Genomic DNA, 56,228 nt, shown 5'->3' on the forward strand with positions numbered 1-56,228 from the left:
GATCATTGACGAATACAACTACACAATGAAACCTCAGGGTAAACTGCTGTCCCTGAATCAGGTCATAACAAAGGCCAGGGATACTCACAAGAGCATGGTGATCCTGAAAACCCGTCTGGCTCGCTGGAAAAAACAGCCAGTCCGGGAAATTTATTATCTGGACGAAAGCCGCTATAAGAAAAGATTGGTCGTAAATGCCTCTACCGGAGATATCATTGAAGACCGCCTCTACCCATCGCCGCTGTAACCGTCTCTATTGAAAGCCTGGTGTTACCGGCTTCTGACTTATTGTAATCACAATAATTTCTGCTACTGATCCCGATCAACCCAAACAAAGTGGCTGTTGTTCAGGATGGACTCTCCCTGCCAGCGGTATGCAGCCAGCAAAAATAATAGGAAGCAAATGAAATAATAGGACACCCTGAAAATAAAAAAGAAAAATAAAAAATAAAGAATAAGAAAAGAATAATAGAAAAAACAAAAATAATAGGACACCCTGAAGATGACGAAGAATAATAGCGAGAATAATAGGACACCCTTATATTTGACAAAAGAATAATAGGAAAAAATAATAGAATAGGACACCCTTATATTTGACAAAAAAATCAGTTCGTCTATCTTTTTCGTTGCTGAGTTTTAGTTCCGGCAGGAGAGGTTATGACCCGTGCACGAAGTTCTTTGATCGACCCAAGTTCCACGCCTTATTATCACTGCATAGCTCGATGCGTACGCAGAGCGTATTTGTGTGGAGAGGATTATTTAACAGGCAAAAACTACGAGCACCGTCGGCAGTGGATTGTAGATAAACTCAGAGAACTGGTTTCAATCTTTTCTATAGAAGTCTGCGCCTATGCTGTCATGTCGAATCACTATCATGTGGTTTTGCATATTAATCAAAAACCTGCCAGAGAGTGGACAAGAGACGAAATTTTGAGTCGATGGACAAGGCTTTTCACAGGGCCGCTTCTGGTTCAGAGGTATCTTGCTGCTAACCAGCTGAGTCATTCGGAACTGGCTCGCGTGGACGAATTTGTTGAAGAGTATCGAAATCGTTTAACGAACATCAGCTGGTTCATGCGTTGCCTGAACGAATATCTTGCCCGTGAGGCTAACCAGGAAGATGGCTGTAAAGGTCGCTTCTGGGAAGGGCGGTTTAAAAGTCAGGCGTTGTTGGATGAGGCAGCGTTGTTGACCTGCATGGCCTATGTTGACCTGAATCCGCTCCGTGCTGAAATGGCGGAAACTCCAGAAGGATCAGACTACACGTCGATACAAGAACGAATAGAAAATTTGGAAGGTTCTGATACCCGAAAGCAGCCAATCACCCTCATGCCTTTTCGATCACGGGGGCAAAATCCGGATAAGGCATTACCTTATATTCTTCACGATTATCTTGAGCTGCTTGACTGGAGTGGCCGTGCAGTCCGATCTGATAAGAAAGGTTCAATCCCTTCAGATATCCCGCCCATTCTGACCCGATTGGAAATTGATTCAAATGAATGGCTCAAAACCATGAGATGGAATAATCGCTTCTATCGGGCATTGGGCAGGCTGGAAGCCATGAAAACTTTTGCTCGGGAAATGGGGCAGCAATGGGTGAAGGGATTGTTTACCTGTAGTCGTTTATTTCGTTGCATAAGTTGATTGCCTAATTTTCCCGTTGTTATTTGCTTCTCCTGTCATCTGGGGAGCTCTGCTATTTCTGACTTCCCCCCCTTTTGAGTGATTCGCTTGTTGTTTGTTATGATAAACGATTAATATCCTCCTTTGAGTGGCTGTCAGGGCTTAATGGACTTCTGGGCTCTCGGTTTTTGAACCGTATTTATTAGTTTATATTTTATATGGATTTATATGGATGTCCTTTTCTTTCTTTTCTTTTCTTGGATGTCCTTTTCTTTTTTTATATGGATGTCCTTTTCTTTTTACCTTTTATATGGATGTCCTTTTCTTTTTTCTTTCTTTTCTTTTTCTCCCCAGGGATGAGGAGGCGAATAAAAGAAGCCTCCGTTGCCGACATCGGGAAAATCGGCGTTGCCAGCGGGCTTGCCTCTCGTCAATGTCAGGGTGCTATTGCGTGTTCTCCCATCATTGATTTCAATCCGAACCCTGTGACCATCGGGATGATGACGATCAATAAGGGTTGAGGAATAGCATAAGGGCACAACCATCATAGCCAGCATTGAAAGAACAAAAATACCAACCATGCCCTTCTCAATCATTCTTCCATAGTTCAGTAATCTTCACAATGCTGGCGGGACCATCAGATACTGGCAACAAACTTTGGGTCAGCACAAAGCGGCTATCGGCACTGAAGCTGGCTGAGGGGATTGCAAAGGGGTGGCGGATAGTGAATTGGATAGCGCCCTTCAGGTAATTGATTTTCGCGGTACCATCAACACCAAAGGTCATCACAAAGCGGCCATCGGCACTAAAGATGGCTGAAGCAACCCAACCCGTATGACGGATAGTGCGCCCTTCTTCCCATGATCCATCATTCTTGTGGCTATGGATTTTTGCCGTTCCATCATAACTGCTGGTTACTGCATGTTGGCTATCGGGACTGAAGGTGGCTGAGCTGACCCAATGATTGTGGTGGATAGTGATTTCTTCTTCCCATAATACATCGGTCTTTTCGCCGTAGATTTTTGCCTCTTTGTCGTAACTGGCGGTCACCACATGGCGGCTATCGGGACTGAAGGTGGCTGTGTTGATGCCATCACTATGGGAAATGATGGCTTTTTCCAGCCATGATCCATCGGCCCACTTGCCAACGATTTTAACAAGGTTATCCTTGCCGACAGTCAGCACATGTCGGCTATCGGGGCTGAAGGCGGCTGATGCGATCGGGCCATCGGTGCTAATGTGACCCATGGTAAATTCTTCTTCCCATAACTTGTCGTCTTTCTGGCCAATGATTTTTGCCATGCCATCGTTACTGGCGGTCAACACATAGCGGTTATCGGGGCTAAAGATGGCTGAGTTGACAGAGCCCTCATGGTGAACGATAAGTTTTACTTGCCATGATCCATTGGCGGATTTGCCTGTGATTTTTACCAGGTTATCTTTGTCGGCAGTTACCACATGGCTACCATCAGCACTGAAGCTGGCTAAGTGGATCAGACCATCATGGTTGATGGTCACTTCTTCTTCCCATGATCCTCCCTCCTTTTGAACATGGATTTTTGCTGTCCCATCGTCACTGGCGGTCAACGCGCGGCTGCTATCGGTGCTGAAGCTGGCTGAATTAATGGGCCCGTCGTGGCGGATAGTGATTTCTTCTTGCCATGATCCATCCTCCTTCTGAACATAGATTTTTGCTGTCCCATCGTCACTGCCGGTCAACACACGGCGACTATCGGCGCTGAAGCTGGCTAATTTGACCGGACCATCGTGGCGGACAGTGAGTTCTTCCTTCCATGATCCATCGGACTGATAAACATAGATTTTCGCAGTGCCATCGTCACTGGCGGTCACCACACGGTGGTTATTGGCGCTGAAGGTGGCTGAGTTGGCCTCACCTTTATGGTAAATCTTGGCTTTTGTCACGGGATGAAGGATGCGTCGCAAGAGTTTTACAAACTGTGAATCATCAGATGCCCTGCTGCTATGTCGGCAAAACTGGACAAAATGGTATAGGGTTTCATAACTTGTTTTTGCTTTATTCCATTCCTCAACTGCTCTTTCTGCAATAGCTAAAGAATGACAGCCGTCGTATTTTCTTAATAGTTCGTTAAATTCGGAAAGGTTTTTAGTTAAGGCATTTAATTCTGTCCGACATGAAGGACAATTTCTAATTGAACAATCGTGCTTCCTTTTTTTCAGCCACTGATTTAAACAACCTGCGTGATAAAGATGATTGCAGGGCGTTTTTACTATAACCATATTTGATGATCGTACAAACTGCTCCTGACATACCGTGCACTCTGCATCAATAATGTCTGCAGGTTCTTCTTTATCGACACGCAGTGCATTATCGTCGAAAGAATTGACAGCGATGTAATTATTTTGTATACGCAGTTCATTTGATAAGCACATTAATTCATGGAACGATGAGTGCTGGTTAAATTGTTTCAAGGTATCCAGAAAAGAGGTGGGGAGTGTTAATGATTGTGCATTATTTATAATCTCATTCTTTATGGCTAAATCCGATATTTTTTCTAACAGATTGCGAATACGCTCAACCGGGTTTGAATGAAGCAGGAACAATTGAATAAAGTAATCAGTAAAGCAACATTTTTCAAAATCCCCTATCTGTGGTTGTTGGTCGGATTGGTTGAGCTTGTGGATTATGTCCAGAACAATCTCAGACAAAATTATCTGGCGGTTGTTGCCAGCGGCTTCTATCAGCTGCCCGATAAATCGGTTGCGTGTTGAGTGTTCATGGGAAGAACGCGGCAGTGCCAATATCGCCTCTAGAGGAGTAACGGCATTGCCGCTGATGTTTGTGCCTTTTGTTTCCAGAACCTGCAAACGCTGAGGCATGTCCAGCTTCTCTAACATTTCCCTGAATTTAAAAGCGGCATTGGGTTCGTCGCTTTCAATGATGGCTAAAAGCTGGCTGGCAAGTAGCTCAAGGTCCTGAGGCGAAGCATTATTTTTACCCTCCTCTCCATTGTCGTCTTTTCTGTTATTGCCATCCCCGCTGCTACCATTAGCTTCTCCCGGTGATGTGTTCTCCCGATTTTCAGGTGCTTCTCTTTTTTCCTGTTGATGGTGTTGGTTAGTTGCGTCATTTGATCCCACATTGGGTTTGTTGCCAGAGGGTTGGCCATCCTCCGGGCAAGTCGTGGCGGCACCAGAATCCTTACCTATGGACATCAGCCAGTTGATGACGGGTTGCAGAATAGTCAGGTCAATTTCGAATAATCCCGATGGCCTGCCGCCTCCACCTCCCCAGGGAGGAGGAGGCGAATAAAAAAAAATCCGCTGGCGACACCGGGAAAATCGGCATTGCCAGCGCGCTGGCCTCCTGTCACTGTCAGTGTGCTATTGCGTGTTTTCCCATCGTTGATTTCAATCCGAAACTTGCGCCCATCGGGATGATGACGGTCAATAAGGGTTGAGGAATAGCATAACGGCACAACTAGCATAGCCAGCAGGGAAAAAACAAAAATACCCATCTCGCCCTTCTTGTTTGTCAGAAAATGCCAGAACAATCCGTGTTGGATGTTTGTTTTGGAAAAATAAAGGAACGCCATGGGTGAATCTCATTATTGGTAGTGCATCAGAGAATAGCCAAGAATTTCCGGGGTGCTACTGGAGTTACTCTTCTTTCCATAGTTCAATGATTTTCGCAATGTTTTCGGTACCTCTATCAAGTGACACTAAACCGGTGGTCACCACAAAGCGGCTATTGGCGCTGAAGGTGGCTGAGGATATCGGACCAGAGTTGAAGATAAAGAGTTCTTTTTTCCGTGCATTGTCCAGGATATTGATTTTCGCCGTAAGATATTCACCAAAGGTCATCAAATAGAAGTTATCGGCACTTAAGGTGGCTAAAGTGAAACCACCACCATGATGAAGGACAGTGATTCCTTCTTTCCATGATCCATCATTCTGGTGGCTATGGGTTTTTGCCGTTCCATCCAGACTGGTGGTTACTACACGTCGGCTATTGGCACTGAAGATGGCTGAGGAGACCCTATGATTGTGGTGGATCGTGATTTCTTCTTCCCATAATACATCGGTTTTTTCGCCGTAGATTTTTGCCTGTTTGTCGAAACTGGCGGTCACCACATGGCGGCTATTGGGACTGAAAGTGGCTGTGCTGATAAGATCACTATGGGAAATGATGACTTTTTCCAGCCATGATCCATCGGCCTGTTCGCCAATGATTTTAACCAGGTTATCCTTGCCGATAGTCAGCACATGTCGGCTATCGGGGCTGAAGGTGGCTGATAGGATCGAACCACCGGTACTCATGTGGTTAATGGTGAATTCTTCTTCCCATGATTCGTCGTCTTTCCGGCCAATGATTTTTGCCGTGCCATCGTTACTGGCGGTCACGACATAGCAGTTATTGGGGCTAAAGATGGCTGAGTTAACATGGTTCCTGTGGAGAACGATAAATTTTACTTGCCATGATCCATCGGCGGATTTGCCCTTGATTTTCACCACGTTATCTTTGCCAACAGTCACCACATGGCTACCATCAGGACTGAAGCTGGCTAAATGGATCGGATCATCATGGTTGATGCTCCCTTCTTCTTCCCATGATCCACTCTCCTTCAGAACATAAATTTTTGCTGCACCGTCACTGGCGGTCAAAACACGGCAATTATCGGCGCTGAAGCTGGCTGAATGAATGGACCCACGGTGGCGGATAGTGATTTCTTCTTGCCATGATCCATCCTCCTTCCACACATGGATTTTTGCTGTCCCATCGTCACTGGCAGTCAACACACGGCGACTATCGGCGCTGAAGCTGGCTGATTTGACCGGACCATCGTGACGAATAGTGAATTCTTCCTTCCAGGATCCATCGGACTGAAAGACATAGATTTTGGCAGTGCCACCGTCACTGGCAGTCACCACACGTTGGTTATTGGCGCTGAAGGTGGCTGAGTTGACTTTACCGTCATGGCGGATCTCGACTTTTACCTCGGGACGAATGAAACTTCGCAAGATAGTTAGAAACTTTGAATCATCAGATGCCTGGCTGCTATGTCGGCAATATTGGATAAAATGGTAAAAGGTTGCAAAATTTGTTTCTTCTGTATTTAATTCATTCGCTGCCCTTCTTGCAGTAGCTAAAGAATGATAACCGTCGTATTTTCTCAATAGTTTGTTAAAGTGGTAAAGTTTTGTTGTTAAGCCAATTATTCGTGTTCGACATGTAGGACAATCTTGAATTGCACGACTCTGATACCTATTTTGGAGCCACTGACTTAAACAATCAACGTGATAAAGGTGATTACAGGGCGTTTTCACTATATTTGACGAGCGTTCAAACTGCTCCTTACATACCGCGCACTCTGCACCAATAATTTGACTGGATTCATGTTTATCCAGAAACAGTACATTATTGCCCGAAGCAGTGATCGCTATGTAATCATTTTGCATACGCAATTCATTTGATAAGCACATTAATTCATGGAACGATGAGTGCTGGTTAAATTGTTTCAAGGTATCCAGAAAAGAGGTGGGGAATGTCAATGATTGCGCATTATTTATAATCTCATTCCTTATGGCTAAATCTGATATTTTTTCTAATAGATTTCGAATACGCTCAACCGGGTTTGAATGAAGCAGGAACAATTGAATAAAGTAATCAGTAAAGCAACATTTTTCAAAATCCCCTATCTGTGGTTGTTGGTCGGATCGGTTGAGCTTGTGGATTATGTCCAGAACAATCTCAGACAAAATCATCTGGCGTTTGTTGCCAGCGGCTTCTATCAGCTGCCCGATAAATCGGTTGCGTGTTGAGTGTTCATGGGAAGAACGCGGCAGTGCCAATATCGCCTCTAGAGGAGTAACGGTATTGCCGCTGATGTTTGTGCCTTTTGTTTCCAGAACCTGCAAACGCTGAGGCATGTCCAGCTTCTCTAACATTTCCCTGAATTTAAAAGCGGCATTGGGTTCGTCGCTTTCAATGATGGCTAAAAGCTGGCTGGCAAGTAGCTCAAGGTCCTGAGGCGAAGCATTATTTTTACCCTCCTCTCCATTGTCGTCTTTTCTGTTATTGCCATCGCCGCTGCTACCATTAGCTTCTCCCGGTGATGTGTTCTCCCGATTTTCAGGTGCTTCTCTTTTTTCCTGTTGATGGTATTGGTTAGTTGCGTCATTTGATCCCGCGTTAGGTTTGTTGCCAGAGGGTTGGCCATCCTCCGGGCAAGTCGTGGCGGTACCAGAATCCTTACCTATGGACATCAGCCAGTTGATGACGGGTTGCAGAATAGTCAGGTCAATTTCGAATAATCCCGATGGTCTTCCACCTCCCCAGGGAGGAGGAGGCAAATAAAAGAAGCCTCCGCTCCCGACACCGGGAAAGTCGGCGTTGCCAGCGGGCTGGCCTCCTGTCAATGTCAGTGTGTTATTACGTGTTCTCCAATCATTGATCTCAATCCGAACCTTGCGCCCATCGGGATAATGACGATCAATAAGCGTTGAGGAATAGCATAACGGCACAACCATCATAGCCAGCAGGGAAAGAACCAAAATATCAATCACGCCCTTCTTGTTTGCCAGAAAATAACAAGACAATCCGTGTTGAATGTCTGTTCTGGAAAAATAAAGGAACGACATAGGTGAATCTCATTATTGGTGGTGCATCAGAGAATAGCCCAGAATTTCCAGAACGCTGGTGGGGTTACTCTTCCTTCCATAGTTCAATGATTTTCGCAATGTTTTCGGTACCTCTATCAAGTGACACTAAACCGGTGGTCACCACAAAGCGGCTATTGGCGCTGAAGGTGGCTGAGGATATCGGACCAGAGTTGTGGATAAGGAGTTCTTTTTTCCGTGAATTGCCCAGGATATTGATTTTCGCCGTAGGATCTTCACCAAAGGTCATCAAAAGGCAGTTATCGGCACTGAAGGTGGCCGAAGTGAAACCACCATGATGAAGGATAGTGAATCCTTCTTCCCCATTCTTACGGCTACGGGTTTTTGCCGTTCCATCCAGACTGGTGCTTACTGCTCTTAGGCTATTGGGACTGAAGGTAGCTGAGGAGACCCTATGATTGTGGTGGTTAGTGATTTCTTCTTCCCATAATACATCGGTCTTTTTGCTGTAGATTTTTGCCTGTTTGTCGAAACTGGCGGTTATCACATGGTGGCTATTGGGACTGAAAGTGGCTGAGTTGATATGATCACTATGGGAAATGATGGCTTTTTCCAGCCATGATCCATCGGCCTGTTTGCCAATGATTTTAACCAGATTATCCTTGCCAACAGTCAGCACATGTCGGCTATTGGGGCTGAAGGCGGCTGATAGGATCGAACCATTGGTACCAATGTGGCTAATGGTGAATTCTTCTTCCCAAGACTGATCGCCTTTCTGGCCAATGATTTTTGCCGTGCCATCGTTACTGGCGGTCACCACATAGCGGTTATTGGGGCTAAAGATGGCTGAGTTGACATGGTCCCTATGGAGAAAGATAAATTTTACTTGCCATGATCCATTAGCTGATTTGCCTGTGATTTTTACCAGGTTATCTTTGCCGACAGTTAACACATGGCTACCATCAGGACTGAAGCTGGCTAAATGGATCGAACCATCATGGTGGGTGGTTCCTTCTTCTTCCCATGATCCACTCTCCTTCAGAACATAAATTTTTGCTGCCCCATCGTCACTGGCGGTCAACACACGGCTACCATCGGCGCTGCAGCTGGCTGAATTAATGGGCCCAGGGTGTTGGATAGTGAGTTCTTCTTGCCATGATCCACCCTCCTTCAGAACATGGATTTTTGCTGTCCCGTCTTCACTGGCGGTCAACACACGGTTACTATCGGCGCTGAAGCTGGCCAATTTGACCAGACCATCGTGACGAATAGTGAATTCTTCCTTCCAGGATCCATCGGACTGAAAGACATAGATTTTCGCAGTGCCATCGTCACTGGCGGTCACCACACGGTGGTTATTGGCGCTGAAGGTGGCTGAGTTGACTTTACCGTCATGGTGGATCTCGGCTTTTATCACGGGACGAATGAAGCTTCGCAAGATATTTTTAAACTTTGAATCATCAGATGTCTGGCTGCTATGTCGGCAATATTGGAGAAAATGATAAAAGGTTGCAAAACTTGTTTCTGCTATATTCAATTCCTTAAATGCTCTTTTTGCAGTAGCTAAAGAATGACAACCGTCGTATTTTCTCAATAGTTTGTTAAAGTCGTTAAGTTTTTTTCTTAAGCCATATAATTGTGTACGACATGTAGGGCAATCTTGAATTGCACGATCCTGCTTCCTTTTTTTGAGCCACTGATTTAAACAATCGACGTGATAAAGGTGATTACAGGGCGTTTTCACTATATTTGATGAGCGTTCAAACTGCTCCTTACATATCGCGCACTCTGCACCAATAATTTGTCTGGATTCATGTTTATCTACACGCAGTCCATTATTGACCGAAGTAGTGATCGCTATGTAATCATTTTGCATACGCAGTTCATTTGACAAGCGCATTAATTCATGGAACGATGAGTGCTGGTTAAATTGTTTCAAGGTATCCAGAAAAGAGGTGGGGAGTGTTAATGATTGTGCATTATTTATAATCTCATTCCTTATGGCTAAATCTGATATTTCTTCTAATAGATTGCGAATACGCTCAACCGGGTTTGAATGAAGCAGGAACAATTGAATAAAGTACTCAGTAAAGCAACCTTTTTCAAAATCCCCTATCTGTGGTTGTTGGTGAGATTGATTGACCTTGTGGATTATGTCCAAAACAATATCAGACAAAATCATCTGGCGTTTGTTGCCAGCGGCTTCTATCAGCTGCCCGATAAATCGGTTGCGAGTTGAGTGTTCATGGGAAGAACGCGGCAGTGCCAATATCGCCTCTAGAGGAGTAACGGTATTGCCGCTGATGTTTGTGCCTTTTGTTTCCAGAACCTTCAAACGCTGAGGCATGTCCAGCTTCTCTAACATTTCCCTGAATTTAAAAGCGGCGTTGGGTTCGTCGCTTTCAATGATGGCTAAAAGCTGGTTGGCAAGTAGCTCAAGGTCCTGAGTCGAAGCATTATTTTTACCCTCCTCTCCATTGTCGTCTTTTCTGTTATTGCCATCGCCGCTGCTACCATTACCTTCTCCCGGTGATTTGTTCTCCCGATTTTCAGGTGCTTCTCTTTTTTCCTGTTGATGGTGTTGGTTAGTTGCGTCATTTGATCCCGCGTTAAGTTTGTTGCCAGAGGGTTGACCATCCTCCGGGCAAGTCGTGGCGGCACCAGAATCCTTACCTATGGACATCAGCCAGTTGATGACGGGTTGCAGAATAGTTAGGTCAATTTCGAATAATCCCGATGGCCTGCCGCCTCCACCTCCCCAGGGAGGAGGAGGCGAATAAAAAAAAACTCCGCTGGCGACACCGGGAAAATCGGCATTGCCAGCACGCTGGCCTCCTGTCACTGTCAGTGTGCTATTGCGTGTTTTCCCATCGTTGATTTCAATCCGAAACTTGCGCCCATCGGGATGATGACGATCAATAAGGGTTGAGGAATAACATAACGGCACAACTAGCATAGCCAGCAGGGAAAGAACCAAAATACCCATCACGCCCTTCTTGTTTGCCAGAAAATAACAAGACAATCCGTGTTGAATGTCTGTTCTGGAAAAATAAAGGAACGACATAGGTGAATCTCATTATTGGTGGTGCATCAGAGAATAGCCCAGAATTTCCTGAACCTGGTGGGGTTACTCTTCCTTCCATAGCTCAATGATTTTTGCAATGTTTTCGGTACCTCTATCAAGTGACACTAAACCGGTGGTCACCACATAGCGGCTATTCAAAGCGGCCTTAAAACATGACAAATGATTTTTGATAATTTCCTGAAAACAGGTTTTGTCGTTTACATTACCACTGGCAGGAGCCATAAACACAGGGACACCATAGGCTCAAAAGAGCTGGTTTGCTGGTTATGGGGGAGTATGGGTTTAACGAGCTTGATTCAGAGGTATTGCAGGCTCTGTTAAGGCGGAATCATCCATCGGAGCGGATTTTCTTTGTTCGCAACCAGTTTGGCGAACCATTGAAAAAAAGACTTCAACGAGAAGCGCCAATTGAGGTGGGCACCCCTGAAGCGCTAGACTGTGAAAAGAAACTAAAAGATGAGCTTCAGCAAAGCCATAAAAAAATCCTGAAAATCTATAAAATTCCTGAAGCCTACCAACACCCACTTTTATTCACTACAGCGAAAGATATCCGCAACCTGCAAGGTCACCCAGAGCTGTTTTTAGAAATCCACTTACTCTGGTGGTCTTGGTGGTATAGAAAGCCGACCGAGAGTAGCGCAACCAGCCCCCCAGAAACTTTCTAAAATCTCAAGATGAGTAACCGCCTTCCACCACCCCGGTTGATATTTACCTAAAATCTGTTGTCAAAGAAATGGTGACTTGGGCTTTAAGGGACAGACACTGTACATGTACCCTGAGTTTTTTGATGGTAAGCCGACTGACCGCCTTATCAGGAAAGTTATATAAGCCGACCACTTGAACGACAAGGTACTTGGTCGGACTCTCGATAGTCTGCACGACGCTGGTTTTAATGACTTGTATCGCAATCTGGCCGTCAAGGTCGTCATTATCTGAAACTTCCTTGCAAGGCATTAAATCTGGATGGCACAAGCTTTCATGTGGATGGAGTCTATGAAAGTCATGACAATCCAGACGACTTGAACTGTATTCATATTGGGTTGTTTTATCCTTAGCACCAATGAACTGGATCAAGATAGTTTGAATGCCACTGGGCTGCTGTCTACCTATAAGTCACAACAACAGGTTGGAGGTAGCTTTCGGTTCCTGAAGAGCCCGGACTTTCTGGTCACTTCACTCTATCTGAAGAAAGCGGAACTTGAATCCCCGTTAATGGTGATGACTCTGTGCCTGATGGTCTACACTGCTATCCAGCACAGAGTAAGGCAGGAACTGAAAAAGCAGAGTCGTGTATTACCAGAGCAGAAAAAAAGCCCTGCCAGAATCCAACAGCGAGACAGGTATTCTTCTGTTTCCAGGGGATTAGTGTATTAACGGTCAATAATCAGGAGAAACATGTGGTTAGCTTGAAGGAAAGGCAGTGGACGATCATTCAAATTTTGGGCATTTTTTACGAGTTTATGTATTCCTGACGGTGGTGAAAGGCGCCACCAATCTACTGTTCAGAACAGTTGGTGACAACCTGGCTTCTCAGGGCGGTCAGCTGAGCCAACAAACCCTGATTATGAACCTGGCCATCACCTCAGCGATCAGCGTCGTCACCACGATCTATACGGCATACACCATGACCAAACTAATTATCCAGATCACCAACAAATGTGAAGCCGAAGAATTTGAATTGGCCGCCAAACGGGAGATGAAAACCTGCCATCAAGTCGGCGGTTACAGGAAAAGCAAGTTTTTGGGATTGAGCAGCATGGAGTACAACAGCTATTGCTGTTTCAGTTTACCCCTCTCCCGCATCTTGTAAGTACAGATCAGGAAGCTGCCGAACACTGGATGTGGCTCTGCCGAACACCCCGATTGCCAGGGTATAACGCCTGAAACTCTGCAAGCTGTGAACTGGAACCAGATTGACCTTAGCGAGTGGCTGGCATTGTTAAAATTGCAAAACAAACTGCCAGAGTTGAATGCTGATACATTGAAACAGTTGAATCTGGAAACTCTGACGGGCAAAGGGTCAAGGCTGGATTTCGACCAGCAGCGGGAGGACAGTCGAAAACGATTGGAAACCCGATTTCATGGGTTTCGACCTGAACAACTCAACTTGTATCAAGAACAAAAAACCAGCTCTAACCGCCACTCAAAACCATAGATTGATTTATAAATATCATGAAATGGTATATATTTACCACATATTGGTAACATAATATATTACATCATGTTCATTTTGAAAGGCATTCTACGAGCGGAAAGTCAGGAAAAAATCCTGATATATCTAATGCTTCGCAGCTCCGGTTATGGCAAGGCCATTGCCGAATTTTACGGAATTTCCTCAAACTCCGTGCAAAAGCAGCTTGCCCGGCTCGAAGAAGATGGTGTTTTGGTGAGCTACCTGATTGGCAAGCTCAGAGAATATCAGTTTAACCCCCGATATCCTTTCCTGTCGCCATTGAAAGAACTGCTTAAGTCGGCCCTGTCGGCCTATCCGGACTCCATGATCCAGAACCTCACCATGACCAGAACCCGTCCCAGAGCAGCAGGCAAACCGACTATTGCTATCCGACCAAGGGATCATTAATTTCAGAATTAAATCATGACAGATTTTAGTAGCACGCCCATTGTTGAACTGGCAGCCATTGTCGCCAATCATCTTAAGCAGCATGGCATTCGGGTGGTTTTGGTGGGTGGTTTAGCCGTTGAAATTTACAGTGAAAACCTATACCTGACCAAAGATATTGATATGGTTAACACCAGCTACGACGCCTCAGAATCGCTGAAAACCGCAATGGCTGAATTAGGATTTTTTAAACAAGGCCGCGTGTTTGTCAATGAGTCAACGCAGATTTGTGTTGAGTTTCCTTCTGCACCTCTCGCTATTGGAAACCAGATTATTGAAGAAACCACTGTCGCTCATTCAAAACAAGGCGACATACCCATTTTGCATGCCTCCGATGTAATTAAAGATCGACTTCTGGCTTATTTTCACTGGCAAGACCGCCCCTCTCTGGTACAGGCACTGGCCATTATGATTAACTATGAAATTATTCCGGATGAACTCAAAGTTTTCTGTGACGCAGAAGGTGAGCCGGATCAATATGAAGTTATTGTCCAGCTTCATGAAACTGCCAAAAAGCAACAATTAAGCTCCATGCTGGAACTGGAATCTCTGGTGCAAGAGGAATTCCTGAAGCACCTGTAGCACAAGACCTTTCCCAATCCTGACAGGAAGAACCAGATGGAAATCCCCTGCACCATCAACGACCCCATCCAGTTCCTGTTCTGGTCTCTGGATGAAATCTACCCCGTAGCCATGGGCCTGATTTGGGGTATCTGGTTTGACCAGCTGCTTCTGGGCTGGATGGCGATTCGTGTTTATCGACGGTTTCGGGATCGTCACCCTGACGGTCACCTGAGCCATCGACTTTACTGGCTGGGCTTTTATTTTGTAGAAGCCAGAACCTTGCCCAACCCTTATGTTCGGGTCTTTACCCTTCCCGAAAATGACCATTCAAGACTCTCTGCGTCGTTTGAAGCAATAGCGTCAGCAGCTCTGTGTGGACAGGCTGATGCTGCTGGTACTGGTGCTGACGAATGCACTGCTGCTGATCGACTGCCTGAGTCGCAAACCGGCTGTTGAAGAATGGTCTTGGCAGAAAAACCATAGGAGAAGAGGTCCAGTGCCACAGCCTTATCATTCCCTGGTTCCTCAAAAGCGAGTATAAAATGAGCATGTTCTGGCCTGAGCCGGAAAAGCAGAAAGCACACTGGATCGGAGCTTCAGCCGCAGCATGGGGAATGCATCGTCACCCATTGGCTAAAGACGACGCTATGTATCTGCTTTGGTAGTATCGGGATTGTTGCCAGACCGTCAGCCAATGACAATACGTGCCTGCTACAAGCTGCTGGGTCGATTGTTAGCTTTCTGCTTTCACACTGCAATGGCAGAAACCAACTCAGGAAGCCATTCGCATATTTGAGCAACATACCCGCTCAACCTGGCTCCATCAGATCGACCAGCAATATGATGCTATAACACGAAACCCTCAATCTGTTACCAACCAGCTACCAAATCTGATGATGGAAAAACCTTCAGATGCTCCGATTTAGGCAAAAGCTGGGACAAGCTCACAGAAAAGCTATGGTCGACACCGGCTGAAGTTCACACTCAGACTGCCACTACCAGACCCATCACCGGTGAGCTGTCACAGGAAGCGCGCTCTTTATCTCAGGACACGATGCTCGGAAATATGCAGCAACAACTGATGCAAAAAAATGACGGAAGTCGTCTATAAAATTCTGGGCGAGGATGCCATCAATCTACTGTTCCGAACGGTTGGTGACAACCCGGCTTCTCAGGACGGTCAGCTGAGCCAACAAACCCTGATTATGAACCCGGCCATCACCTCAGCGATCAGCGTCGTCACCATAATCTACACAGCTTACACCATGACCAAACTGATTATTCAGATCACCAATAAATGTGAAACCGAAGAATTTGAATTGGCCATTAAAAGTGAGATGAAAACCTGCCATAAAGTCGGCATTTACAGGGAAAGCAAGTTCCTGGGATTGAGCAGCATGGAGTACAACAGCTATTGCTGTTTCAGTTCACCCCTTTCCCGCATCATGCAAGTACAGATCAGAAAGCAGCTGAACACTGGATGGGGCTCTGCCAAACATCCCGATTGCTCGGGTATAACGCCTGAAACTCTGCATTCAGTGGACTGGAACCAGATTGATCTTAGCGAGTGGCTGGCATTGTTAAAATTGCAAAACAAACTGCCAGAGTTGAATGCTGATACATTGAAACAGTTGAATCTGGAAACTCTGACGGGCAAAGGGTCAAGGCTGGATTTCGACCAGCACCAGGAGGACAGTCGAAAACGATTGGAAGCCCGATACGACAGTATTACCCCATCAGAACTCAACCACTATCAAAACACCAAAACTATAAATCTTCGACAACAGTGAGCATTTCCCAGGATCGATCAGTACTTTTGTGATTGAAAATCCATCGATTGGTGAAGCACTCTGATAATTAATACGCCATTCACCGTTTCTCTGAAGAAAACGATATGAGCCTTCACAGGGTATGATTTGAGCCCTTTTCTGAGGTCATCCCGGCATCGAGCAAAGCCCGGTGTTTCAGCCAGTCGTTGAAAGGTATCAAAAAGATTTCGGATATACAGATCAGCCTGCTCTTCTCCAAACTCACTCACGGTATAGTCATATATGCCCTCCAAATCCTGTCGTGCACGGGGCTTGAACAAGTACTGCTTGGATGGGGGCATAAGGGTTACCGTTTTTTCATTTGGGAAAGGAACTTTTCAACTTCAAGATCAACCGGTTCACCACTGTTGTCACCTTCGTCAATCATTGCCCTCAATTGCTCCAGGCTTGAGGAAGCTTTCTGTTCTCTCAGGTTTCTTAACGCCTCACGCACCACTTCACTGACGGATGAGTACGCACCGGAATCGACCAGCTGTTGAGCATAGCCCTGAAGTTCATCTCCAAGGCTGATGGTTAATGTTCGAGCCATATTGCACCTCCTGTAAGAATATGTCTTACAGAGTATAGACGGTAAATGAGTCGAAAGCATCATGGAAATCCCCCGCACCATCAACGACCCCATCCAGTTCCTGTTCTGGTCTCTGGATGAAATCTACCCCGTAGCCGTGGGCCTGATCTGGGGTATCTGGTTTGACCAGCTGCTACTGGGCATGTTTCTGGGCTGGATGGCGATCCGTGTCTATCGACGGTTCCGGGACCGTCACCCTGACGGCCACCTGAGCCACCGGCTTTACTGGCTGGGCTTTTATTTTGTGAAAGCCAGAACCTTGCCCAACCCTTATGTTCGGGTCTTTTACCCTTCCCGAAAATGACCATTCAAGACTATCTGGGTCGTTTGAAGCAATGCCGTCAGCAGCTCTGTGTGGACAGGCTGATGTTGCTGGTACTGGTGCTGACGAATGCACTGCTGCTGATCCACTGCCTGAGTCGCAAACCGGCTGTTGAGTTGAGCTTGCCGTTTATGGATGGACAGGTTGGAATTTAGTCCAGAGCAGCTTCTCGGGTTTATTACGAGTGGTGGGGGCTGTCTCTGGCTGAATTGCTGGGCGCTCAAAAAGGACAACCGGGTAATGCATTTACCCAGTTCATCCTGAATCACATGGTCGCAGGAATAGTTGAAATTGATTCACCCTCAATGCCACATAGCCAGACTGTCATTACTCCGCTCAGAGCCCTGCAAAAAGAGTTGCGCAAAAAATATCTGTTGAATATTGCCAGCTATCTTATTCTGCTTGTCCCAAAGGGAACAGCAAAGCTAAAGGCTCAGGTTATCCACTGCGGTGACTGTCGTCTGGGTACCCGGCATGATGATGGAAACATTATCTGGCAAACCAGTGTGCATACTGATGCCAACTCTGAAGGTCTCTGGTTTTCAGAAAGTAGCTGTTCAAAACCTGAACGACATATCCTGACTCGTAGTCTGAATGCACGACACTTTCACACGCCTGAGATGATGCAAGCTGTCTTGAAATTTCAAAGCAGATAAACTTTTCTACGCAGAACAGTGATTGTCAAAACCTTTGGGTTATGTGAAAGCTATAAACCCATCTGGCTCCAATGTACTGATCACTCCCACAGTGCTGGCTCCATCAGTAATCTTGTGAGTTTACTGTTTTCCTCTTACAGAACGAGCTTCATTGACTCTAGCCAGGTGACCGTTTCCGGCAACCTTTGCTTTCTTAGCCTGCTCAGATATTCATCAACCGTCAATGATGGTTTTTTTAAAGCACCTCTCGCCGAGCGGATCACGCCAATGACTTCTGCCGGATGCAGATCAATCAGATCATGAATAAAGCTGTCAGGATGAATAGCCTGAAGTTCATATGGGGTAAGGGCTTCATCAGGAAAGTCTTTCAGGTTATAAGTCACTATGACATCGGCATTAGCGACAATTGCCGCTGCAACAACATGCCGGTCATCCTGATCTGGTAGTTGAACTGAATCAATCAAGTGCTCAAAACCTTCAACCACTGCATCCCGGACATGAGCGTTCATCAGCTGTCGGGTTTTATTGAGGTAATTCTCATCAATGTCTGGACGATTGGCTTTCAGATTGCGAGTCCACTCATCATGAATTTTGTCTGTCCACTTGGCGCGAAAAGTGTCTGTTATCGCCAACCTTAACAACACGTCTCTTAACACCGAAGGATAAAGAACACAGGCATCAAAAACAGCAGTAAATTGAGAAGCCATTAATACTCCGGATCGTTCATCTGGGAGAGGGATGACAACTCATCCAAAGCTGAGAGTCGTTTAGCATCTATAGCTGCTTTGTAATCCATTAAATCCTGATACCGGACTCTGCGATGCCGACCAACCTTGTGGTGAGGGATTTCCCCCTCATCCAGCATTCTGACCAGATAAGGCCGGGAAACATTGAGAATATCAGCGGCTTCCTGAGTGGTCAGTTCCGCATGGATCGGGATGATTTTTACCGCATTGCCCTGTCCAAGTTGCGCCAGAATATCAACCAGCAGGCTCAACGCTCTGGTTGGAATCGACAACGCATGCTTTTCCCCATCCTTAGAGCTGATATCAATTTGCTGAGATTTAGCACCCGTCTCAAGAAAGGCTGAAATTTCCCGGCTGCACTCTTGTGCAATCGCAATCTCTTCAGCAGTAGGCAGAGTCAGTTTGTCTTTTGTAGTCATAGGTATTCCCTGATCGAATATTTACTAAGTTTTTTCCTTAACTGCAGTTTAATCGAAATAAACGAAATAGCAATAAACGAAATATTCGAACAAACCCGAACATTCTCAGAGACATCATGGAAATCCCCCGCACCATAAACGACCCCATCCAGTTCCTGTTCTGGTCTCTGGATGAAATCTACCCCATAGCCGTGGGTCTGATCTGGGGTATCTGGTTTGAACAGCTGCTACTGGGCATGTTTCTGGGCTGGATGGCGATTCGTGTTTATCGCCGGTTTCGGGACCGTCACCCTGACGGCCACCTGAGCCACCGGCTTTACTGGCTGGGCTTTTATTTTGTAAAAGCCAGAACCTTGCCCAACCCTTATGTTCGGGTCTTTTACCCTTCCCGAAAATGACCATTCAAAACTATCTGCGTCGTCTGAAGCAATGGCGTCAGCAGCTCTGTATGGACAGGCTGATGTTGCTGGTACTGGTGCTGACGAATGCACTACTGCTTTTCCACTGCCTGAGTCGCAAACCGGCTGTTGAGTTGAGCTTGCCGTTTATGGATGGACAGGTTGGAGTTCAGTCTGGTGGAGCATCACGGGTCTATTACGAATGGTGGGGGCTGTCTCTGGCTGAATTGTTGGGCAATCTCAATCCGCAGAATCTGTCGTTTGTTGAGTCCAGGCTGCAAAGTCTGCTTTCACCCAATCTGCACCGGCAAGTCCATGAAATATTGAATCGGCAGTTCCACCAGTTACGGGAAGACAATGTTTCCCTGAGCTTTGAGCCATTGCAGCTTGACTTTGATGAAAACACTCATGAGGTCAGAGTGACGGGGAACAGTGCTCTCTCATCGGGCCATCAACGCCTGTCTGGGCAGAAAACCTTTACCTTTCAGTTCAGTCTGACCCGTTATCGCCCTGTGCTTGCTGTTATTCAGATTGAATCTGATCTCAAGTAACCCTTCCTTTATTCAGAGATTCCTCGATGAACAAAACGCTTTTTGTTGCTGTCTGTTTTTACTGTTCATTGACTCTGGCAGCTGCACCAGTCAAGTTGCAGGTATCACCGGGTCAACAGCAACCCGTAACCCTGAGTCGTCTACACCTGAATCGAATTGTCACGCCTTTTGCGGCTCCCCAGATTCGAACCATTGATCAGGCTGATATTCGGATTGAAGGTTCAGTGATCTATCTCTCTTCGCAACAAGAAGAACCTTTTGTCGTGTACATCACCCCTCATGACAATGAGACTCATGCCCTTTCTTTGCTGGTAACGCCACTGGATGTGCCTCCTAAAGAAATTCAGCTGTCACTATCAAAACCATGGCAGCAAAAAATCAACCATAACAAGGCATTAGCAAAACGATTCGAAGAAGCCTCGGACTATCAGCAGGCTATCACGGAAGTGCTTGCTGCGCTGGTGAATATTGCAGTGGAATCAGTACAGTCAATCACCAACAACCCAATACAACGAAACTGATTACTATGACACATCTCCTCAACCACCCAGACCTATCCGGGTATTAGGAACTACCAACCCTCAGGCAGTCACCCTAAATTCAAAACCAGAGGATAAACCAAAGCTTTTGCGCTTACCGGCCGGAAGTCTGCTATCCGGCCAGTTAATCACCGGGCTGGATGTTCCGACAAGGCAAGGGGCAAGACGTGAACCTTATCCTGTCCTAATCCGCATCAAAGCTTCTGCCATTTTGCCCAATCGCTATCGCACTAACGTCAGGGAATGCTTTGTTCTGGCATCGGGCTACGGCGACCTGAGTTCCGAGCGGGCTTATCTTCGCAGTGAAACCCTGTCGTGCATCCTCAAATACAACGATAAGGAAGAAGTGATTGAACGACCTCTAGAAGGTTATATCGCCGGAGAAGATGGCAAAGCCGGATTACGTGGCAGGCTGGTCAGTAAAAAGGGGCAGGTTATGGCCAAGGCGGCTATGGCAGGCTTTCTCAGCGGTATCAGTGAGGCCTTTGATACCAAACCCGTCCCAGTCTTGTCTGTAATCCCCAACCAGAACGGCCAGATTCAGTCTCCTTTTCAGTCTGGCTTAAAGGGCAGCCAAGCTCTGCAAAGCTCTTTGATTAAGGGCAGTAACAAAGCATTGGAAAAGCTGGCAGATTTTTACCTGCAGCTGGCTGACCAGATGGTGCCCGTCATTGAAATTAGCGCCGAACGTAAGGTGGACCTGATTCTCACCCGTGGTCTGAAAAACTAATCTTTCGAGAATTTACCCATGTGTAAAAACGATACCAGAGCCTTGCTTCTGATGGTTTCGCTGGTACCTGTTATTCAGGGCTGCTCACTGCTTGGTGTTGGTGAAGCTGAGTATGCCTGCCCGGAACCCGGCAAAGGCGTATGTAAATCGGCAAGACAGGTCTATCAGGATACCGGTTCAACGTCTGCTGAAAACCTGTTTCCTTCAGCTCCCAAAAACTATTCAGAACCCGATCTTCGTTTTGTAACGCCCGAAGCGATACCCAACCGCACACCCGCTCAAATCCTGAAAATCTGGATTGCACCCTGGGTTGACAAGCAGGGCAACTGGCACAGCGGCGGAGTTGTGATGACCGATATCGCACCAAGAGACTGGCAGTCTGCCATTCCCGTCTATTTACCGTCTAATGATTAATGGAGTCACTGAATATGTATGTACTGCTTGCTGATAGACCACAACTTGTTATGAAGCTGCAGAAACTGATGGTGTCGCTGGCACCTCTGATCATTCTCTCTCTACTGCCACAGGAGCTGCAGGCAGCCAATCCTGTCAATGTGACAGGTTCCACTGACTTTGCGGAAATTTATGGTCGTTTGGTGGGTTGGATCAAGGGAGACCTGGGGCGAACACTGTCTATCTCTTTTGTCCTGATCGGACTGGCCTACGGCATGGCTCGAAACTCATTAATCGGCTTTGCTACCGGAGTGGGTGCTGCTGTCGGATTGCAGGTCACTCCCACCATTATTAATTCCATTTTCGGGCTTTAACCATGTCCACCTCAAAGGCTTTAGCCATTATCAATCAATGGTTACACCCGCATCACGCTGATGGAAAAATCCTATTACCAATCAATCTTCCAGAAGCTGATCAGCCTATACAACCAGGTTCAGGTTGCGCTGGATATCAGGTGAGCACAGGAACAATCCTGCATCAGCAACAAAAGCTTTTGGAACAGTTAAACGAGCAGCTGAATTTGCCAGCAGACCTGCAGCGCATGTTTGACCAAACACTGGATAATCTCACCAACTGGCTCCATCTCTTACCTGCTCATCCTCAGCACCACTGTGAACCAGCAGGCGCGATCCGCCATGCTCTGGAAACGGCCTTCTGGTCCGTCACAGCCATGCAGCAGATTCACAGAGACCACGACTTGTATCCAGATCAACGCAGAGCGAGGGAACCGCTATGGCGGTTAATGGCAGGGATCGCCGGACTTTTATATGACAGTGGGAGAATGACCTCTTGTCTTGTTGTTCAAACATCATCCGCAGAGCAATCAGCAGAGCAATGGCCAGCGTTCCAGCAACCTCTTGGAAGCTGGTTGCAACAACACCGCATTAGCCATTACTCACCCCATTGGAAACAGTGTGATACCGATCCCAGGAAACCATTAGGACCAGAATATACGGCCATCAATCTGTTACTTTTGCCGCTGCTGACTCCTCAGGCATTCCGCAATGCCCTGCAACCCGACAACAGTAATGATGCTCTCTGGCAGACTTTTATCGGTGCGCTTACCGGACAAAAAAGCGGCCATGGCGTATCGCAAATCATCGATGCCGTTGAGCAGGCACGTTTGAAAAGCATCAAATTGCATTTCGAAAATGGGAAGGCGCTTAACCAGATCACAAAACCGTCCAAAACTGAGGATCAGCCAACAGAGGAAAAGGATAATGAACTCGGTTGGCTTGAGCTGGTTATAGGTAACCTCCACGCAGAGGATATCAAATGGGCGAAAGACAGCCTTCTGCTGCCTTGGCCTGATGCGGTCAAATCCAGGGAAACTCCAGAACCAGATATCCTGCTCAAACAATGGAACCAGAGAGGTTGGATCAGACCCGTTGGGAACCAGATTATTTTTCGACGTAATGGCCGACTGGTCATTGCTCTGCAACCTGTCATTTCCGAACAGTGCAAACAATGGTTGCCAACAAAAAACATCACGGGGACACAGCATGATCAGTGATCGCCCATATCTGCAAAACTGGCGACCCATTTATGAGTTGAGTTCTTCTGCCGTATGGTTTTCCGCCATGATTACAGCCTATACATTGTCGTTTTACAGTTCACTGCCACAGATTGGTTTTGTTCTGACCTCTTCTTTCTGTGGCGGCATGATAGTGATCCGGCTGGTACAAGCTCTGCCAAGATGGCAGCAACACCAACGACTGAAAGGGAAGAAGCTGGCTCTGTTAAAACTGACCTCGAAACAATGCCAGTTACTGCAAACAAAGAGTCAGGAACAGAGTGTCTGGTTAGGCTGGGGCTTTGAATGGCAACGACACCACGGGCAACGAGCCTGGGACTTATTACGAAGTGATAACCTGCCAACCAAATCAGAAAAAAACATGGGTGCGGGCTGGATTCACGGTATGGAAGAACATGAGGAGCCGTTATATCAGCCTCTTGAGCAGACTCAGATGCATACCATGGTGATCGGTGTCCCGGGCAGTGGTAAAACCCGACTCTTTGATTTGTTGGTGACACAGGCCGTATTGCGCAATGAACCCGTTATTATCGTCGACCCCAAAGGCGACCATGATCTTGCCAGCCATACCCTCAGAAGTTGCGAGCTTGCAGGCAATCAATACCGGTTTATAAAGTTCCATCCGGGCTTTCCTGCAAATTCCATTCGTATCAACCTGCTACAGAACTTCAACCGTTCCAGCGAGCTGGCCAGCCGGATTTCTGGATTGATGCCTTCCGGTGGTGATAATGCACCCTTTCAGGCTTTTGCCCAATTAGAAGAAACCGGAGACTTGTTTCCGCTGCAACTGCTTGGTGAGCTGCCCAATCTGGAATACGTTGCACGATTGGGCGGCGGACGTTTATTGAAAGGCAGAATCCCGATTCTTTGCTCGCCAAAATCCTGAACATCCGATTCCATCTTTCTTATGACAACATCTCAAAAACAAGCCAGTCCATTCGCAATCTGGTGTTTCGGGCTTGGCCTGATATTGCTCTGGCTTGCTTTTTCTGGCCAAAAGATGAACCAGTATCTGTACAAAGAGCAGCAACAATATGCCCAGAGGCTGGGGCGAGAGAATGCTCTATGGATTATGCGAACAGGCGACCAATTATATGCGACAACCATTGTAAAATCCGGCATTCAGCACTTTCTTATGGAACACACGACTACAGATCGAAGCTCGGGTGAAGGGTTGGCAAAGGCCATGGAGCTCTTTCAGGGTGTGGTTAAGAACTTCCTTAGTCTGATACGACAGCTGTTTTATCGGATCTCCGTATTGCTGGCCTGTCTGCCATTCTGGGGCGTGATGTTTATTGCAGTCATTATCGACGGCCTTTTGATCCGAAAAATCCGTTATCACGATTTTCACTATACCAGTCCATTGCAAAACCTCTGGAGCCGACGGGCATCAAAATGGATTCCAGGTTTATTTCTTTATCTAATCATCATCCCTTTGCCGGTTCCAGTATTGCTGATTCCTGCCGCCGCCTGGCTGGCTGCACTATGTCTAGGATGGTGGACAGCCAACTGGCAGAAGAAAGCCTGATGCCCTTCGTTCTGCTATTAGTCGGAATATGTTCAGTGACTGTTTCAGCCGAACAACAATGGTTTAGCCGCCACTCTGAAGGCTGGTTCTGGTATGAGCAGATTGCCGAGCCAGAAACCGACGAGAATGAAGCCAACGATCCAAACGAAAGACACCAGCCACTCACAACCGCATGGATCAGAAATAACATCGGTCTATACCTGGACAAAGCTATCGACCTTCCCAGTAGAGAAAACGTCAGTAACTACCTCTATCTCGACAGGTTGATAAAAGAAAAAGCAGAACGCTTTGCCTATGTTGGTAAACAAATTATCGAAAGCGACCCAATGCTGGATGAAAATGTCCGTCGACCAATCTCTCCGGCAGCGGCAAAAATCAAAGATGATATGGCTAATAAGGCCAGAGAAATTATTTTGAGAAAAGTTGCCCGGATAGCCGGCCTTGTTTTTTACTACAAGGGAAGCTGCAGGCTTTGCCATATTGAGGCCAGAACAGTGAAGCTCCTGAGCATGGAATACGACTTTGAATTGATCCCCATCTCTACCGATGGACAGTTAATACCAGCATTCCCAAACAGTCGAACAGAAAGATCCCCACCTGCATCTCTGAATATTGCCACATACCCTGCCCTGTTTCTTATGCAGCCTCCCGACAACATCGTTCTTATACGACAAGGCTCCACATCTTTGACTGCCCTGACGGAACGTATTGTTGATGTTGCCTATCAACAAGGCTGGATCAATGAAAGCGAGTACCAGAAAACCAGAATCACCAATGAAGTCTGGAGTGGCAGTTTGCTACCTGAAAATATAAACCTGTTCAATAAAGGTAAAACTCAATGAACCACCATACCGTTAAAGAACTCTCACCTGCCGTCTTGAATACAGCACAAGCAGCAAAATACATCGGCCTGTCAAAATCTGAATTGGATAGAGCAAGGATTTCAGGAGAACTTTGCGGGGAACCTCCCCCAAAATTTTTCAGGGTGGGCAAAAAATAAGTCAGGTATCGGGTAGAGGATCTGGATAGCTGGCTAAACAATCAAAAAAGCTATGAAAGTCTGGCTCAGCAATATTCTGACAATGTGTAATGCATCCGACCTATTGACGACCCATCGCAAGGATAAAAAAGGCTCAAAATCTGGAGCCTTTACTCTATCTGGCGCTCCCTGGAGGATTCGAACCTCCGACCTGCCCCTTAGGAGGGGGCCGCGCTATCCAGCTGTGCCAAGGGAGCATAGAAAAGCCAGCGGGCAGATCGTTCCGGCTGGCTGACTTTCATTTTAACGAATCGATGAAATTTTTCCAAGAATTAAAGTCGTTCTGAGCACTGTCTTAAGATAAATCCCTGTCGGCGAAATCAGTCAGTTGCTTTTGTCGTTCAGATGACTCTGGTCACTCAGTGCTGATTCAAGTTTACTCTCGAAAGCGAGCAGTTTATCTGCCACTCTGGCACTGTCCACCCTTAGCTCACCCGCAAGGTAAGCTTTTCTCAGAGCCAGTAACCGTGCCTCATTACGACAATTGGGTAAACTGCTGCGAGTCTCGGTTTCGTTCTTTCGGCTATCGTCCATGATTCCTCCTGATTGCTAAGCACCTGATAGTCTCACAAGATATTTTCAGCTTCCAGTGCCAAAACATGGCTTTTTTACCATTCAGGTTTCATGCCAGATTCATTTACTTATGCATCGTCAGATACTTACCAGAATCAAGCCGAAAACGATGAATCCGGTGCCCCACCATTTTTGTGTCGACCCCCTCTCTCCTAGCAGAAAAACACCCATCAAAACACCTACAGGAATGCTGGTTTGTCGCAAAGCCACAATCAGACTGACATTGTCAGCAAATGCCATGGCGGCCAGTACAATGCTGTAAGTAGAGAACATCGCCACTCCTGTAAAAAACAGAGTGCCCCGATGAGATGCAAACAACTGTGCGATTTCCCTTCGCTGCTTCTGAAAAGGAAATGTGAAAAGCACCAGCCAGAGGCAGGTTGTGATGGCCTGAAGAATCAAATAGAGCAGAGCACTTTTGAAGGCCACCCCTTCGACGGGCCACAGTACTCTCATCAACATAAGAGCCTGACTGTCGACCACAGAATATCCCGTAATACCTACAGCAGCCATTACTGCAAAGGCCGTTGCAGAATTGAGGTAATGAGACCAGCTTATATCACTCCAGTGCCACAATGGCAGGATGATACAGCCTGAAACAATCAGGCTGAATGCCAGCCATTTATCCGATGAGAACTCCGCTCCCCAACCTAATAAACCGATAACCGGTGGAACCAGAAGAACAGGCAGGGCTCGGGAGACCGGATACATCAACGACATATTACCAAAACGGTATGATTGGCCCAAACCCAGGTAGTAGATGGCCTGAAACAGACCACTCAGAATCAACAAATGCCAAATTTCCCGGGAAATTTCTCCCAACCAGTCGATATAGAAAAGCAACAGAGGCACAAAAGCCAGCATCCCCATTATTACGGACAGGGTAAAGCTGGCTCCTGAAGGCCTGACTTTTTTGCCAAGACAATTCCAGCCGGCGTGCATGAAAGATGAAACGAGTACGAGAATAATTGCCAGGTTGTCCAAACGTATACTCCTTAGCTGGCATGGTCAGAAAATATCCTTAACGGACACCGTAAAATAGGTGCAGGCTCGCGGTTTTGGCAGATTCACAGGAAGATTGAAAGATTTTTATACATTTTTCAGATTTTTGAATCCTTAAAAGATCAATATCCGTATGAATTATTTCACTCATCTGTGAAATGATTCAAACTATAACTCTACACACAATGATTTGGGCTAGTTTCTAACAACAAGGAAAGCGAGGACAGGAACGTGAGACGCGCACTGGCTGCAAACCTGAAAAATACTCTAAAAAATATGGTTAAATTAATACCCACTCTGCTACTGGCAGGGTATATCTCGACTGCCGGTGCTGCTGTTGTCTCCTACGACGACCCTTGGGAGCGAGCGAATCGTGCAATCTTTTCATTCAATCATACGCTGGACGACTATACCCTGAGGCCAGTGGCCAGAGGGTATGATGCAGTGACTCCCAAACCTATTCAGCAGCTGGTCACTAACTTCTTCTCAAACCTCGGCGAGATCCGTAATGCTGCCAATGCTTTGTTACAGTTTAAAGGCGGTGAGGCATTGGCTTCAGTTGGTCGCTTCGGCATTAACTCTACGATAGGTATGCTGGGACTGGTTGATGTCGCCACCCCACTGGGGATTGAACAGCAATATGAAGACTTTGGCCTGACGCTTGCTCACTGGGGCAGTCCGTCGGGCCCTTATATTGTACTGCCGTTTCTCGGGCCCAGAACACTCAGATCCGGTATCGGCTTATTGCCAGACTCCATGTTGAACCTTCAGGGACAATTTGAGCCAGAACGGAATCAATGGGTTGTAAGAGGAGTGGACATTGTCAGCACCCGTTCCTCCCTGCTCAGCGCTGAAGATTTGATTGTGGGTGATAGCTATACCTTTGTTCGGGATGCCTATCTGCAACGCCGTGAATACCTGATTACAGGTCAGCTGCCAGAAGACGACTTCTGACAGGTAGTACCTCTTCAAATGCCTTGAATCAGGCTCCTAACCCACTGATTCGAGGCATAATTGGCCAATTCTGCCTCGATATAATCCGACGATCAGACCAGAAAAAACGGAACCTCAGCTCCGGATAGATTTCCTTGCTTTACCTTCCCTCAGCTTGCAGCAAGGCCGGGTTGAGAGTATGTTTCATCACAGACAAATCAATAATGGTTTAAGGTCAGATGCACTCTGTTTTCCTTGACGTAGATTTTCCTGACAAAGGTTTGGACAGATCTCTCCAGCAGGCAGGATTATAAATATGACCAGCAGGACCATCCTGGTCATTGATGATGACACAATTGTCAGAGAAAGCATCGTAGCCTATCTCGAAGACAGCGGATTCAATATTCTTCAGGCAGAAAATGGTGAGCAGGGGCTGGCTGTATTCAAAGAGACCTCCCCGGATCTGATTCTCTGTGACCTTCGGATGCCGAAGATGGATGGACTGGCAGTGCTTCGAAACGTCCGGGAGATGTCTCCGGATACACCCTTTATTGTGGTTTCCGGTGCCGGTGTCATGACCGATGTCGTTCAGGCATTACGCCTGGGTGCCAGTGATTACATCATCAAGCCTATCGTCGATCTGGAAGTTCTTGAGTACGCCATTAACCGTGCTCTTGAAAATGCTCAGCTGATACTTGAAAACCGCCGCTACCGTGAAAGCCTTGAAGAGGCCATTCACTCACTGGAAAACAACCTGCACCTGCTGCAGGAGGACCAGAAGGCCGGTCGCCAGGTTCAGATGAAGATGCTGCCTCAGGAACCCCTGATTTTTGAAAATTTCAAGGTCGACCACCGGATCATCCCGTCTCTCTACCTCAGTGGCGACTTTGTTGACTACTTCGTCCTGAACGAGCACAGTTTTGCCTTCTACCTGGCTGATGTCTCCGGCCATGGTGCTTCTTCGGCCTTTATCACGGTATTACTGAAACACATGTCCATGAACCTGCTCAAGGAATATCAGTCTCATGGTGGACGGGTCAGGGTCAAACCTTCCCATGTGCTCAACTTCCTCAACCGTAGCCTTCTCGAAACCGGCCTGGGTAAACATGTTGCGGTCTTTGGCGGTGTTGTCGACACCCGTGATAAAAAGCTGACTTATGCCTTTGGCGGTCACTACCCTCTGCCCATTCTTTCCACGCCGGAAGAGACCCGCTGTATTGAAGGCCGGGGGTTGCCCGTAGGGCTATTTGAAGACGCTACTTTTGAAGATGTCACCATTGACTTGCCCGAGCAATTTACCTTGACTATCCTGTCCGACGGTATTCTGGAGGTACTGCCACAGCAGACACTTCAGGAGAAGGAAGACTACTTGTTGTCTGTTATTAAAGAGGGAGCCGTCACCGTATCGGCGCTGACAGAAAAGCTGGGGCTAGAAACCATGAAAGCCATTCCAGATGACGTTGCCCTGCTGATCCTGGCTCGAGACTGAATGACTACTGGAAAGATACTGTTCGCAAAAAGCGATGGCACTTATATTCTGAAACTGGTGGGAGAAGTACGGCTAACCCTCTGTGCTTCTCTTGAAAAGATGCTTAGCAAGCCTGATTTCACCTCTGTCATTATTGACCTGACCGACACTGACACCATCGACAGCACCTCTCTGGGCCTCCTGGCCAAATTGTCGATTCAAACCAAAAAAAATCTGGGGCTGGTGCCAGTTATTATTTCTACTAAAGATGACATCACCCGAATTCTCCTGAGTATGGGGTTTGACAGAGTGTTTGTGATAGTCAGGGAGCTGGAAGGCTATGAAAAACTGAACCTGAATCTGAACATGCATGACATTGCCTGCGATGGAAATCTGGAGCAGTCCAGTCAGGCCAGGAAAGTTCTGGACGCCCATAAGGTATTAATGAGTCTGAGCGAAGAAAACCGGGAAACCTTCAGTGGACTGGTGAAGCAGCTTGAGCAGATTCAAACCAATGGCCCTGATGAAGACAAAAATCAAGACGAAAATAAACATCGAGATAAAAACAAAAATCAAGATGATGAAGATGAACAGGAAGACAAAAACAGGAGCTGAAGATCAATTCCAAAGAGAAGGTTTCAGCTCAACGTCGCTTACCACTGGGACTTTTTTACTATCTCAGGCCGCATCCTGTGCTCTTTCCCTCAGACTTTCAACCTGCTTGACTGCTTCAAGCAGCACCTCTGGCCCCGCGCCATTTTTATGAGCATTTTCGCTGATATAACGACGGAACTTACGAGCTCCAGGCTGCCCCTGGTAAAGACCCAGCATATGACGGGTTATGTGACTCAGGAATGCGCCCTTTGCCAGCTCGGATTCAATGTAAGGCAGCATTCTCTCAACAACCTGATGACGCTCGATCACCGGTTTGCCGGTACCATATAGACGATTATCGACTTCAGCCATCAGATAGGGATTATGATAAGCCTCCCTGCCCAACATAACACCATCCACATGCTCCATATGCTGTTCAATCTCGGCAAAGGTTCCTATGCCGCCATTGATGGTAATTTCCAGTTGCGGGAAATCTTTTTTCAGCTGATAAACCAACTCAGGCTTTAGAGGAGGAATATCACGATTTTCCTTGGGAGACAGACCCTCAAGAATTGCGATACGCGCGTGCACAATAAATGTTTCGCAACCGGCTTCAGCCACTTTTCCGACAAAATCCACCAGCTCCTCGTAAGAATCACGACCGTTTATGCCAACCCTGTGCTTCACTGTTACCGGAATATCCACCGCCTGTTTCATGGCTTTGACCCCTTCCGCAACTGTCTCGGGTTCTGCCATGAGGCAGGCACCAATGCGACCATTCTGAACCCTGTCACTGGGACAACCCACGTTCAGGTTGATCTCCTGGTATCCGGACTGTTCTGCGTACTGGGCTGACCGGGCAAGATGTTGAGGGTCATGACCACCCACCTGAAGGGCCAGTGGATACTCTTCAGGATTGTGCCTGAGAAAACGGTCTTTATCGCCAAATACCAGAGCCCCGGTGGTCACCATTTCGGTATAAAGCAGAGAGTGCTCCGACAGCAAACGGTGAAAGTAACGGCAATGTCTGTCCGTTAATGCCATCATGGGGGCAACGGAAAACTTACGGTCCAGGGGTTTGGGCTGAGTCACTGGCATAATGATTTTCAAAATTAGAGAACGGATAATGATATAACAGAAAGCCCATTTCGGCAGTAAAGATCACTCACTATCGACTGTGGGATAGCATCACCCGCATAAGTAATTTGCCCCGCTCATTCCAGAGCATCCCCATTTTCAACTGAATTTGTCAGCGTTAACCGCGAGAGCCTGCATCCAGATGATGCCGTCAAAAAAATACCACACGTCAAAAGAGTGACAGTCGAAAAGAAATCCGATACCTTAGTCTTTACAGCTGAAGAACACAGACAGAATGTTTCAGGGCTGCAAATCTCAATAGCTTTAAGGCTTAACAGGAATACTTTCAGATCGGAGAAAATAAAAATACTGCGTTCATCGACAACTGATTAAACAATTTACCGCTTTAAATCTTTCCCGTTTTAAAGTCTTAAAAAACAGCATCGTAAAGGAAGACGATCATGTATAATCCAGGACTCGACAACAAACGGTTATTTGAGGACGCTACCCACCCTGGTGGCGAAATAGACGACATCCGTTATCCGGAATACCTTATCTCCCTCCAATCAGACAGCAATCAGGAACCTCTGGCCTGTAATGGCTACACCTCCGATCCCCTCTACCAGGCAAATAAGTACCTGCCGCAGGTTTGACAACGCGAAATACTCTGGAAAACGAGGCAGTATCGTTTTCCAGAGATGCACGAAAAAATCAACCTTCTACTCTTCCAATTCGACAAAACCGGCCTGGACAAGAAACTGAAAGCTTTGGGTTATACCGGTAGCTCAAGTGTCGATACATATACTGAGAAAATCGCCAAACGCCGGGCTCAGGCCTTTAATATCGGGTAGCTGAAAGATTGGAATTGCCAGGGAAGGCAGAATGCACATTTTAAGCAGCGTTTATAATGGATTGACCGGATTTGCCCGAACCGTCAAGGATAATGTGGTTTCCCGTTTCCGGGGAAAAAAGACCGAAGCAGTCAAACATCCTGTTCGTAAAATGACCGGAAAAAAAACCAGTGGCTCTGATTACCGGCAACGCCCTGTTATCAGTAAAGGCTACCTTCTGGCCAAAAAGCTTTCCGATCAGTCACTGCCTGCCCACATGGTCTCCGGTGTTGAACTCCCTCCCCGCTTTCCATACGTTGAAACACCGAAAGAAAACCAAACTTTTCCTGAACCTTCGTCACGAGCCAGAAGAATCCTGACAGCCCTTATGCCGGGCAATAACGCAGTGCCAGAAGACTCAAACATATCTTTCAAGCAAGCCAAAAGGTGGCAAATCCGAGGGTTGCGTAAGGGTCTGCAAACCATTAGAAGAGAAACCGGGATGGATGTCTCAATTCGCGACTTTGATCATCAGGCAGCCAAGCTCACAGATTTTCTAACAGGTAATGGCGCCACTCCAGATTATCAAGACATAAAATTCTTCTGCGACACTGTCATAAGCGTCATGGAAAAAGCAGACTCACTGCCTCATCTTATCAAACTGGCGGTGACCGAATACATGTTTGTGCTTTCAGATCTGGGACAGGCTGCTCAGCTCAAGACACTGGAAAAAAGGCAGCAACTGGCTAAGCGATTCTTACCAGGCCAGGATGGCTTCAGAGCTCACTGTCTGCGGCGAAACGTAGATCCGGACTCGGTCCTGAACCTGCACGACCTCAAACAGTTTCAGGGAAAACTGATGGGTTGGCAGGAACCGCTGGGGCACCGGCATCAGGGGCTGGTTGAAAGTCTGGAACTCAGTAGCATGGAAGCATTGACCGAGAGACTGAAAGCGGAACTGGAGATTTTCATCGATAAAATTGAGGGTGTTGCTCCCGAACCCGAAAAAACAGCAACGAAATTCAACCATGATCAGATGCAGGCAGAAGTCATGAGACTTTATGCCCAACACGGTGTCGGGGATTTACCCGACCGACAACCAAACCCTATGTTGACATCTGCAGCTGAGCAACATCCTGTTTTGCAAAGTGCGACCCAATATCAGGTTCAACCTTCCGGAAAACTTCAAAACCATTCTGTGACGCCACTTGAAAAAGCCCGGTTACATCATTGGGTATTTGAGCAGCAATTAGCCGATGTAAGAGCCAACCATGAGCTGGATACACCGGAGCAGGTGTTCAATATCCCCACCTATCCTCTGCCGACACTGGTATTGAGAAACAGCAGGGGAGCACGAATAGACTCAGACTTTATGAAAAAGCCTGAGCTTGATGAAACAGCCTTTACAATGCATGTCGTTCATTGTGAAACGGAGGATGTCAGACAAATCGATCAGGCTCTTCTGAATACTCCGGGATTTGCAAGCAAAGAAGTTCTGGATCGGTTCAAGGAAACGATGAATAGCTTCACACGCCAGTGCTATCAATATGCCATTGGTACCTCACTACCGAGTAAAGTCTTCTCGGAAAATGACACGCATCTCATCAATGACTCCCGTCAGCGCATCAACAGTGCCATGGAAACTCTACTGGCAAACCCCGAGGCCGACACGACAACTGCCTTTCACTACCTGAGGATGCAGGAAGCGGTTCTGGAAAACTTCCTTAAGATGAACGGCGTGAGCTGACGCTGTTAAATCTTCATGGCGTAAAGCAGATTGCCGTGATATAAGACGCGTTTCAGCCGCCTGAGCCAGCATCCACTAAAGCGACTTGACACCCTATGTCTTCACAAATAAAAGCCTGCCTTTATGCTCTGGCCACTGCCCTGATGTGGTCCACCGTTGCTACCGCCTTCAAGCTCACTCTCGACCATCTTGATCCATGGCAAATGGTATTCTGGTCGGTGTTAACTTCGACCCTGCTTCTGGGTGGTTTTGTCATTGCCCAGGGCAAGTGGCCCCAACTGATCCAACAGGGCAGAGAGCACTTTGGACTTTACATCCTGCTAGGTTTTCTTAACCCTTTCCTCTACCACATCGTCCTGTTTGGCGGCTATGACCTGTTGCCCGCCCAGCAGGCTCAGGCACTGAATTACAGCTGGCCTCTGGCGCTTACATTGCTGGCTGTGCCGCTGCTGGGTAACAAGCTGAGTTTCAAGGATGGCATCTGTTGTCTCTTAGCCTATCTTGGCGTATTAATTATCAGCACCCGGGGTGAGCTGGAAAATCTCAACTTTGGTAACCCAGAGGGCGTAATTCTGATGCTTTCCAGCACCCTGATCTGGGCCTTGTACTGGATTTTAAACGCCAGAAATAAGGGTGACTCACAGGTTGGCCTGCTGTTGTGCTTTCTGTTCGGATTACCCTGGATCACGGTGGCTGTTTTCTGGCAGTCCAGTGTCTGGCCTATTCCTGTGGAAGGTCTCAGCGGGGCTTTGTATATAGGACTGGTCGAGATGGGATTTGCCTATATTTTCTGGCTCAAAGCCCTCAAGCTGGCAAAAAACACCTCAGTCATCAGCAACATCAGCTATCTCAGCCCTTTCCTTTCACTGATATTCATCGCCAATGTTCTGGATGAGAGCATTCATATTTCCACCTATGTGGGGCTGCTGATGATTGTTTCAGCCGTTGTATTTCAACAAAGAAAACCAGCGTCTGAAAAGCCTTCAGAAGCTCCTGTAGCGAGCAACCATTGATGGCCAGAAACAGTTATTTTCAATTCAAACAATTCAGGGTAGAACAGGGCCAGACTGCCATGAAAATCACCACCGACGCCTGCATTCTTGGCGCCAGAGCAGAGGTGGAAAACAGTCAATCCATTCTTGATATTGGTGCCGGAACCGGCCTGCTCAGCTTAATGGCAGCCCAAAGATCGACAGCCTGCATCGATGCAGTTGAACTGGACGATCAGGCAGCTATTCAATCCCGGGAAAATTTCTCAGCCAGCACATGGAAGAGTCGTCTGAAGTTACATCACTGCTCCATTCAATCGTTTGTGCCTGAAAAACGCTATGACTGTATACTCAGCAACCCTCCCTTCTTTGAAAATGCCTCTAAAGCCCCCTGCGACAGACGATCACTGGCACGTCACACAGACAGTTTGAGTTTTCTGGAACTGGCTGAAAATATTGACAGACTGATGTCTGAGGATGGCAAAGCCTGGATTCTGTTGCCGGTTGAATCCAGCCCAGTGTTTTTGGAAGCGCTCCACCAAGCCACAAACTTGAAGCTGGAGCGAACCCTGGCTATTCGCTCTTCTGACACCCATAAAAATCATCGTCACCTGCTGGTTCTGGGGCATTCCGGATCAAGACATAAGCTTGAGCAGATGACGATATACAGCGAGCACCCAGCGTACACAACTGAGACTATAGATCTTCTCAGGCCCTATTATTTAAAGCTTTAACTGCTTACTTCCTGTCGCGTCTGCAACAATATACAAACACTAGGAGCCTGACAGAAAATAGACTGCCCTACTGCGGCGGCAGCAAATTGGTCTGAAAATCCGCTTTTGTTCGTCAAATAGCTCGCTATTCTCCTCACAAAACCGAATTTCCATCCTCAATTTTCTGCCGTCCTCGCTACGGGCGCTATTCTCTGTCAGGCTCCTAGAGAGAAGGGCTTCGTCCCTCCGGAGTTTTGAAATGGCTGAAATATTGAATCACGAAGGAAAACCAGCTTTCGTTGTCATGCCTTACAATGAATATCTGGCGATGTTAGAAAGGATGGAAGACATCGAAGACTCTGAAGCCTTCAGAGAGGCGAAAGCAGATCTCCTCAACGGAGAGGATGGGATTTTGCCTGATCAGGTCACAAACAGGCTCATGAACGGTGACAACCCCGTTACCGTCTGGAGGGAGTACAGAGAGCTTAGCCAGAAAGGGCTACATGAAAAGTCAGGCGTATCGGCTTCCATGATCAGTCAGATCGAGAGTGGACAAAAAACCGGGTCTATAAAAACTATAAGGAAGCTATCAGAGGCTTTAAATATCGATGTAGACGACATTGTCGCTTATCAGAAAATGGATAAGCAATCCTGAAAAAAACGACACCTATAGGTCAGGTGCCGTTTTTTTTGTTTGTTCTTTGAACAGGGCTAGCAGCCTGTCGGACTTAAGACTGTCCTACTGCGGTTGCAATAAATTGGTCTAAAAATCTCTGTTTCTTCGTCAAATAGCTCGCTATTCTCCTCAGAAACAGAGATTTTTATCCTCAATTTCTTGCAATCCTCGCTACGGACGCTTAAGTCCGACAGGCTGCTAGAAAGTATTTCTATTGTTTTGGGAATCTTTTTCAGAGCTCTGGGATGGATCCTCTGATTCACTCGTATCTGGCTCTCCAAAGGCTTCCCATTTATTACCAAAGCCTGGTGGCGGTGGCACTGGACTGGATACAGGTGATCCCGTATCAGTCGGCCACGGAGCCAATTTAAACACCGCTGAAGGAGCCTGTTGTTCTTGTAAATCCGAAAGAAATGGGTCAGTAGATGGTATTGAAGCGACTCCCGTAAAACGGTTATTCACTGCCGGTTGTATAAGGGGAGGAGTCTGACCAAAAGGAGGAATGGGCATATACTCCGGGTGCTCAGCCGTACCTTTTTCTGTTCTGGTCACTGATTCTTCCAGTTGCTTAAAGCTATTGACACCGTATCTGGCCTGGGCCTCTTTCGTCAACACATCCAGGTTGTAGCCCGGGTGTTCACCCAGTCCCAACTCTTCACCATAACTGGAGAGGAAATCGACCACCCGGCTTGTGCTGTCAGCATCCTTGGTTGCAAACCTTCTCAGTTTTGACAGTGTTTCCTGGAAACTTCTCAGGTGGTGATATTCCCACATTTTTTCTGAATCAAAACTGCCAACGCCATTTTCTTTATCGATATCAACCCTGATTTTATCAATCTCAGACTGAACGTCACCGGCAAACAGAGACCAGTCATTGTGCATGAGTCGAACAGCTTCCAGTACCAGGCGGTCTTTATAGACGGGCTCACCCTGTGGCCAGTTTTCTTTGGCTGCACACATATAATAATCCAACCCTGGTAAACGCTTGGAGTAACCCGCTTCTGCTGTGGCAAATTGAAGCTTGTCAGTACCCCAGATCATCTGTCTGTTACGCTGGGCTCTGACCAGGGTATTGTGTTCTGAATGCTCATCAGGATTATCAACAAAGGCAATAATGTCTTTGTAAACTCTGTTTCTGTACTTATCACTGATCTCTCTGATCCGGGAATCAATATCCAGACGATCCTGAGTCACACTGGCGATATTATTGGTGACACCCTGAACAAGATTGAAGGCATTACTTTTCTGTAAGCCCTGAGTTTTCACGTGAACCCTGATGGCATCGCGAAGGGCAGCCTCAGTATCAAACTGGCCACCCAGCTCCTTATACTTGAGCTCTGTAGCCATATGCCTGAGGTAAGCCAGACGGGATTGCGATTTATCCAGATTTTCCTTCAGTTGTTTGACTTCAGTACTCTCTTCCTCAGTCACCTCGGTAGGGCGTCTCAGCATTTTGTCATTAAGCGCAACTCTTGCCTTGGCAAAGGCTTCAAGATCGATTTCAAACTGTTTATCAGCTTCTTTTAGTGCGTTTGATTCAACCTTAACCAGGAAATCAACAGTCGTTTTGCTACCTTCAGAGCCAACCTCTCGAGACTTCACCTCAAAGCCAGCTTGCTTCTTGAGAAATTCTGACTGATCAGGGCTTAGAGGAATACCTTCTTGACTCTTTGCCTTGATACGGTTCCCCATCAAGGCTTCCTCAGCCCTGATCTGGACAACCCTTCTGGCAGTAATACGAACTCTGGGGATACGATCTGAGATACCGTGGGCAAGACGTTTGGCATGGAAGGCCGCTATTTTCATTCCCTGAACGAAACGGCCCCAGTTTTTAACCAGCACTTTTTTAGGGTGCAATGCCTTGACTTGCTGTGACACTTCACTCTTGAAATGTGCAAGCCGGGGTACCAAGGACTCTATACGTGTTCTTAAACTCATCCTGACCTCTCCATGGTCAAACGCGGTCATAACTTTTCGTTAGTATAGGAAAAAATTAGAATGAATAACGCCGATATTAGTAGAAGTCAGAATAACAACATTATAAATTCAGAATCACCGCAGAAGAGAGGCGGGTGCCGTAGATTCGGCATCCGCAAAACAGAACAACTAAATGTATGCTCGATTGAGTCTTGCTTCAGCCCACTTCTGGAGCCAGGTGCATACTAACACCACTCCCCAGTAAATCAGCGCAACACTGAGGTAACTTTCGAAAAAGCGGAAGCTACTGGCGGCCTCCATCTGGGCACGGGCCATGATCTCAACAACCCCCAGAGTAAAGGCAAGTGATGTGCTCTTGAGCAGATCAATCCCATTGTTCATCAATCCGGGAAAAGCCACCCTTGCCGCCTGAGGAATAACAATTCTTCTCATGCCCTCGGCCCGGGTCATACCGACACTCAAAGCAGCTTCCATCTGCCCCGCATGGACACTAATAATCGCTGCCCTCATGCTTTCTGACATATAGGCAGCAAAATGCAGACCCAGACCGATGATCACAGCCACTATGGCAGGCATACCTGCAAGAGCAGGTACCAACTGTGGCAGGCCATAGTAGAACAGGAAGAGCTGAACCAGCAGCGGCGATCCCCTGAAAAAAGAGATATACAGGTCAGCCAGATGGTGAAGATAAAAGGGCCGGGCAATTTTTACCAGAGCCAGAACAAGACCCAGAGACAGAGATAACACCAGACCACCCAGTGTCATAAAAAACGTCGTATCCAGATTCACGGCAACTGTCGGAAGCATTCCGACAGTGTATTCAAAATCCATCATTCAAATGCCTGTAGCTGACTTCGGAACAAACGGGCCAGTATTCCAGAGAACAGTAATGGATGAAAGGTTTACCCTGCAGGTTTAACAGTAATGTCTCCACCGAACCATTTACCGGAAATAGAAGCCAGAGTTCCGTCTTCAGCCATGACAGCCAGAGCAGAGTTCACTTGATCCCTCAGAGCCAGACCCTCTTGATCATTGACGAAGGGCATAGCATTTTTCAGGATCTCAATCGGCTCACCGGCTAACTTCAGAGGCAAATCAGACTTATCAATCAGGGCCATTACGCTGACACGATCCATAACAAAAGCATCAGAACGTTTAAGCACAACATCTTGCTCAATGCCGGTATCGTAGGTTACCACATTGATTTTGTTCTCTGGATCATTCTGACGCAGGATCGCTTCAAAGTTAGAGCCCAGATTCACAGCAACTCTCTTGCCTGCCAGATCATCAACTGACTTAATATCATTGTTGTCTTCGTGGACTACTATCTGGGCACCGTCGTAAACATAAGGCTCGGAGAAAGCATAACGTTCGGCGCGGGCTTCAGTCAGCGTAATCTGGTTGGAAATAGTGTCCAGCTGACCTGCTTCCAGCATGCCAAACAGACCAGAGAATGGTGCCGTAACAAACTCAACATCTTTATTCAGGCGACTAGCGATCTCCTTCCAGAGATCAACTTCAAAGCCTTTCAGTTCACCCTGCTCCATAAAAGTGAACGGGTAATAGGTGCCAGACATACCGACTTTAACGACAGAAGACTTAACTTCATCATTGCCTGCCTGTGTCTGTGCAGACTGATCATCAGAGCAGCCAGCCAGCACCACAGACATAGCCAGAGTGACGGTGGTTATAGCTTTTTTAAATGTAAGACCGAACATGAGTGTCTCCCTAAGAACAGCTGTGGGCAATGTGCTCAACCACTCATTTAATCTAATGAAATGTGGTCCTGAAGGCTGCTTGCCCATAATCAGGAGCGCAGATTATCAGCGTCACCAATTATAACTGAAATAACATTTTCATCAGTTTTTATGTGAAAATGTTATATAAATATTTTTGCGATCAGCGCTTGAAAGCCTGATAGATTGAGAAACCCTTTTTTACGACAAGTGTTTTACAATCTCCGAAAGCCTGTTTGATGATCGGCTCATAGCGGAGGAAGCTGTTCGCCACAATTCTCAGCTCCCCTCCTTTCTTTAGCAGGTCAACAGACCGGGCAAGAAACTGTTCCGTTACTGCATAATGAGTCTTGACACCCTGATGAAATGGAGGATTGGAAACGATCAGGTCAAACTCACCAGTGATTTCAGATAAACCGTCGCTGGCGATCACGTTAAAGTGCCTTACGTTATTTTCCTGCAGGGTACGGGTTGAACTTTCCAGAGCCAGAGCATCGGAGTCTACCAGAGTATAATGTCCGTCGGGGTTCAATTGCCCCAGAAAGCCGGCTACCACTCCGGCACCACAGCCAAAATCGAGAACACGTTCGGCCGCGCAGTGATCAAAGGTATCCAGAAGTGCTGCAGTACCCACATCAACACGTCCATGACTGAATACACCAGGTAGAGAGAATAACGGCATAAATGTATCACGAACTTTAAGTTCATAGGCACTGTAATAATCCGGCCTGGAGAATTCAACGCCATTGTGCAGATAGCCTGAAGCTTCAATTAAACTGCAATGACGGGCATTATCCATGTTTTTGACTTCAGAAAAGTTCTGCCTGAGTCGCTTGCGCCAGGATTTTATGCCTTCACTGTTTTCGCCCGTCAGCCAGACGACAGCGTCTTCTTTTAACAAAGGTGCAATCATCGCCAGCCAGAAATCCATCAGAGGTTTGCTTTTCTGCAGAAAAATCAGCACGCCATCAAAGTGGCCTGCTGTCGATTCGACCACAGAGCCATAGTGAAGAGTCATCTGACTGCTTGCAGACCAGTCCTCTTTAACGGCCCTGTAGACTGAAAAGTCTCGAGCCAGCCCGTAAACTTCTTCTGCAATGCCTTCCTGAAGAATTTCTCTTCCCAGACCATCAGCAGGCATACCCAGCACGAGCATCTTATCGCAGCTCAGCCATTCACTGTTACGAACCACCAACTGGCTTGGGTTAGAGAGAACTCGAGCGTTCATAGCATCCTTCAATCAAGCAAATAAAATCACAGCACAGAATAATATTCTATTAATGAGAAAACGTCATAAAAACTATGACTTATTGATGGGCCATCAACTGGCCAAGAGGCTGGCTTTCCAGACTTGATTGACTTGTGCAAGTACATTTTCTGAAACTACCGATTTACATGATCTTCTGTGGCTTTTAGCATTTGAGCCAGATTTTTTTGTGCTCACTGGAGACCCCTAATGCCCGAGCCACAGGGAGAGCTTATGCTCAGAACCCTCGCCATGCCTGCAGACACCAACCCCAACGGCGACATTTTCGGTGGCTGGCTAATGTCACAAATGGATATTGCCGGTGGTATCGCTGCCAATCAGAGAAGTCACAGCCGAATTTCTACTGTAGCCGTTGAATCTATGTCATTTCACCATCCGGTCAATGTCGGTGATGTAGTCTGTTGTTATGCTGAGGTCATTCACGTTGGCACCACTTCTATGCGGATCAAGCTGGAGGTCTGGATCACGAATATGCCTTTTCATCAGCAACGCATCAAGGTGACGGAAGGCGTCTTTACTTTTGTAGCCATTGATGAACAGGGTCGCCCTCAACCTGTGGATAGAGAAAAATAACGGAATATAAATGCTAAAACAAAAAACCATTCTGGTCGGCGTTGCCGGTGCCTCTGCTTCCGGTAAAAGTCTGCTGGCCAGCACTCTGGTCGAAGAACTACAGTCTCAGCACGTTTGTGTCATCTCCGAAGATTCTTACTACAAGGATCAGACGCACATGGCCATGAAGCAGAGGGTTCAGACTAACTATGACCATCCCGAGTCCATGGACCATGACTTGATGCTGGAGCATATGAAGCTACTAATAGAAGGTCAGACAGTGGATGTGCCGCTATACGATTACACAGAGCACAACCGTAAAAAGGAAACCCGCACAGTCCCTCCTGCCCGGGTGGTTCTGATTGAAGGCATTCTGTTGTTTACCCGTCCGGATATCCGTGAAACCTTTGATCTTCGTTTCTACATGGACACGCCACTGGACATCTGTCTGATAAGACGACTGAAGCGAGATATTCTCGAACGGGGCCGTGATGTTGATTCGGTCATCAGACAATATCTGGAAACGGTTCGCCCGATGTTCCTGCAATTCATTGAGCCTGCCCGCCAGCATGCTGACCTGATCATTCCCCACGGTGGCAAGAACAGAATTGCCATTGACCTTATCAAAACCAAGATTCAGGATCTGATTGATTAATTCATGCCTGTCTACACTCTGTTTTCAGGTCTGCTATTTTATAAGTCAGATCCTGATTTCAGGCAGGGCATAGCCCTTCTGCCGACACTCGTGGGCGAGACCGTCCAGGCGGTAAACCAGCCATGAGCGAAAAAAAACGTTTCGCAAATTCAACCTTTGACCTGAGTACCTGTTTTTGTATAATCGACCGGTATAGGCGTAGAAAGTGCGCGCGCTTTCCGGGTCACCGGTATCTCCTCATAGGTAGCCTCCAAAATCCTGCCGCTTGTACACTCTCCCTTGTCATCAATCTGTCGAAGACTAAATCCTTAACCGTAAATTAGTCTTTAACCTGTAAAAAGGTCTAACGGGAAAGTTATGCGTGTTGAAGCTGATATCAAGCTGGGTTTTAAAGATGTTCTGTTCAGACCCAAGCGTTCAACCCTGAAGAGCCGCTCCCAGGTAAGCCTGGAACGCACCTTCAAATTTGTTCACACCACCCGGGAATGGACTGGTGTCCCTGTCATTGCTGCCAATATGGACACAGTGGGCACTTTCTCCATTGCCCTCGCTCTGGCCGAACACAAGATGCTGACTGCAGTGCACAAGCATTACACCATTGAAGAATGGGGTGCATTTCTGGACAATGCACCCGCAGGTATTGAAAACCATATCATGGTAAGCAGTGGCACATCCGATGCCGACTTCACCAAACTCAACGATATCCTGGCGCTGAACGACAATCTTCGTTTTATCTGTATTGATGTTGCCAATGGCTACTCCGAACACTTTGTTCAATATGTTTCCAAGGTTCGTAACCAGCACCCTGATAAGGTCATCATTGCCGGTAACGTAGTCACCGGTGAAATGGTCGAAGAGCTGATTCTCAAGGGTGCAGACATTGTCAAGGTAGGCATCGGACCAGGCTCTGTATGCACTACCCGTGTCAAAACTGGCGTGGGCTACCCACAACTGTCTGCAACGATAGAATGCGCTGATGCAGCTCACGGTGTTGGTGGTCAGATTATCTCCGACGGTGGTTGTGCCTGTGCAGGCGACGTTTCCAAAGCCTTCGGCGGTGGCGCTGACTTTGTCATGATTGGCGGCATGTTTGCTGGTCACGACGAGTCCGCTGGTGAAGAGGTGGAAGTAGATGGCGAGAAATTCAAACTGTTCTACGGAATGAGTTCCGAGACTGCCATGGACAAGCACTCTGGCGGCGTTGCCAACTATCGCGCCTCTGAAGGTAAAACCGTTAAGGTGCCTTACCGTGGCCCCGTTGAAAATACTGTCCAGGACATCCTGGGTGGCGTTCGCTCAACATGTACTTACGTAGGCGCAGCCACCCTGAAAGAACTGACCAAGCGAACCACCTTTATTCGCGTTCAGGAACAGGAAAACAGAGTCTTTAACTAGCAGCCTGTCGGACTTAAGACTGTCCTACGCGGCAACTGCTCCTGCGTTGCTCTAGCTCCTGCATCCATGCAGTCGTGCGGTTGCAATAAATTGGTCTAAAAATCTCTGTTTCTTCGTCAAATAGCTCGCTATTCTCCTCAGAAACAGAGATTTTTATCCTCAATTTCTTGCAATCCTCGCTACGGACGCTTAAGTCCGACAGGCTGCTAGACTTCTATGGCCTTCCCCCTTTCGGGCAAGGCCACCCCCACCTTATGCTCCTTCTACAACCCCGATCCAATTGCTTGCCGGGAAAGGTTTAGTAGGCCGCCACGATCCCCCTCGAAGTAAACTCATCCCGGATCAGATCAAGCTGCTCTTTAGTAGGTGGAGTCACCTTTTCCAATTCATAAGTGTCGTTCAACAAATTCCATTTATGGACCCCAAGACTGTGATAAGGCAGTATTTCAACCTTCTCAATGTTTTTCATGGGCTCGATAAACTCAGCCAGCATAGCAGCGTACTGAGGGTCGACTGTGTAACCATCGACTACGACATAACGAATCCAGACAGGCTTTTTAATCTCTGCCAGATATTCAGCAAAGTGCCGGGTATGACTGCCGGTGACATAGGTCAGCTTATGATGCATCTCTTCATCCATGTGCTTAATATCCAACAACACCAGGTCGGTATTATTTAACAGACGAGTAACATCATCGTTAATGTGCTTGGCAAAGCCATTGGTATCCAGACAGGTATGAATCCCTTCCTGACGGCAGGCTTCAAACAGGTCAGCAACAAATTCAGCCTGTAAAACAGGCTCACCGCCGGTGACGGTCAGGCCCCCTGAAAGAAAGCTTTTAACTTTTTTGATTTCCCGAAATACCTCTTGGTGGCTTTTCAGCTCCCCGCCTTCACGAAGATCCCAGGTGTCCCGGTTGTGGCAATAGCGGCATCGCATCAGACAACCCTGCATAAAGACCACATAACGAATACCCGGGCCATCTACGGTTCCAAATGAATCCATAGAGTGAACACGCCCAATTGCCATAACTGACCTCATCTCAAAGATGACAAATAGCGAAAATGCAGACCTGCAGCAAGTCATCCCGGATAACGGATTTTAAGAATAAAAAGCCGTAAAAAGAAGGCCGACACAGAGCCGACCTCTTTCACTCAGCACCCAAAAAGTTTACAGGGTTGATGTAAAGGTCCTGGCAATAACATCTCTCTGTTGCTCAGGAGTCAGAGAGTTGAAACGAACAGCATAGCCAGACACGCGAATCGTTAGCGAAGGGTACTTGTCTGGATTGACCACAGCATCCTCCAACATTTCACGATTCAGAACGTTCACATTCAGGTGCTGACCTCCCTCCCGATCAACTTCATGATGGAAATAACCGTCCATCAGACCGACCAGGTTACGACGACGACCGTCTTCATCTTTACCCAGTGCTTTTGGCACTATTGAAAAGGTGTAAGAAATACCGTCTTTAGCATAAGAGAATGGCAGTTTAGCGACAGAACTCAGAGACGCTATCGCACCAGTTGTGTCACGGCCATGCATTGGGTTGGCACCTGGGCCAAAGGGCTGGCCTGCACGACGACCGTCTGGTGTATTACCGGTCTTCTTGCCATACACAACATTGGAAGTAATGGTCAGGATTGACTGGGTTGGAATGGCATTACGATAAGTTTTGTGTGCAGCCACCTTCTTCATGAAGGTTTCTACCAACTCACAGGCAATCGTATCAACATGCTCTTCGTTGTTACCAAACTTGGGATAATCGCCTTCGATCTCGAAGTCTACCGCCAGACCGTCTTCATCACGAACAGGCCTGACCCTGGCATACTTGATCGCAGACAGAGAGTCGGCAGCAACAGACAAACCGGCAATACCTGTGGCCATCGTACGCACAACATCACGGTCATGAAGAGCCATTTGAGAGGCTTCATAGGAATACTTGTCATGCATATAGTGTATGGCATTCAGAGCCGTCACGTACTGGGTTGCCAGCCAATCCATCAGATGATCCATGCTGGCGTAAACAGCGTCATAATCCAGAACGTCGTCGGTAATTGGAGCTACCTTGGGACCAATCTGAACCTTCAGTTTTTCATCCACACCACCATTGATGGCGTACAGCAATGTTTTGGCCAGGTTGGCACGAGCACCAAAAAACTGCATCTGCTTGCCTACAACCATTGGCGATACACAGCAGGCAATGGCGTAATCATCACTGTCCATATCCGGACGCATCAGGTCATCATTCTCGTACTGAATGGAGCTGGTATCAATGGACACCCTGGCACAGAATTCCTTGAAGCCCTGAGGCAAGCCCTCGGACCAGAGCACCGTGATGTTAGGCTCGGGTGATGGGCCCATGGTGTAAAGAGTATGCAAGAAACGGAAGCTGTTTTTGGTAACCAGTGTGCGACCATCAAGGCCCATACCACCAATAGACTCTGTCGCCCAGATTGGATCGCCGGAGAAAAGCTCATCGTACTCTGGCGTACGCAGGAAACGAACCATACGAAGCTTCATTACAAAGTGGTCGATCAATTCCTGGGCATCAACTTCATTGATCCTGCCTGCCTCCAGGTCACGCTGGATATAAACGTCCAGGAAAGTCGCTGTGCGACCCAGAGACATGGCCGCACCATTCTGGGATTTCACCGCCGCAAGATAACCGAAGTAGGTCCACTGAACTGCCTGCTGAGCCGTTACTGCTGGTTGACTGATATCGCAATCATAACTGGCAGCCATCTCTTTTATCTGCATCAAGGCACGGATCTGCTCCATAATTTCTTCACGCAGTTGAATGGTTTGCTCAAGATTCTCTCCCGATTCCAGCACGGAATCCAGTTCTCCATGCTGTACTTTCTTGTCTGCAACCAGACGATCAATACCGTACAGAGCTATACGACGATAATCTCCTATAATTCGTCCACGACCATAGGCATCTGGCAGACCGGTGATAAGACCGGACTTGCGACAATTGCGAATAGAAGGCGTGTACACATCAAATACACCGGCATTGTGGGTTTTTCGGTATTCAGTGAAGATCTTTTTCACCATGGGGTCCAGAACCTTCCCGTACACTTCACAGGAAGTTTCCACCATGCGGATACCACCATTGGCAATCATACCCCTCTTCAGAGGCTTGTCAGTCTGCAGACCAACGATCTTCTCCAGACCTTTCTGAATATAACCGGCTTCGTGCGAGGTAATTGTTGAAGGCAGATCATGATCGAAATCGATTGGGGCATGTGTACGGTTTTCTTCCTTGATCCCTTCCATGACATCATCCCAGAGACGCCTGGTAGCTTCAGTGGCGTCGGCGAGGAAATCATCACCCCCTTCATAAGGGGTATAGTTCTTCTGGATGAAATCCCGGACATTGACGTTTTCGGTCCATTCACCCCGGGCAAACCCTGCCCATCCTGCTGGTAGGTCTTTGGCTTGAGTGCTCATTGATAGCAGCTCCTCGTGTTTGAATATCCGTGAAGAACATCCTGTCACACTTACAGAGCGCATCTTCACAGAAAAAATATCAGTCTGGCCAAACAGAAAGGAAATGCATACCTGTGTCGAGCAATACCAGAAGCCACTCACGATCTCTCGGTATAATGACAACCATCTTACAAAGCAGTGCAGTATGACTGCCCTTCTGTTCGATAAAACTGTCGCTCATTGAGTTACAAAATATATTAACTAATTACTTTCTACTATCGTGTCCAATACCTATCAGGACAGCTATCGAACTTTAACCTCCAAGATAACCATTTACTCGACTTACGACTTACACGACCAACTATACGACTGCAAACAACTTGATGACTGACAAGGTAGCACAACCCTGCATAGAGTAAATCGACCAAAATATAACAACAGAATGCAAAGAAAAACAAAATCACCCACACAAGATTCTTTCAAAATTTATCCATATATAGGCTTTGGAACCATATAATCAAATCAACTTTAAAGCAGTTATTTTTTGGAAATAGCCGTTAATTTGAACCCATTTAATTAATTAGTTATTAACATTTTTTCAAAATGCAAAAATATTATTTAAATAAACAACCTTAAAAACCACCGACTGCTATTCTTCCCTCCTAACATCGACGCGCCATAGTAATGATTCCATATCAACATTGGCCACGAGCATGTCCATAAGTTACTAATGCATCGTTAACAAAACGACCCAACTCTCCGTTCCCGGTTCCTAGGTAATGACTTTTTTATTTAGGTATTGTTACCTATACATGGGTTTGTGGAGTTTTAATATCATCAAGTTATAAATAGACAAATTAATCTTTCCGGGACGAATCTCCTCTGGAGACAGTAATGAGCAAATATATTTACGCCACTGTTTATGAGCAATTTACCGGCTTAAAACCGCCCGAGCCAAAATCGCATAAACCTCGTAGAAGAAGGGGCTATGGTCATCCGTACAGAATGCGCTTAAATATGCAGGAATCGGAAGACAATATTCAGGAGTCAACGTCCGGCGACTGCAATCATATCCGCGATGATGAGCTTGATTTTCAGCAAGAGTCAGGCAGACAACCTTTGAATCAACCGTACCGACATCAAAACTATTCACTCACAACCACGCCTCAAAAACCTGTTGAATGTCAAAGTTTCGTTGAAGAGCAGAAGTCGGCTTGCTCTCCGAAAGTGACCTATAAAAAACGTCGTCACTATGAATCAGCTATTGGCAATTAAAGCTTGGATTCGGCTGGCTTAGTAAAGACTTCCAGCTACCCGGAGTTACATTGCAATCAAATTGCCTGTAATATTTTGCGGGCAATTTTTCTGTTGGCTGTTGTTTCGAATTATTGTTTAGTATCACTCTAAATCTGATAAATTTTCATAAATTCATCAAAAGGGTCTGGACTTCAGATAATGCTCATAATCGGGAATCTTTCTTTCGTGACTCTGACTCATCATTTTTGAAGAAAACATAAACTCAGCAGAGCCCTGATTACAGGCCACTGGAATATTCCAGACTGCTGCAATTCTCAGCAACGCTTTCACATCCGGATCATGGGGTTGCGACTCGAAAGGATCCCAGAAGAACACCAACAGATCCAGTTTACTTTCGGAGATCAATGCACCGATCTGCTGATCGCCTCCCAGCGGACCACTGATGAGCTTCCTGATGGGCAGAGACAGCGTCTTTTCTAGAAGACTGCCGGTTGTGCCCGTAGCAAATAACTGATGATTGATCAGCTCATCACGATGACGCAGGGCCCATTCTACCAGCTCTTCCTTCTTTTTATCGTGAGCTACCAGTGCAATGTTCTTTTTTGCTGGCACGACATGTGTTTTATATTCCATCGAGAATATTCCAACCCTGAAAGAAAGATGACTGAAGTATTTAACTGCTGACACTATTGCTGTCAAACAATATCCTTGCATGTGATCGAAAAAGTCAGGATTAGGGCAAAGAACAGACAGAAATGGAGGGAACAGAGTCTTATAAAAAGACATACGTTATTATTGATCGCCTTCAGAAGATAGCACTTGTAGGTGCAGAAATTTCTGTTAGATTGTCGCGTTTGCCCGAGAGCTATACCCTAATCATTCATGAGCACTATAACCCTGGCCCCCATGGAAGGTGTCGTCGACTATCTGCTACGGGAGCTGCTGACCGAGGCCGGTGGCATTGATCTGTGTGTAACAGAATTTATCCGTATCACCGACACCCGGCTGCCGACACAAACGTTTCACCGGATCTGTCCGGAGCTCAGGCACGGCTGTCGTACACGAAGCGGAACACCTGTACACATTCAGTTTCTTGGCAACAATCCGGAAATGATGGCCCACAACGCGGCCAAGGCTGCCCGACTAGGCGCACTAGGGGTCGACATCAACTTCGGCTGTCCTGCCAAAACGGTAAATCGCCACAAGGGTGGCGCAGTTCTTCTGAAGGAACCTGAGCTTATTCATGAGATTGTCGCAAGAGTTCGTAAAGAGGTTCCTGATGAGGTGCCCGTCACTGCCAAAATGAGACTGGGCTATCTGGATGGTGACCTTGCCCTGGACAATGCCCTGGCCATAGAAAGTGCCGGTGCCAACTCTCTGGTGGTTCATGCCAGAACCAAACTTCAGGGTTATAAGCCTCCTGCCCACTGGCAGGAGCTGGTTCAACTACGAGAGGCCCTATCCATTCCCCTGGTAGCCAATGGCGATATTTTTAATGTTGAGGATGCCCAACGGTGTCGGGAAGTATCCGGCTGCCAGGACATTATGATTGGCCGGGGTATCCTTCGCGATCCTGATCTGCCTGCCGCCATTGTCGCCAGCCAGCATAGCCAGGATCTTGAAGAACGCTGGACTCGCACTCTTTCACTGATCCAGAGGTTTACCGAAAAAGTGGTTTCTGCCCCTGATAATCCAGAGCAGGAGCACCCTTATTTCATCAACAATCCCAGACGCTATCTGGATGGCAGGCTTAAGCAGTGGTTAAGCATAATGAGTAAAAGCTCTGACAACGCCCGTGAACTGTTTGAAAAAGTGAAGCGGGAAACCTGCCTGCAAACCCTCTCCCATATTATCAGGGAAGCCAAATGAGCCGTAAATCTGATTCTGCAATCCTGCCTGTCACCCATGCAGACCTGGAATGGAAAGAAAACGGTCAGCCTGCATCCACTGCATTTGATGACATTTATTTTTCTACCGCTTCGGGCCTCAGGGAAACCCGGCACGTATTTATTGAGGGCAATGATCTGCCAAAGCGCTTCGCCGCTTTGCACCAGAACAAAAGTTTTACGCTTGGAGAAACCGGTTTTGGGACAGGCCTCAACTTTCTCTGTGCCTGGGCCTGTTTCGATGAAGAAGCGCCTCAGTCGGCAAGACTTCATTTTGTATCAACCGAAAAGTATCCCCTGTCCCGTAAAGATCTTCATAAAGCACTCTCCCTGTGGCCAGAACTGGAAAAGTACACGACACCACTGATTGAATGCTACATGCCCGCCATAGAAGGGCATCAGCATTTCAGCTTTGCTGATGGAAGAGTCAAACTGACACTCTGCATCGGCGATGTGCTAAACACACTGCCTGAGCTGGAAGGTCGGGTTGATGCCTGGTTTCTTGATGGCTTCAGCCCCGCGAAAAACCCTCTGATGTGGCAGCCAGAACTGTTCACAGTTATGGCAGCTAAAAGCCATGCAGGCACCACCTACGCAACCTTTACGGCCGCCAGAGCCGTCAGAGACGGACTCAGTCAGGCGGGCTTCAGTGTCGAAAAAAGCGAGGGCTTCGGGCACAAACGGGATATGATCAAAGGCAGGCTGAAACAAACAGCCAAAGATCAGAAGACCAGGCCGATATGGTTTGTGAATCCCGACCAGCGTAATACTGATGGACCAGTTCAGAGTGCCATCGTCGTTGGCGGAGGACTCGCTGGCTGCAGCACAGCAAGAGCATTGGCTGAAAGAGGATGGCAGGTCACTCTGATCGAGCAACATCAGGCTCTGGCCATGGAAGCATCCGGCAATCCTCAGGGTATTCTTTACACCAAGCTCTCGGCCAGTAAAACGCCTCTCAGTCGATTTATCACCCAGGGCTACCTCTACTCCATTCATTTATTGAACACTTTTGCCAGTGTCCAACCGGAGCTCTGGCAACAATCCGGTGTCGTACAGCTGGCTATCAATGAGAAAGTTCGAAAACGTCAACAAGACCTGGCACAACTCTTTCCCACTGACTTTCTCAGGGCCCTCTCCAGCCAGGAGCTATCCGGGATCGCTGGCCTGCCGCTGGATCATGATGGCCTTTACTTCCCAAGTGCAGGATGGGTAAACCCTGCCCTTTTCTGCCAGACTCTGGCGAACCACGACAATATCAAACTATTTTCTGACAGGAGACTAGAGTCTCTTGAATATGGATCTGATGGCTGGAGTTTAACCCTTCAGGCTGACGGCACTTCCCGGATAATGAAGTCCCGTAATGTCATCATTGCCTGTGCCAGAGCGTCCAGCCAATTGCCCGCCCTGAACTTTATTCCACTAAAGAACATCAGAGGGCAAATCACCGAGATAAGCTGTACTGACGACAGTGCCCTGCTAAAAACAACCGTCTGCGGCGAAGGCTATGCAGCTCCTGCCGTCCATGGTCGTCATACCATTGGAGCCACTTTCGACTTTCACAGTGACTCGGCTGAGGTGTTACAAGAAGATCATGAGAAAAACCTGGCCATGCAAAAGAAATGTGCGCCCGCACTCTTCCGGGCATTGGGAGGAGAACAGGCCAACATTTCAGGAGGCAGAGCCAGCTTTCGTTGCACGACGCCTGATTATATGCCTGCTGTGGGTGGGATTGTTGACCAGGAAGACTTTCTGAATGAGTTTGCCATGCTGCGCAAAAACATGAAGCACCCATTCACTCATCCTCCTGAATACCTGAATGGTCTGTATATCAATGCCGGTCATGGCTCCAGAGGATTGATTACAGCACCTCTGTCGGGAGAATTATTGGCTGCAAAGATGAATGGAGAGTGCTCACCTGTCGCTTCTGATCTTCTGGAACATTTGAACCCAACCCGGTTTCTGGTAAGGGCAATGAGTCGAAATCAGATTTAATACCGATCGTGCTTTCTAACTCCCTATTGCACTGAAGATTCGAGCCATTGTTTTAAACAAGTAATAACCGATAGCAAGCATCGGTATAGCGAATCGTCAAAAGGACATCTACTCAGGGCGAAGCCATAAAAGCACATCTATCATTCGACCACAGGTGTTAACAACACCTTGAAGTAATCATTCATACAGTTGCGTCCGGACAGCTCTCCCCTCTGTGAGACTGTCCGGTTTTTTTTGCCCTGTAACTTTTGCCCTGTAACTATTCACCACCGCAAGGGAAACGCAATTCACTTTATCCATGCAATGAGGGAGGCATGCAGATTCCAGTCCCCCCGATACCACAGTATCCCTGAGGGTTCTTGGCCAGATATTGCTGATGGTAAGGCTCGGCATAGTAAAAGGCCGGAGCATCAACAATTTCCGTAGTAATACTGCCTCTACCACTTTCATTCAACGCTGTCTGGTATTGGGCCATGGATTCACGAGCCTTCTCACCCTGCTCATCGGTAGTGGTATAAATCACAGAGCGGTACTGAGTGCCCCGATCATTGCCCTGCCGCATACCCTGGGTAGGATCATGAGACTCCCAAAACAGTTTCAGCAAAGCGTCCAGACTGATAACGCCCGGATCGAAAGCAATCATGACCACCTCCGCATGGCCTGTGCCACCAGTGCACACTTCTTCATAAGTCGGGTTAGGGGTATAACCTCCCGCATACCCTACTGCCGTTGACCAGACACCTTCCTGCTTCCAGAACAGCCTTTCAGCCCCCCAGAAACAGCCCATACCGACATAAATCACCTCCAGAGCACCGTGAAATGGGGGAACAATAGCATGACCATTTACAAAGTGCTCTGCAGGCACTTCAATCGCGCGATCACGCCCTTTCAAAGCGCTTTCCTCACTGGGCAGTTGATGTTTTTCAAACAGCATTCTAATCCCTCCAATTCCTGACAATCATAATGGCTTTATGGAGCCTCAGACCTGAAAATCAATACTGCCGTGGAGCAAAGTTCGCAGAACCAACCTTACTCGAGCACCCTCAGAGCCGGATCAAACCGTACATCGCAGCAGTTTGCCCGCCAGCATGAGCACCTGTCACTCTGCCCACTGCCCCGAAACTGAGCTGACTCATAGACGGGAACTTAAGGTGGAAACGACAGGAATATTATCTCATGGCCGGGGGCTTATTCGCACCTTCCCTTACTCATAGAGGGTGTCGCAAAACTCCAACAGCTCGTTCCCATGCTCTGAGGTCGTCATTCCCGCGAAGGCGGGAATCCAGCGCCAACGGTGGGTCTCTGCCTTCTCGGGGATGACAAGGCCAGGGGAGCACCGGGCAGTACGGTTCTGGTGGTGAGTCAGTGTGGATTCCCGCCTTCGCGGGAATGACGAGAATGACGGGAGTCAACTCGTTCCCACGCTGGAGAGAGTTTTGCGACACCCTCCATACAGAGGGAACTTATTCCAGCACTATTAGTCAAAGTACTTATGACCGGCATTGTCGCTTGTTTTTCACTGAATCAGAAACTTGAAATTTTCGCGGAAAACAAAATGAAAGCACTATTACGTCATACTGTTACCGGGAATAGCAATTTTTGAAGCTTAATCTTAACAACCTGAAAGAGGTAATACTCATGAATTTAACACCTGAAACTCCTGACTGTTTTAATCAGTCTCGAATGAATGAAATGATTTCTCTTCAGGGCGGACTTGTATCAGATGGAACTACTTCCAATGTAACTGCCCAAGAAGATGATAATCCCCTCTGCGGAATATGCCTGCAAAGTTTATTCGGCCAACATACTGTTACGATGCTGCATAAAAATAATCGTTATTACCACTGTTCCGAAAGACCTGGCAGGCATTTCTTCCATAATAAGTGTCTGCGTGATTACCGTTCATCTTCTCCTGTATTGGACATTAGATGTCCTTCCTGTCGCACACCTGCCCCTATTGACCAAGACATCTCTTTCTCGCCCGTTGCCCATGCCGTCGAGGTCGGCCGGGAAGAACAAGCACTCGAACTGATCGCCGATGGTGTCGACCCAAACGTTCTTCATTCAGAGGCGGGCATGGCAGCTATTCATATTGCCGCAAAAAACGGTAACCCGGAATTGATCCGTTCACTGCTAAACTCTGGGGCACATATTAATCTGCAAGATAAAAAAGGGATGACGCCTCTACACCATGCTGTATGTAACAGCAATATTCAGACATTAAAGATAATTCTGGACCTCAAAGCAGATATGAATCTCCAGAACAAAGGTGGTGATACAGCTCTTCACATGGCTGCCGAGGATCCTGAAAACCCTGATTTATTTGACACCCTAATCGATAATGGCGCCTCCTTCGATAAAACAGATGGAAATGGCAGAAATGTCATGCACGCAGCTGCACAATCAGGGCATGAGCGGGCACTGAAAAAACTGATAGCCAAACACGCAGATGTTAATGCGGTTGATCTGGATGGATGCACACCTCTTTTCTGTGCAACTTCTGATTCTCTCTCCTGCAGTGAGGGAATTTTGAAGAAAAATGCGCCTGAACTTGCCAGGATACTCCTTTCGGCAGGAGCCAGAATTGACCTTTTTACTAATGCGGGGCATTCCGCTTTTGATGCAATTTCGGAAGACCCTCTTTATCTAGAGTTGCTCAAGGAATTACTTCCGGCTGGCATGGCTGCCTTTGCCGATGTCAATCTGCCAGTTTGTTCTTCTAGAGAAACACTTCTTTTTTTCGCACTTTTAGCAAAAGATAAAGAAGCGGTTCAAAAACTTATTGCCAGAGGGGCCAAAGCTGATGCCAGCATTCCCGGCTTTGGCACTTTCATGTTTAAAACTCTGTTAAAACATCTGGGCGAACAAAAACAGGCATTTGTTGAAATTCTTAATCAAGCAGGCAGCACTCAAAGCGAAGACGGGTAATAACAGAGTTTGAACATATTCATCAGGTATTGGTCAAACTATCCAGGCGACCCGTAGCCGTATCCGAAACGCCAGAGTAAGCCATGTTCCTGGCTGCCTCTGTAACCGGTAACTGGTAGTGATTGCGAAACCGTATCAGAAAATGCAGAGCATGCAGACCCATCTCCTACTGAAGCATCATCAGAGCAGGATCAAGCCGGACATCGAACCAGTTTGCCCGCCAGTCAAGGTGAGCACCTGTCACTCTGCCCGTTGCACCAATAGCACCAATCACATCTCCCCTCTTTACCTTCTGCCCGTCAACCACCTTTAACTGGCTCAGGTGCAGGTAGCTGGTAGTGATGCCGTAACCATGGTCGATAACGATTGTGCCACCGGAAAAGTACAAATCGGACTCGGCCAGCCGGACAATACCATTGGCTGGCGCCATGACCGGAGCCCCCTCGGGACCGGCAATATCGAGTCCAAAATGCGGTCGCCTCGGCTCACCGTTAAACACTCTCTGACTGCCATAGACACCACTGACAGGCCCCTCTGCCGGACGTGTAAAGCCTGCAAAAAAATCTTTCTGGACGGAATCAAACTGTCTGGCTGATTTAACCTGCTGGTTTTCATCGGATATTCGACCCAACACTTTTTCCGCCGGGCTGACGTATTTGCGGGCAATACCATTAATTCGCTGAATTTTATAGTCTCGCTTTGACAACCTGAGTTTCAGTTGCTCTTTTTTACCACCCGGAGCGACCAGCCGTACTGTTTGCAGAAGCCGGGCATCCCGTCCAA

The 56,228-nt window shown here is 47.2% G+C and carries 61 protein-coding genes, 1 tRNA gene and 3 pseudogenes (2 of these 65 running past the window's edge); 41 read left to right on the top strand and 24 right to left on the bottom strand.

The features are described 5' to 3' along the window. Together ACO6V5_RS10420 and ACO6V5_RS10425 are read left to right on the top strand one after the other, a co-directional pair. Positions 1-247 carry the end of a hypothetical protein gene (locus ACO6V5_RS10420; protein ID WP_422133120.1) on the top strand. Its footprint begins 479 nt before the window's first position, so only the last 247 of its 726 coding nucleotides appear in the window; its start codon lies off the left edge, out of view; the stop codon is at positions 245-247. A 410-nt stretch (positions 248-657) separates the two neighbouring features. Further along, positions 658-1,644: a transposase gene (locus tag ACO6V5_RS10425; RefSeq protein ID WP_422411835.1), complete on the top strand. Its 987-nt coding sequence runs from the start codon at positions 658-660 to the stop codon at positions 1,642-1,644. Between the two features lie 278 nt (positions 1,645-1,922). Here ACO6V5_RS10425 and ACO6V5_RS10430 read toward each other — a convergent pair whose 3' ends face one another. From ACO6V5_RS10430 to ACO6V5_RS10455, 6 genes are all read right to left on the bottom strand, one after another. Next, entirely contained in the window at positions 1,923-2,204 is a 282-nt protein-coding gene (locus tag ACO6V5_RS10430) for a hypothetical protein (RefSeq protein ID WP_422411833.1), read from the bottom strand. Between the two features lie 7 nt (positions 2,205-2,211). Beyond that, positions 2,212-4,818 carry an RING finger domain-containing protein gene (locus tag ACO6V5_RS10435; RefSeq protein WP_422411831.1) on the bottom strand — a complete coding sequence of 869 codons (2,607 nt, stop codon included), beginning with the start codon at positions 4,816-4,818 and terminating at the stop codon, positions 2,212-2,214. 29 nt (positions 4,819-4,847) lie between these two features. After that, complete coding sequence (locus ACO6V5_RS10440) at positions 4,848-5,198, bottom strand: hypothetical protein (protein WP_422133116.1); 351 nt, start codon at positions 5,196-5,198, stop codon at positions 4,848-4,850. Between the two features lie 64 nt (positions 5,199-5,262). Further along, positions 5,263-8,244, bottom strand: a complete 2,982-nt coding sequence (locus tag ACO6V5_RS10445; protein ID WP_422411829.1) for an RING finger domain-containing protein — start codon at positions 8,242-8,244, stop codon at positions 5,263-5,265. Positions 8,245-8,308: 64 nt separating this feature from the next. Continuing rightward, a complete protein-coding gene (locus tag ACO6V5_RS10450; RefSeq protein ID WP_422411827.1) occupies positions 8,309-11,287 on the bottom strand; it encodes an RING finger domain-containing protein in 2,979 nt (992 codons plus the stop codon). 63 nt (positions 11,288-11,350) lie between these two features. Next, positions 11,351-11,530 (bottom strand): hypothetical protein, encoded by a 180-nt coding sequence (locus tag ACO6V5_RS10455; RefSeq protein WP_422133113.1) that lies wholly within the window; start codon positions 11,528-11,530, stop codon positions 11,351-11,353. A 155-nt stretch (positions 11,531-11,685) separates the two neighbouring features. On the opposite strand from ACO6V5_RS10455, the gene ACO6V5_RS10460 reads away from it, so the two are divergent. From ACO6V5_RS10460 to traN (ACO6V5_RS10510), 11 genes and pseudogenes are all read left to right on the top strand, one after another. Continuing rightward, on the top strand, positions 11,686-11,973 hold the full coding sequence (locus ACO6V5_RS10460; protein WP_422133112.1) for a hypothetical protein: 288 nt from the start codon (positions 11,686-11,688) through the stop codon (positions 11,971-11,973). A gap of 103 nt (positions 11,974-12,076) precedes the next feature. Next, a complete protein-coding gene (locus tag ACO6V5_RS10465) occupies positions 12,077-12,136 on the top strand; it encodes a hypothetical protein (protein WP_422137085.1) in 60 nt (19 codons plus the stop codon). A gap of 9 nt (positions 12,137-12,145) precedes the next feature. Next, positions 12,146-12,244, top strand: coding sequence for a DUF4277 domain-containing protein (locus ACO6V5_RS10470; protein WP_422133111.1), 99 nt, complete (start codon positions 12,146-12,148; stop codon positions 12,242-12,244). Positions 12,245-12,343: 99 nt separating this feature from the next. After that, positions 12,344-12,780, top strand: a pseudogene (locus tag ACO6V5_RS10475) (IS1634 family transposase); the annotation flags it as partial. Further along, positions 12,729-13,118, top strand: a complete 390-nt coding sequence (gene traN, locus ACO6V5_RS10480; protein ID WP_422411824.1) for a conjugal transfer protein TraN — start codon at positions 12,729-12,731, stop codon at positions 13,116-13,118. The pseudogene ACO6V5_RS10475 and the gene traN (ACO6V5_RS10480), both read left to right, overlap by 52 nt. Positions 13,119-13,205: 87 nt before the next feature. Continuing rightward, positions 13,206-13,463 (top strand): hypothetical protein, encoded by a 258-nt coding sequence (locus ACO6V5_RS10485; RefSeq protein WP_422133109.1) that lies wholly within the window; start codon positions 13,206-13,208, stop codon positions 13,461-13,463. Positions 13,464-13,589: 126 nt separating this feature from the next. Next, positions 13,590-13,889 carry a winged helix-turn-helix domain-containing protein gene (locus tag ACO6V5_RS10490; protein WP_422133108.1) on the top strand — a complete coding sequence of 100 codons (300 nt, stop codon included), beginning with the start codon at positions 13,590-13,592 and terminating at the stop codon, positions 13,887-13,889. A gap of 15 nt (positions 13,890-13,904) precedes the next feature. After that, positions 13,905-14,510 (top strand): hypothetical protein, encoded by a 606-nt coding sequence (locus ACO6V5_RS10495; RefSeq protein ID WP_422133107.1) that lies wholly within the window; start codon positions 13,905-13,907, stop codon positions 14,508-14,510. Positions 14,511-14,546: 36 nt separating this feature from the next. Next, on the top strand, positions 14,547-14,948 hold the full coding sequence (locus ACO6V5_RS10500; RefSeq protein ID WP_422137540.1) for a type IV conjugative transfer system protein TraL: 402 nt from the start codon (positions 14,547-14,549) through the stop codon (positions 14,946-14,948). Further along, a complete protein-coding gene (locus tag ACO6V5_RS10505) occupies positions 14,945-15,157 on the top strand; it encodes a TraU family protein (RefSeq protein ID WP_422411821.1) in 213 nt (70 codons plus the stop codon). The genes ACO6V5_RS10500 and ACO6V5_RS10505 overlap by 4 nt, the downstream gene beginning before the upstream one ends. A 426-nt stretch (positions 15,158-15,583) precedes the next feature. Further along, the gene (gene traN / locus ACO6V5_RS10510) at positions 15,584-16,282 is read left to right on the top strand and encodes a conjugal transfer protein TraN (RefSeq protein ID WP_422133104.1); all 699 of its coding nucleotides are present in this window, start codon (positions 15,584-15,586) and stop codon (positions 16,280-16,282) included. Positions 16,283-16,299: 17 nt separating this feature from the next. On the opposite strand, the gene ACO6V5_RS10515 is transcribed toward traN (ACO6V5_RS10510), so the two are convergent. Beyond that, a complete protein-coding gene (locus ACO6V5_RS10515; RefSeq protein WP_422137538.1) occupies positions 16,300-16,602 on the bottom strand; it encodes a type II toxin-antitoxin system RelE/ParE family toxin in 303 nt (100 codons plus the stop codon). 5 nt (positions 16,603-16,607) lie between these two features. After that, complete coding sequence (locus tag ACO6V5_RS10520; RefSeq protein WP_422133102.1) at positions 16,608-16,850, bottom strand: type II toxin-antitoxin system ParD family antitoxin; 243 nt, start codon at positions 16,848-16,850, stop codon at positions 16,608-16,610. A gap of 61 nt (positions 16,851-16,911) precedes the next feature. On the opposite strand from ACO6V5_RS10520, the gene traL (ACO6V5_RS10525) reads away from it, so the two are divergent. Genes traL (ACO6V5_RS10525) through ACO6V5_RS10535 form a run of 3 tightly spaced genes read left to right on the top strand, consistent with a single transcriptional unit; the run spans position 16,912 to position 17,867 of the window. After that, positions 16,912-17,193, top strand: coding sequence for a type IV conjugative transfer system protein TraL (traL, locus tag ACO6V5_RS10525; protein ID WP_252180164.1), 282 nt, complete (start codon positions 16,912-16,914; stop codon positions 17,191-17,193). Then, positions 17,190-17,366, top strand: coding sequence for a hypothetical protein (locus ACO6V5_RS10530; protein WP_422133100.1), 177 nt, complete (start codon positions 17,190-17,192; stop codon positions 17,364-17,366). Before traL (ACO6V5_RS10525) ends, ACO6V5_RS10530 begins: the two co-directional genes overlap by 4 nt. A gap of 54 nt (positions 17,367-17,420) precedes the next feature. Continuing rightward, positions 17,421-17,867 carry a hypothetical protein gene (locus ACO6V5_RS10535; protein ID WP_422411818.1) on the top strand — a complete coding sequence of 149 codons (447 nt, stop codon included), beginning with the start codon at positions 17,421-17,423 and terminating at the stop codon, positions 17,865-17,867. A gap of 134 nt (positions 17,868-18,001) precedes the next feature. Here ACO6V5_RS10535 and ACO6V5_RS10540 read toward each other — a convergent pair whose 3' ends face one another. Both ACO6V5_RS10540 and ACO6V5_RS10545 read right to left on the bottom strand, forming a co-directional pair. Next, positions 18,002-18,574 carry a PIN domain-containing protein gene (locus ACO6V5_RS10540; RefSeq protein WP_422137535.1) on the bottom strand — a complete coding sequence of 191 codons (573 nt, stop codon included), beginning with the start codon at positions 18,572-18,574 and terminating at the stop codon, positions 18,002-18,004. After that, positions 18,574-19,032: a helix-turn-helix domain-containing protein gene (locus ACO6V5_RS10545; RefSeq protein ID WP_257279627.1), complete on the bottom strand. Its 459-nt coding sequence runs from the start codon at positions 19,030-19,032 to the stop codon at positions 18,574-18,576. The genes ACO6V5_RS10540 and ACO6V5_RS10545 overlap by 1 nt, the downstream gene beginning before the upstream one ends. A gap of 116 nt (positions 19,033-19,148) precedes the next feature. Between ACO6V5_RS10545 and traL (ACO6V5_RS10550) the strand changes: the two genes are divergently transcribed. The 10 genes and pseudogenes from traL (ACO6V5_RS10550) (at position 19,149) to traF (ending at position 25,607) form a co-directional block, all read left to right on the top strand. Beyond that, positions 19,149-19,430 carry a type IV conjugative transfer system protein TraL gene (traL, locus tag ACO6V5_RS10550; RefSeq protein ID WP_422411815.1) on the top strand — a complete coding sequence of 94 codons (282 nt, stop codon included), beginning with the start codon at positions 19,149-19,151 and terminating at the stop codon, positions 19,428-19,430. Further along, positions 19,427-19,981, top strand: a complete 555-nt coding sequence (locus tag ACO6V5_RS10555; RefSeq protein ID WP_422411813.1) for a TraE/TraK family type IV conjugative transfer system protein — start codon at positions 19,427-19,429, stop codon at positions 19,979-19,981. Before traL (ACO6V5_RS10550) ends, ACO6V5_RS10555 begins: the two co-directional genes overlap by 4 nt. 26 nt (positions 19,982-20,007) lie before the next feature. After that, positions 20,008-20,502 carry a hypothetical protein gene (locus ACO6V5_RS10560; protein WP_422411811.1) on the top strand — a complete coding sequence of 165 codons (495 nt, stop codon included), beginning with the start codon at positions 20,008-20,010 and terminating at the stop codon, positions 20,500-20,502. A 106-nt stretch (positions 20,503-20,608) separates the two neighbouring features. Next, positions 20,609-21,250, top strand: a pseudogene (locus tag ACO6V5_RS10565) (TraB/VirB10 family protein); the annotation flags it as partial. 18 nt (positions 21,251-21,268) lie between these two features. Next, complete coding sequence (locus ACO6V5_RS10570; RefSeq protein ID WP_422442274.1) at positions 21,269-21,664, top strand: TraV family lipoprotein; 396 nt, start codon at positions 21,269-21,271, stop codon at positions 21,662-21,664. Positions 21,665-21,678: 14 nt separating this feature from the next. Continuing rightward, on the top strand, positions 21,679-22,017 hold the full coding sequence (gene traA / locus ACO6V5_RS10575) for a TraA family conjugative transfer protein (RefSeq protein WP_422137529.1): 339 nt from the start codon (positions 21,679-21,681) through the stop codon (positions 22,015-22,017). A 140-nt stretch (positions 22,018-22,157) separates the two neighbouring features. After that, entirely contained in the window at positions 22,158-23,216 is a 1,059-nt protein-coding gene (locus ACO6V5_RS10580) for a TraI domain-containing protein (protein ID WP_422442273.1), read from the top strand. 454 nt (positions 23,217-23,670) lie between these two features. Beyond that, a pseudogene (locus ACO6V5_RS10585) lies at positions 23,671-23,850 on the top strand (helicase HerA domain-containing protein); the annotation flags it as partial. A gap of 387 nt (positions 23,851-24,237) precedes the next feature. Beyond that, positions 24,238-24,765 (top strand): DUF4400 domain-containing protein, encoded by a 528-nt coding sequence (locus ACO6V5_RS10590; protein WP_422409447.1) that lies wholly within the window; start codon positions 24,238-24,240, stop codon positions 24,763-24,765. A gap of 35 nt (positions 24,766-24,800) precedes the next feature. Further along, on the top strand, positions 24,801-25,607 hold the full coding sequence (traF, locus tag ACO6V5_RS10595) for a conjugal transfer protein TraF (protein ID WP_422492109.1): 807 nt from the start codon (positions 24,801-24,803) through the stop codon (positions 25,605-25,607). A 317-nt stretch (positions 25,608-25,924) separates the two neighbouring features. Here traF and ACO6V5_RS10600 read toward each other — a convergent pair. From ACO6V5_RS10600 to ACO6V5_RS10610, 3 genes are all read right to left on the bottom strand, one after another. After that, a tRNA-Arg gene (locus tag ACO6V5_RS10600) sits at positions 25,925-26,001 on the bottom strand. 127 nt (positions 26,002-26,128) lie between these two features. Further along, positions 26,129-26,338: a hypothetical protein gene (locus tag ACO6V5_RS10605; protein WP_422133087.1), complete on the bottom strand. Its 210-nt coding sequence runs from the start codon at positions 26,336-26,338 to the stop codon at positions 26,129-26,131. A gap of 117 nt (positions 26,339-26,455) precedes the next feature. Then, positions 26,456-27,361 carry a multidrug DMT transporter permease gene (locus ACO6V5_RS10610; RefSeq protein ID WP_422409443.1) on the bottom strand — a complete coding sequence of 302 codons (906 nt, stop codon included), beginning with the start codon at positions 27,359-27,361 and terminating at the stop codon, positions 26,456-26,458. 249 nt (positions 27,362-27,610) lie between these two features. Here ACO6V5_RS10610 and ACO6V5_RS10615 point away from each other — a divergent pair, with 249 nt between their 5' ends. From ACO6V5_RS10615 to ACO6V5_RS10625, 3 genes are all read left to right on the top strand, one after another. After that, positions 27,611-28,333 carry an MlaA family lipoprotein gene (locus ACO6V5_RS10615; protein ID WP_422133085.1) on the top strand — a complete coding sequence of 241 codons (723 nt, stop codon included), beginning with the start codon at positions 27,611-27,613 and terminating at the stop codon, positions 28,331-28,333. A 295-nt stretch (positions 28,334-28,628) separates the two neighbouring features. Next, entirely contained in the window at positions 28,629-29,801 is a 1,173-nt protein-coding gene (locus tag ACO6V5_RS10620) for a response regulator (RefSeq protein WP_422133084.1), read from the top strand. Next, positions 29,802-30,395 carry an STAS domain-containing protein gene (locus ACO6V5_RS10625; RefSeq protein ID WP_422133083.1) on the top strand — a complete coding sequence of 198 codons (594 nt, stop codon included), beginning with the start codon at positions 29,802-29,804 and terminating at the stop codon, positions 30,393-30,395. A gap of 63 nt (positions 30,396-30,458) precedes the next feature. Here the strand turns inward: ACO6V5_RS10625 and dusA are convergent, their stop codons facing one another. After that, positions 30,459-31,472: a tRNA dihydrouridine(20/20a) synthase DusA gene (gene dusA / locus ACO6V5_RS10630; protein ID WP_422133082.1), complete on the bottom strand. Its 1,014-nt coding sequence runs from the start codon at positions 31,470-31,472 to the stop codon at positions 30,459-30,461. Positions 31,473-31,912: 440 nt separating this feature from the next. Here dusA and ACO6V5_RS10635 point away from each other — a divergent pair, with 440 nt between their 5' ends. From ACO6V5_RS10635 to ACO6V5_RS10655, 5 genes are all read left to right on the top strand, one after another. Then, positions 31,913-32,104: a hypothetical protein gene (locus tag ACO6V5_RS10635; protein ID WP_422137524.1), complete on the top strand. Its 192-nt coding sequence runs from the start codon at positions 31,913-31,915 to the stop codon at positions 32,102-32,104. Positions 32,105-32,333: 229 nt separating this feature from the next. Then, positions 32,334-34,028 (top strand): hypothetical protein, encoded by a 1,695-nt coding sequence (locus ACO6V5_RS10640; RefSeq protein WP_422409440.1) that lies wholly within the window; start codon positions 32,334-32,336, stop codon positions 34,026-34,028. 95 nt (positions 34,029-34,123) lie between these two features. Further along, entirely contained in the window at positions 34,124-35,041 is a 918-nt protein-coding gene (locus tag ACO6V5_RS10645; RefSeq protein WP_422409438.1) for a DMT family transporter, read from the top strand. Next, the gene (locus ACO6V5_RS10650) at positions 35,041-35,751 is read left to right on the top strand and encodes a tRNA1(Val) (adenine(37)-N6)-methyltransferase (RefSeq protein ID WP_422409436.1); all 711 of its coding nucleotides are present in this window, start codon (positions 35,041-35,043) and stop codon (positions 35,749-35,751) included. Before ACO6V5_RS10645 ends, ACO6V5_RS10650 begins: the two co-directional genes overlap by 1 nt. Positions 35,752-35,989: 238 nt before the next feature. Beyond that, positions 35,990-36,385, top strand: coding sequence for a helix-turn-helix domain-containing protein (locus ACO6V5_RS10655; RefSeq protein ID WP_422409434.1), 396 nt, complete (start codon positions 35,990-35,992; stop codon positions 36,383-36,385). Between the two features lie 219 nt (positions 36,386-36,604). Here ACO6V5_RS10655 and ACO6V5_RS10660 read toward each other — a convergent pair whose 3' ends face one another. The 4 genes from ACO6V5_RS10660 to ACO6V5_RS10675 form a co-directional block, all read right to left on the bottom strand. Next, the gene (locus ACO6V5_RS10660) at positions 36,605-38,344 is read right to left on the bottom strand and encodes a hypothetical protein (RefSeq protein WP_422133076.1); all 1,740 of its coding nucleotides are present in this window, start codon (positions 38,342-38,344) and stop codon (positions 36,605-36,607) included. 168 nt (positions 38,345-38,512) lie between these two features. Continuing rightward, positions 38,513-39,178: an amino acid ABC transporter permease gene (locus ACO6V5_RS10665; RefSeq protein ID WP_422133075.1), complete on the bottom strand. Its 666-nt coding sequence runs from the start codon at positions 39,176-39,178 to the stop codon at positions 38,513-38,515. 68 nt (positions 39,179-39,246) lie between these two features. After that, positions 39,247-40,062 (bottom strand): amino acid ABC transporter substrate-binding protein, encoded by an 816-nt coding sequence (locus tag ACO6V5_RS10670; protein WP_422133074.1) that lies wholly within the window; start codon positions 40,060-40,062, stop codon positions 39,247-39,249. A gap of 181 nt (positions 40,063-40,243) precedes the next feature. After that, the gene (locus ACO6V5_RS10675; RefSeq protein WP_422133073.1) at positions 40,244-41,308 is read right to left on the bottom strand and encodes a methyltransferase; all 1,065 of its coding nucleotides are present in this window, start codon (positions 41,306-41,308) and stop codon (positions 40,244-40,246) included. A 228-nt stretch (positions 41,309-41,536) separates the two neighbouring features. On the opposite strand from ACO6V5_RS10675, the gene yciA reads away from it, so the two are divergent. The 3 genes from yciA (at position 41,537) to ACO6V5_RS10690 (ending at position 43,949) form a co-directional block, all read left to right on the top strand. Continuing rightward, positions 41,537-41,920 carry an acyl-CoA thioester hydrolase YciA gene (gene yciA / locus ACO6V5_RS10680; RefSeq protein ID WP_422133072.1) on the top strand — a complete coding sequence of 128 codons (384 nt, stop codon included), beginning with the start codon at positions 41,537-41,539 and terminating at the stop codon, positions 41,918-41,920. A 10-nt stretch (positions 41,921-41,930) separates the two neighbouring features. Further along, positions 41,931-42,554, top strand: coding sequence for a uridine kinase (gene udk / locus ACO6V5_RS10685; protein ID WP_422133071.1), 624 nt, complete (start codon positions 41,931-41,933; stop codon positions 42,552-42,554). A 357-nt stretch (positions 42,555-42,911) separates the two neighbouring features. Continuing rightward, a complete protein-coding gene (locus ACO6V5_RS10690) occupies positions 42,912-43,949 on the top strand; it encodes a GMP reductase (protein ID WP_422133070.1) in 1,038 nt (345 codons plus the stop codon). Positions 43,950-44,247: 298 nt separating this feature from the next. On the opposite strand, the gene pflA is transcribed toward ACO6V5_RS10690, so the two are convergent. Both pflA and pflB read right to left on the bottom strand, forming a co-directional pair. Beyond that, positions 44,248-44,979: a pyruvate formate-lyase-activating protein gene (gene pflA, locus ACO6V5_RS10695; protein WP_422133069.1), complete on the bottom strand. Its 732-nt coding sequence runs from the start codon at positions 44,977-44,979 to the stop codon at positions 44,248-44,250. Between the two features lie 141 nt (positions 44,980-45,120). Next, positions 45,121-47,403, bottom strand: coding sequence for a formate C-acetyltransferase (gene pflB, locus ACO6V5_RS10700; RefSeq protein WP_422137516.1), 2,283 nt, complete (start codon positions 47,401-47,403; stop codon positions 45,121-45,123). Between the two features lie 873 nt (positions 47,404-48,276). Here pflB and ACO6V5_RS10705 point away from each other — a divergent pair. Continuing rightward, positions 48,277-48,657: a hypothetical protein gene (locus tag ACO6V5_RS10705; protein ID WP_422133067.1), complete on the top strand. Its 381-nt coding sequence runs from the start codon at positions 48,277-48,279 to the stop codon at positions 48,655-48,657. A 156-nt stretch (positions 48,658-48,813) separates the two neighbouring features. Here the strand turns inward: ACO6V5_RS10705 and ACO6V5_RS10710 are convergent, their stop codons facing one another. Continuing rightward, a complete protein-coding gene (locus ACO6V5_RS10710; protein ID WP_422133066.1) occupies positions 48,814-49,272 on the bottom strand; it encodes a methylglyoxal synthase in 459 nt (152 codons plus the stop codon). 249 nt (positions 49,273-49,521) lie between these two features. Here ACO6V5_RS10710 and ACO6V5_RS10715 point away from each other — a divergent pair, with 249 nt between their 5' ends. Continuing rightward, positions 49,522-50,508, top strand: a complete 987-nt coding sequence (locus tag ACO6V5_RS10715; protein ID WP_422137515.1) for a tRNA-dihydrouridine synthase — start codon at positions 49,522-49,524, stop codon at positions 50,506-50,508. Next, positions 50,505-52,517, top strand: coding sequence for a bifunctional tRNA (5-methylaminomethyl-2-thiouridine)(34)-methyltransferase MnmD/FAD-dependent 5-carboxymethylaminomethyl-2-thiouridine(34) oxidoreductase MnmC (gene mnmC, locus ACO6V5_RS10720; RefSeq protein ID WP_422409429.1), 2,013 nt, complete (start codon positions 50,505-50,507; stop codon positions 52,515-52,517). Before ACO6V5_RS10715 ends, mnmC begins: the two co-directional genes overlap by 4 nt. A 292-nt stretch (positions 52,518-52,809) precedes the next feature. On the opposite strand, the gene msrA is transcribed toward mnmC, so the two are convergent. After that, positions 52,810-53,451 carry a peptide-methionine (S)-S-oxide reductase MsrA gene (gene msrA / locus ACO6V5_RS10725; protein WP_422409427.1) on the bottom strand — a complete coding sequence of 214 codons (642 nt, stop codon included), beginning with the start codon at positions 53,449-53,451 and terminating at the stop codon, positions 52,810-52,812. 274 nt (positions 53,452-53,725) lie between these two features. Further along, positions 53,726-53,929, bottom strand: a complete 204-nt coding sequence (locus ACO6V5_RS10730; RefSeq protein ID WP_422133062.1) for a hypothetical protein — start codon at positions 53,927-53,929, stop codon at positions 53,726-53,728. A 226-nt stretch (positions 53,930-54,155) separates the two neighbouring features. On the opposite strand from ACO6V5_RS10730, the gene ACO6V5_RS10735 reads away from it, so the two are divergent. Further along, positions 54,156-55,445, top strand: a complete 1,290-nt coding sequence (locus ACO6V5_RS10735; protein WP_422442270.1) for an ankyrin repeat domain-containing protein — start codon at positions 54,156-54,158, stop codon at positions 55,443-55,445. A gap of 166 nt (positions 55,446-55,611) precedes the next feature. Here ACO6V5_RS10735 and ACO6V5_RS10740 read toward each other — a convergent pair whose 3' ends face one another. Continuing rightward, positions 55,612-56,228, bottom strand: the 3' portion of a protein-coding gene (locus tag ACO6V5_RS10740) for a M23 family metallopeptidase (RefSeq protein ID WP_422133060.1). It continues 187 nt past the right edge of the window; only the last 617 of its 804 coding nucleotides appear in the window; the start codon falls outside the window, past its right edge; the stop codon is at positions 55,612-55,614.

It is taken from the genome of Endozoicomonas sp. ALD068 (genome assembly GCF_049310145.1).
Lineage (GTDB): Bacteria > Pseudomonadota > Gammaproteobacteria > Pseudomonadales > Endozoicomonadaceae > Endozoicomonas_A.

Excerpts from the sequence above, each read along its gene's own strand:
- ACO6V5_RS10425 (WP_422411835.1), top strand. The coding sequence starts at position 658 with ATGACCCGTGCACGAAGTTCTTTGATCGACCCAAGTTCCACGCCTTAT.
- ACO6V5_RS10430 (WP_422411833.1), bottom strand. The coding sequence starts at position 2,204 with ATGGTTGGTATTTTTGTTCTTTCAATGCTGGCTATGATGGTTGTGCCC.
- ACO6V5_RS10435 (WP_422411831.1), bottom strand. The coding sequence starts at position 4,818 with ATGTCCATAGGTAAGGATTCTGGTGCCGCCACGACTTGCCCGGAGGAT.
- ACO6V5_RS10440 (WP_422133116.1), bottom strand. The coding sequence starts at position 5,198 with ATGGCGTTCCTTTATTTTTCCAAAACAAACATCCAACACGGATTGTTC.
- ACO6V5_RS10445 (WP_422411829.1), bottom strand. The coding sequence starts at position 8,244 with ATGTCGTTCCTTTATTTTTCCAGAACAGACATTCAACACGGATTGTCT.
- ACO6V5_RS10450 (WP_422411827.1), bottom strand. The coding sequence starts at position 11,287 with ATGTCGTTCCTTTATTTTTCCAGAACAGACATTCAACACGGATTGTCT.
- ACO6V5_RS10455 (WP_422133113.1), bottom strand. The coding sequence starts at position 11,530 with ATGGCTCCTGCCAGTGGTAATGTAAACGACAAAACCTGTTTTCAGGAA.
- ACO6V5_RS10490 (WP_422133108.1), top strand. The coding sequence starts at position 13,590 with ATGCTTCGCAGCTCCGGTTATGGCAAGGCCATTGCCGAATTTTACGGA.
- ACO6V5_RS10495 (WP_422133107.1), top strand. The coding sequence starts at position 13,905 with ATGACAGATTTTAGTAGCACGCCCATTGTTGAACTGGCAGCCATTGTC.
- ACO6V5_RS10500 (WP_422137540.1), top strand. The coding sequence starts at position 14,547 with ATGGAAATCCCCTGCACCATCAACGACCCCATCCAGTTCCTGTTCTGG.
- traN (WP_422133104.1), top strand. The coding sequence starts at position 15,584 with ATGACGGAAGTCGTCTATAAAATTCTGGGCGAGGATGCCATCAATCTA.
- ACO6V5_RS10515 (WP_422137538.1), bottom strand. The coding sequence starts at position 16,602 with ATGCCCCCATCCAAGCAGTACTTGTTCAAGCCCCGTGCACGACAGGAT.
- ACO6V5_RS10520 (WP_422133102.1), bottom strand. The coding sequence starts at position 16,850 with ATGGCTCGAACATTAACCATCAGCCTTGGAGATGAACTTCAGGGCTAT.
- traL (WP_252180164.1), top strand. The coding sequence starts at position 16,912 with ATGGAAATCCCCCGCACCATCAACGACCCCATCCAGTTCCTGTTCTGG.
- ACO6V5_RS10530 (WP_422133100.1), top strand. The coding sequence starts at position 17,190 with ATGACCATTCAAGACTATCTGGGTCGTTTGAAGCAATGCCGTCAGCAG.
- ACO6V5_RS10540 (WP_422137535.1), bottom strand. The coding sequence starts at position 18,574 with ATGGCTTCTCAATTTACTGCTGTTTTTGATGCCTGTGTTCTTTATCCT.
- ACO6V5_RS10545 (WP_257279627.1), bottom strand. The coding sequence starts at position 19,032 with ATGACTACAAAAGACAAACTGACTCTGCCTACTGCTGAAGAGATTGCG.
- traL (WP_422411815.1), top strand. The coding sequence starts at position 19,149 with ATGGAAATCCCCCGCACCATAAACGACCCCATCCAGTTCCTGTTCTGG.
- ACO6V5_RS10555 (WP_422411813.1), top strand. The coding sequence starts at position 19,427 with ATGACCATTCAAAACTATCTGCGTCGTCTGAAGCAATGGCGTCAGCAG.
- ACO6V5_RS10560 (WP_422411811.1), top strand. The coding sequence starts at position 20,008 with ATGAACAAAACGCTTTTTGTTGCTGTCTGTTTTTACTGTTCATTGACT.
- ACO6V5_RS10570 (WP_422442274.1), top strand. The coding sequence starts at position 21,269 with ATGTGTAAAAACGATACCAGAGCCTTGCTTCTGATGGTTTCGCTGGTA.
- traA (WP_422137529.1), top strand. The coding sequence starts at position 21,679 with ATGTATGTACTGCTTGCTGATAGACCACAACTTGTTATGAAGCTGCAG.
- ACO6V5_RS10590 (WP_422409447.1), top strand. The coding sequence starts at position 24,238 with ATGAACCAGTATCTGTACAAAGAGCAGCAACAATATGCCCAGAGGCTG.
- ACO6V5_RS10605 (WP_422133087.1), bottom strand. The coding sequence starts at position 26,338 with ATGGACGATAGCCGAAAGAACGAAACCGAGACTCGCAGCAGTTTACCC.
- ACO6V5_RS10620 (WP_422133084.1), top strand. The coding sequence starts at position 28,629 with ATGACCAGCAGGACCATCCTGGTCATTGATGATGACACAATTGTCAGA.
- ACO6V5_RS10625 (WP_422133083.1), top strand. The coding sequence starts at position 29,802 with ATGACTACTGGAAAGATACTGTTCGCAAAAAGCGATGGCACTTATATT.
- dusA (WP_422133082.1), bottom strand. The coding sequence starts at position 31,472 with ATGCCAGTGACTCAGCCCAAACCCCTGGACCGTAAGTTTTCCGTTGCC.
- ACO6V5_RS10635 (WP_422137524.1), top strand. The coding sequence starts at position 31,913 with ATGTATAATCCAGGACTCGACAACAAACGGTTATTTGAGGACGCTACC.
- ACO6V5_RS10640 (WP_422409440.1), top strand. The coding sequence starts at position 32,334 with ATGCACATTTTAAGCAGCGTTTATAATGGATTGACCGGATTTGCCCGA.
- ACO6V5_RS10645 (WP_422409438.1), top strand. The coding sequence starts at position 34,124 with ATGTCTTCACAAATAAAAGCCTGCCTTTATGCTCTGGCCACTGCCCTG.
- ACO6V5_RS10650 (WP_422409436.1), top strand. The coding sequence starts at position 35,041 with ATGGCCAGAAACAGTTATTTTCAATTCAAACAATTCAGGGTAGAACAG.
- ACO6V5_RS10655 (WP_422409434.1), top strand. The coding sequence starts at position 35,990 with ATGGCTGAAATATTGAATCACGAAGGAAAACCAGCTTTCGTTGTCATG.
- ACO6V5_RS10660 (WP_422133076.1), bottom strand. The coding sequence starts at position 38,344 with ATGAGTTTAAGAACACGTATAGAGTCCTTGGTACCCCGGCTTGCACAT.
- ACO6V5_RS10665 (WP_422133075.1), bottom strand. The coding sequence starts at position 39,178 with ATGATGGATTTTGAATACACTGTCGGAATGCTTCCGACAGTTGCCGTG.
- ACO6V5_RS10670 (WP_422133074.1), bottom strand. The coding sequence starts at position 40,062 with ATGTTCGGTCTTACATTTAAAAAAGCTATAACCACCGTCACTCTGGCT.
- ACO6V5_RS10675 (WP_422133073.1), bottom strand. The coding sequence starts at position 41,308 with ATGAACGCTCGAGTTCTCTCTAACCCAAGCCAGTTGGTGGTTCGTAAC.
- yciA (WP_422133072.1), top strand. The coding sequence starts at position 41,537 with ATGCCCGAGCCACAGGGAGAGCTTATGCTCAGAACCCTCGCCATGCCT.
- udk (WP_422133071.1), top strand. The coding sequence starts at position 41,931 with ATGCTAAAACAAAAAACCATTCTGGTCGGCGTTGCCGGTGCCTCTGCT.
- ACO6V5_RS10690 (WP_422133070.1), top strand. The coding sequence starts at position 42,912 with ATGCGTGTTGAAGCTGATATCAAGCTGGGTTTTAAAGATGTTCTGTTC.
- pflA (WP_422133069.1), bottom strand. The coding sequence starts at position 44,979 with ATGGCAATTGGGCGTGTTCACTCTATGGATTCATTTGGAACCGTAGAT.
- pflB (WP_422137516.1), bottom strand. The coding sequence starts at position 47,403 with ATGAGCACTCAAGCCAAAGACCTACCAGCAGGATGGGCAGGGTTTGCC.
- ACO6V5_RS10705 (WP_422133067.1), top strand. The coding sequence starts at position 48,277 with ATGAGCAAATATATTTACGCCACTGTTTATGAGCAATTTACCGGCTTA.
- ACO6V5_RS10710 (WP_422133066.1), bottom strand. The coding sequence starts at position 49,272 with ATGGAATATAAAACACATGTCGTGCCAGCAAAAAAGAACATTGCACTG.
- ACO6V5_RS10715 (WP_422137515.1), top strand. The coding sequence starts at position 49,522 with ATGAGCACTATAACCCTGGCCCCCATGGAAGGTGTCGTCGACTATCTG.
- mnmC (WP_422409429.1), top strand. The coding sequence starts at position 50,505 with ATGAGCCGTAAATCTGATTCTGCAATCCTGCCTGTCACCCATGCAGAC.
- msrA (WP_422409427.1), bottom strand. The coding sequence starts at position 53,451 with ATGCTGTTTGAAAAACATCAACTGCCCAGTGAGGAAAGCGCTTTGAAA.
- ACO6V5_RS10735 (WP_422442270.1), top strand. The coding sequence starts at position 54,156 with ATGAATTTAACACCTGAAACTCCTGACTGTTTTAATCAGTCTCGAATG.